44 protein-coding genes are annotated in these 48555 nt (G+C 42.6%); 34 read left to right on the top strand and 10 right to left on the bottom strand.

What is annotated here, in order from left to right:
* Together BUB93_RS07040 and BUB93_RS07035 are read left to right on the top strand one after the other, a co-directional pair.
* On the top strand, window positions 1-4786 hold a 4786-nt coding region (locus BUB93_RS07040; protein ID WP_200789449.1), incomplete at its 5' end, for a bacterial Ig-like domain-containing protein.
* Window positions 4787-4967: 181 nt separating this feature from the next.
* Entirely contained in the window at window positions 4968-6377 is a 1410-nt protein-coding gene (locus BUB93_RS07035) for a helix-turn-helix domain-containing protein (protein ID WP_073270541.1), read from the top strand.
* Window positions 6378-6489: 112 nt separating this feature from the next.
* Here the strand turns inward: BUB93_RS07035 and BUB93_RS07030 are convergent, their stop codons facing one another.
* Complete coding sequence (locus BUB93_RS07030) at window positions 6490-7140, bottom strand: Crp/Fnr family transcriptional regulator (RefSeq protein ID WP_073270539.1); 651 nt, start codon at window positions 7138-7140, stop codon at window positions 6490-6492.
* A gap of 84 nt (window positions 7141-7224) precedes the next feature.
* Between BUB93_RS07030 and BUB93_RS07025 the strand changes: the two genes are divergently transcribed.
* From BUB93_RS07025 to BUB93_RS07015, 3 genes are all read left to right on the top strand, one after another.
* Window positions 7225-7707, top strand: a complete 483-nt coding sequence (locus BUB93_RS07025) for a permease (RefSeq protein ID WP_073270537.1) — start codon at window positions 7225-7227, stop codon at window positions 7705-7707.
* Window positions 7704-8447 carry a permease gene (locus tag BUB93_RS07020; protein ID WP_073270535.1) on the top strand — a complete coding sequence of 248 codons (744 nt, stop codon included), beginning with the start codon at window positions 7704-7706 and terminating at the stop codon, window positions 8445-8447. The genes BUB93_RS07025 and BUB93_RS07020 overlap by 4 nt, the downstream gene beginning before the upstream one ends.
* A gap of 69 nt (window positions 8448-8516) precedes the next feature.
* Window positions 8517-9725 carry a LysM peptidoglycan-binding domain-containing protein gene (locus tag BUB93_RS07015; protein WP_073270533.1) on the top strand — a complete coding sequence of 403 codons (1209 nt, stop codon included), beginning with the start codon at window positions 8517-8519 and terminating at the stop codon, window positions 9723-9725.
* Window positions 9726-9892: 167 nt separating this feature from the next.
* Here the strand turns inward: BUB93_RS07015 and BUB93_RS07010 are convergent, their stop codons facing one another.
* Complete coding sequence (locus BUB93_RS07010) at window positions 9893-10234, bottom strand: DUF6054 family protein (RefSeq protein WP_073270531.1); 342 nt, start codon at window positions 10232-10234, stop codon at window positions 9893-9895.
* An 89-nt stretch (window positions 10235-10323) separates the two neighbouring features.
* Complete coding sequence (locus BUB93_RS07005) at window positions 10324-10530, bottom strand: heavy-metal-associated domain-containing protein (RefSeq protein ID WP_073270529.1); 207 nt, start codon at window positions 10528-10530, stop codon at window positions 10324-10326.
* 148 nt (window positions 10531-10678) lie between these two features.
* On the opposite strand from BUB93_RS07005, the gene BUB93_RS07000 reads away from it, so the two are divergent.
* The 5 genes from BUB93_RS07000 to BUB93_RS06980 all read left to right on the top strand — a co-directional run bounded on the left by BUB93_RS07000 (window position 10679) and on the right by BUB93_RS06980 (window position 16384).
* Window positions 10679-11053, top strand: a complete 375-nt coding sequence (locus BUB93_RS07000; protein ID WP_073270527.1) for a metallopeptidase family protein — start codon at window positions 10679-10681, stop codon at window positions 11051-11053.
* A gap of 173 nt (window positions 11054-11226) precedes the next feature.
* Window positions 11227-11427: a cold-shock protein gene (locus BUB93_RS06995; RefSeq protein WP_073270525.1), complete on the top strand. Its 201-nt coding sequence runs from the start codon at window positions 11227-11229 to the stop codon at window positions 11425-11427.
* Between the two features lie 487 nt (window positions 11428-11914).
* Window positions 11915-13519 carry a gamma-glutamyltransferase family protein gene (locus BUB93_RS06990; protein WP_084117070.1) on the top strand — a complete coding sequence of 535 codons (1605 nt, stop codon included), beginning with the start codon at window positions 11915-11917 and terminating at the stop codon, window positions 13517-13519.
* Window positions 13520-13524: 5 nt separating this feature from the next.
* The gene (locus BUB93_RS06985) at window positions 13525-15687 is read left to right on the top strand and encodes a M20/M25/M40 family metallo-hydrolase (protein ID WP_073270524.1); all 2163 of its coding nucleotides are present in this window, start codon (window positions 13525-13527) and stop codon (window positions 15685-15687) included.
* Between the two features lie 82 nt (window positions 15688-15769).
* Window positions 15770-16384: a 50S ribosomal protein L25 gene (locus BUB93_RS06980; RefSeq protein ID WP_073270522.1), complete on the top strand. Its 615-nt coding sequence runs from the start codon at window positions 15770-15772 to the stop codon at window positions 16382-16384.
* Window positions 16385-16452: 68 nt separating this feature from the next.
* Here BUB93_RS06980 and BUB93_RS06975 read toward each other — a convergent pair whose 3' ends face one another.
* From BUB93_RS06975 to BUB93_RS06965, 3 genes are all read right to left on the bottom strand, one after another.
* On the bottom strand, window positions 16453-17688 hold the full coding sequence (locus BUB93_RS06975; protein ID WP_073270520.1) for an MFS transporter: 1236 nt from the start codon (window positions 17686-17688) through the stop codon (window positions 16453-16455).
* Window positions 17689-17843: 155 nt separating this feature from the next.
* A complete protein-coding gene (gene hydE / locus BUB93_RS06970) occupies window positions 17844-18890 on the bottom strand; it encodes a [FeFe] hydrogenase H-cluster radical SAM maturase HydE (protein ID WP_073270517.1) in 1047 nt (348 codons plus the stop codon).
* A gap of 299 nt (window positions 18891-19189) precedes the next feature.
* On the bottom strand, window positions 19190-19861 hold the full coding sequence (locus BUB93_RS06965; protein WP_073270515.1) for a YczE/YyaS/YitT family protein: 672 nt from the start codon (window positions 19859-19861) through the stop codon (window positions 19190-19192).
* 470 nt (window positions 19862-20331) lie between these two features.
* On the opposite strand from BUB93_RS06965, the gene BUB93_RS06960 reads away from it, so the two are divergent.
* The 21 genes from BUB93_RS06960 to BUB93_RS06860 all read left to right on the top strand — a co-directional run bounded on the left by BUB93_RS06960 (window position 20332) and on the right by BUB93_RS06860 (window position 42791).
* Window positions 20332-21309 carry a sugar-binding transcriptional regulator gene (locus BUB93_RS06960; RefSeq protein WP_073270513.1) on the top strand — a complete coding sequence of 326 codons (978 nt, stop codon included), beginning with the start codon at window positions 20332-20334 and terminating at the stop codon, window positions 21307-21309.
* Window positions 21310-21333: 24 nt separating this feature from the next.
* Window positions 21334-22293, top strand: a complete 960-nt coding sequence (locus BUB93_RS06955) for a thiamine pyrophosphate-dependent dehydrogenase E1 component subunit alpha (protein ID WP_073270510.1) — start codon at window positions 21334-21336, stop codon at window positions 22291-22293.
* A gap of 31 nt (window positions 22294-22324) precedes the next feature.
* A complete protein-coding gene (locus BUB93_RS06950) occupies window positions 22325-23311 on the top strand; it encodes a pyruvate dehydrogenase complex E1 component subunit beta (RefSeq protein ID WP_200789460.1) in 987 nt (328 codons plus the stop codon).
* A 16-nt stretch (window positions 23312-23327) separates the two neighbouring features.
* On the top strand, window positions 23328-24677 hold the full coding sequence (locus tag BUB93_RS06945; protein ID WP_073270506.1) for a dihydrolipoamide acetyltransferase family protein: 1350 nt from the start codon (window positions 23328-23330) through the stop codon (window positions 24675-24677).
* A 36-nt stretch (window positions 24678-24713) separates the two neighbouring features.
* Window positions 24714-26450 (top strand): dihydrolipoyl dehydrogenase, encoded by a 1737-nt coding sequence (gene lpdA, locus BUB93_RS06940; RefSeq protein WP_073270504.1) that lies wholly within the window; start codon window positions 24714-24716, stop codon window positions 26448-26450.
* A 115-nt stretch (window positions 26451-26565) separates the two neighbouring features.
* The gene (locus BUB93_RS06935; RefSeq protein WP_073270502.1) at window positions 26566-27381 is read left to right on the top strand and encodes a Cof-type HAD-IIB family hydrolase; all 816 of its coding nucleotides are present in this window, start codon (window positions 26566-26568) and stop codon (window positions 27379-27381) included.
* 22 nt (window positions 27382-27403) lie between these two features.
* Window positions 27404-27712, top strand: a complete 309-nt coding sequence (locus BUB93_RS06930; RefSeq protein WP_073270500.1) for a bh protein — start codon at window positions 27404-27406, stop codon at window positions 27710-27712.
* Window positions 27713-27729: 17 nt separating this feature from the next.
* Window positions 27730-28218, top strand: coding sequence for a 2-C-methyl-D-erythritol 2,4-cyclodiphosphate synthase (ispF, locus tag BUB93_RS06925; protein ID WP_073270498.1), 489 nt, complete (start codon window positions 27730-27732; stop codon window positions 28216-28218).
* Between the two features lie 4 nt (window positions 28219-28222).
* Entirely contained in the window at window positions 28223-29614 is a 1392-nt protein-coding gene (cysS, locus tag BUB93_RS06920) for a cysteine--tRNA ligase (protein WP_073270496.1), read from the top strand.
* The gene (locus tag BUB93_RS06915) at window positions 29596-30045 is read left to right on the top strand and encodes a Mini-ribonuclease 3 (RefSeq protein ID WP_084117066.1); all 450 of its coding nucleotides are present in this window, start codon (window positions 29596-29598) and stop codon (window positions 30043-30045) included. Before cysS ends, BUB93_RS06915 begins: the two co-directional genes overlap by 19 nt.
* Window positions 30046-30100: 55 nt before the next feature.
* Complete coding sequence (ychF, locus tag BUB93_RS06910; RefSeq protein WP_073270494.1) at window positions 30101-31192, top strand: redox-regulated ATPase YchF; 1092 nt, start codon at window positions 30101-30103, stop codon at window positions 31190-31192.
* Between the two features lie 14 nt (window positions 31193-31206).
* Window positions 31207-31785, top strand: a complete 579-nt coding sequence (locus BUB93_RS06905) for a glycerol-3-phosphate responsive antiterminator (protein ID WP_073270492.1) — start codon at window positions 31207-31209, stop codon at window positions 31783-31785.
* Window position 31786: 1 nt separating this feature from the next.
* Window positions 31787-32764, top strand: a complete 978-nt coding sequence (locus BUB93_RS06900) for a type I phosphomannose isomerase catalytic subunit (protein ID WP_073270490.1) — start codon at window positions 31787-31789, stop codon at window positions 32762-32764.
* A gap of 211 nt (window positions 32765-32975) precedes the next feature.
* Window positions 32976-33746 (top strand): CheR family methyltransferase, encoded by a 771-nt coding sequence (locus BUB93_RS06895; RefSeq protein WP_073270487.1) that lies wholly within the window; start codon window positions 32976-32978, stop codon window positions 33744-33746.
* Between the two features lie 121 nt (window positions 33747-33867).
* Window positions 33868-35838 (top strand): transketolase, encoded by a 1971-nt coding sequence (gene tkt / locus BUB93_RS06890; RefSeq protein ID WP_073270485.1) that lies wholly within the window; start codon window positions 33868-33870, stop codon window positions 35836-35838.
* Window positions 35839-35932: 94 nt separating this feature from the next.
* Window positions 35933-37648 carry a B12-binding domain-containing radical SAM protein gene (locus BUB93_RS06885; RefSeq protein ID WP_073270484.1) on the top strand — a complete coding sequence of 572 codons (1716 nt, stop codon included), beginning with the start codon at window positions 35933-35935 and terminating at the stop codon, window positions 37646-37648.
* 58 nt (window positions 37649-37706) lie between these two features.
* Window positions 37707-38552, top strand: coding sequence for a peptidoglycan-binding domain-containing protein (locus BUB93_RS06880; RefSeq protein WP_073270482.1), 846 nt, complete (start codon window positions 37707-37709; stop codon window positions 38550-38552).
* Between the two features lie 172 nt (window positions 38553-38724).
* Window positions 38725-39420, top strand: a complete 696-nt coding sequence (gene ftsE, locus BUB93_RS06875) for a cell division ATP-binding protein FtsE (RefSeq protein WP_073270479.1) — start codon at window positions 38725-38727, stop codon at window positions 39418-39420.
* Window positions 39401-40297: a permease-like cell division protein FtsX gene (gene ftsX / locus BUB93_RS06870; RefSeq protein ID WP_073270476.1), complete on the top strand. Its 897-nt coding sequence runs from the start codon at window positions 39401-39403 to the stop codon at window positions 40295-40297. The genes ftsE and ftsX overlap by 20 nt, the downstream gene beginning before the upstream one ends.
* Before the next feature lie 14 nt (window positions 40298-40311).
* A complete protein-coding gene (locus BUB93_RS06865) occupies window positions 40312-41463 on the top strand; it encodes a murein hydrolase activator EnvC family protein (RefSeq protein WP_073270475.1) in 1152 nt (383 codons plus the stop codon).
* Between the two features lie 116 nt (window positions 41464-41579).
* Complete coding sequence (locus tag BUB93_RS06860) at window positions 41580-42791, top strand: S41 family peptidase (protein ID WP_073270474.1); 1212 nt, start codon at window positions 41580-41582, stop codon at window positions 42789-42791.
* Between the two features lie 25 nt (window positions 42792-42816).
* Here the strand turns inward: BUB93_RS06860 and BUB93_RS06855 are convergent, their stop codons facing one another.
* Together BUB93_RS06855 and BUB93_RS06850 are read right to left on the bottom strand one after the other, a co-directional pair.
* A complete protein-coding gene (locus BUB93_RS06855; RefSeq protein ID WP_073270472.1) occupies window positions 42817-43686 on the bottom strand; it encodes a putative RNA methyltransferase in 870 nt (289 codons plus the stop codon).
* A 113-nt stretch (window positions 43687-43799) separates the two neighbouring features.
* Window positions 43800-44342, bottom strand: coding sequence for a glutathione peroxidase (locus BUB93_RS06850; RefSeq protein ID WP_073270470.1), 543 nt, complete (start codon window positions 44340-44342; stop codon window positions 43800-43802).
* A gap of 172 nt (window positions 44343-44514) precedes the next feature.
* Between BUB93_RS06850 and fsa the strand changes: the two genes are divergently transcribed.
* The 3 genes from fsa (at window position 44515) to BUB93_RS06835 (ending at window position 46870) form a co-directional block, all read left to right on the top strand.
* On the top strand, window positions 44515-45165 hold the full coding sequence (gene fsa / locus BUB93_RS06845) for a fructose-6-phosphate aldolase (protein WP_073270468.1): 651 nt from the start codon (window positions 44515-44517) through the stop codon (window positions 45163-45165).
* Window positions 45166-45356: 191 nt separating this feature from the next.
* The gene (gene rpiB, locus BUB93_RS06840; protein ID WP_073270466.1) at window positions 45357-45812 is read left to right on the top strand and encodes a ribose 5-phosphate isomerase B; all 456 of its coding nucleotides are present in this window, start codon (window positions 45357-45359) and stop codon (window positions 45810-45812) included.
* A 5-nt stretch (window positions 45813-45817) separates the two neighbouring features.
* Window positions 45818-46870 (top strand): NAD(P)H-dependent glycerol-3-phosphate dehydrogenase, encoded by a 1053-nt coding sequence (locus BUB93_RS06835; RefSeq protein WP_073270464.1) that lies wholly within the window; start codon window positions 45818-45820, stop codon window positions 46868-46870.
* A 33-nt stretch (window positions 46871-46903) separates the two neighbouring features.
* Here BUB93_RS06835 and BUB93_RS06830 read toward each other — a convergent pair whose 3' ends face one another.
* Both BUB93_RS06830 and BUB93_RS06825 read right to left on the bottom strand, forming a co-directional pair.
* The gene (locus BUB93_RS06830) at window positions 46904-47812 is read right to left on the bottom strand and encodes a uroporphyrinogen decarboxylase family protein (RefSeq protein ID WP_073270462.1); all 909 of its coding nucleotides are present in this window, start codon (window positions 47810-47812) and stop codon (window positions 46904-46906) included.
* Window positions 47805-48536 carry a lysophospholipid acyltransferase family protein gene (locus BUB93_RS06825; protein WP_073270459.1) on the bottom strand — a complete coding sequence of 244 codons (732 nt, stop codon included), beginning with the start codon at window positions 48534-48536 and terminating at the stop codon, window positions 47805-47807. Before BUB93_RS06825 ends, BUB93_RS06830 begins: the two co-directional genes overlap by 8 nt.
* Window positions 48537-48555: the final 19 nt, after the last annotated feature.

Raw genomic sequence — 48555 nt, 5'->3', positions numbered from 1 at the left:
TAACAGCGCCATAGATATAAACGGCAAGACCGTTAAGGTAGATGGGGATTATGTCCAGACAAGCGGCGAGGTTATCTTAAATGGAGGAAGCCTCGAAGTAGCAGGGGACATGAGAGTATCCGGTAATTACTTTACCATGACTGATCCTGATGATTACCTCTTGGTAAATGGCGACTTTTTAATAAACACCTACTACTCCCACGTGGACAGGCTGACAGATGGGGTGATGGAGTTTAAGGGCAATTTCACCCAAAGAAGAGTAACTCACGGGAATCACACAAACTTCCACGCAACGGGAAACCACCTGGTGGTATTCTCCGGTGATGGAGACCAAGTCGTAGATATGGCAAGCAGCTTGGTTACACAAAGCAGGTTTAAAAATATTATGATTAATACCGGTGGAGCAGTCGATTTTGGGACCAGAGCTCAGTTTACTGGCGAAATAGAATTTAAGACTGTAAATTACCTTGGAGATATCTCGCCGGCAGAGGAAGCCAGAGTTAAGGGAAATATTTGGCCCGGGAAGCTTTCTGTTCATCAAGACTGGCTGGTTACACAAGATATCATTACGGATTCATTTGAGTTAAAAGGCGGAGAGACTGATATAAACGCCTTGAAGCTGAGGGTATTGGAAGATGGTAGAATATCAAACGGTACCCTAAACGCAAACCAAGGTGAATTAATCGTAGACGGGGAAATGGATCAGACTCAGGGTGAATTAAGAGTTGGAAAAGGGAGTGTCAACATTTTTGGGAACTACTCTATCTTTGACGGATACCTAACAATGACAGATCCTGAGGGCTACCTCCTTGTAAGGGGAGATTTTACAATGAGGTCTTACTACAATCATTCAACCAGGATAGTTGATGGAGTCATGGAAATCAAAGGAGACTTTGCCCAGCACAGAAACAGCAGCTGGGGGGCAAGTAACAGCAATTTCAAGGCGACTGATAATCATAAGATCATATTTTCTGGAGAGAGCGCTCAAAACGTAAGCTTTTCACATCCTAATTCTACCAGCCAGTCAAGCTTTGCTAACTTAGAGATAAAGAATTCAGAAGGGGTGGATTTTGTAACAAGAAGTCCTTTCACAGGGAATCTAGATCACATGGATGGGACTTTTTCAGGAAATATCACACCGGCGCAGCAGGCTACTGTTCAAGAGGGTGTATGGCCAGGAAATCTGATTGTCTACGAGCAGTGGGAAATGCAGGATGACTTATCGGTTAAAGGGCATCTTAATGCGACTTCGGGAACCATAGAAGTAAACGGACGAGAATTGACGGTAGAGAATAATACATTAATAAGCGGGGGGCGCATCGACGTCAACGGAGGATCATTGGTAACTATAAATGATCTTAACATGACCAGTGGATATTTAACGATCAATACAGGAGATGCACTGATAGGCGGAGATTTGACTCAAAGCAGCAACAATATATCCTATATAGATGTCTCCGGCGGAAGGCTGGAGATTAAAGGTGACTACAATAACCTTCAAGATGGATTCTTGTATATGAAAGACCCGAATGATTATGTTAAGATACACGGAGATTTCAACATGAATAGCAGAAGAAGTCATTCGGGACATCTTACAGACGGAGTGCTTGAAGTGAAAGGGGATTTCGCACAAAGAAGATATGGCGGTTATGGACCTGTAAGCGACAACTTTAAGGCAACTGAAAATCACAAGGTGTTGCTATCGGGAGAAGGGATACAACAAGTCTCTTTTACCAATTCATCCGGAGCCGTTTCTTCGTTTGCGAATTTAGAAATCGACAATGGAGAAAAGGTTGTATTCACAACCGGAGCAGTGGCCACTAAGCAAATTGATTTTATATCCGATGATATAGAAGGAGCATTGTCACCTTCAGGAATGGCAGTGGTGACAGGAGGTCTTTGGCCGAGGGATCTTATACTTAGCGACAGTTGGAGGATGCCTCATGATCTACATATCAATGGAGATCTGAAATTGGCAAACGGAACTCTATATGTTAATGGAAAGGATATAAGTTTTGCAATAGAAAAAGGAAACATGTCCGTAGAGGGAGGAAATCTAGACCTTCAGGACAGCAATCTTGAAGTGCCTTTAGATATTGCTATCACTAGGGGTACCCTTGGCTTAAATGGCGGCAAATTATCGGTAAATGGCGACTTGTCCCACGGAGGCGGAGCCTATTGGTCTTATGTAGAGCTAGATGGGGGCCAACTTGAAGTTGCAGGATCCTACAGCATGCAAAGCGAATCCCTTCTTCGCATGGATGATCCCGAAGACCATATAATCATACACGGAGATTTTATGACCGACAGTCGAGGAAACCATACAGGTCGCCTAACAGACGGAGTGATTGAATTAAAAGGAAGCTTCACCCAGAGAAGGCACGGAGGGTACGCTCCGACCAGCAACAATTTCAGAAGCACCGATAGCCATAAGGTTATTTTTTCAGGCAATAGCGTCCAGGAAATCTACTTTGGAAATCCAGGAACGAATCTGTCCCATTTTGCAGATGTGGAGTTTAACAATCCCTTGGGCGTAGAGCTAAAGTCTAGGGTATGCGTGACCGAAGAGATTACATTAAATAAAACTGAAGTCATTAATCCTTCAAATCTCTACCTGGCATTAAACGGACGGATTTCGGGAAATGAGTGGCCATTTGATTTTTATGTTTACGAAAACTTGAAGCTGCAGGACAACATGGTGGTTTATGGCAAAGTGCATAAAATATCAGGGGAGATAGACTATGACGGTTATAAAATCTTATCTGTAGAGGAAGTTGATGCAAGCAGCGTAAATATCGGAGAAACTCTTGAAAAGTCAAGACTTACCGGGATTTTCAAGGACCCGGAAACTGATGAAGCAGTAGAAGGAGAGCTTTCTTGGGTCGAACCGGAGACGATGGTAGACAGCATTTATCAGAGCCACAGTTGGATATTCAGGCCAAGTTCTGATGATTACATGGAGGCTTCTGGAAATGTGGGTATCCAAGGGCATCCGGTGATGACGGGAATTAAGATAACGAGTGAACCTGACAAGAGGGTTTATGATGCCACTGAGGACTTTGACATAACCGGATTAAAGGTTTATAGCGTATGGAATTACGGAGATGACCAACAGCTGGATTTAAGCGATCTGACAATAACGGGATTTGACAGTAGCCTGCCGACAGAGAAACAAAGGGTTTTGGTAAGCTACATGGGTTATTCGGAAAGCTTCGATGTGGAAATAAGAGCAATTGAAGTTGAGGCCGTCGATGTGGAGGCTGAAAGCGCAAACATCGGAACGACGCTAGAAAGCGCAGTTCTCAGCGGAGAGTTTTTGGACAGCAAGACAAAAGAACCAATCGAAGGAATATTAGAATGGGTCGATGAAAGCCTCCAGGTGACGAAGCTCAGTGAGGAATTTGAGTGGAGATTCATACCTGAAGAGCCTAAATACACACTGGTAACAGGATACATGCAGGTAATAGGAAATCCTGTGCTGACAGGTATAGAAATAGCAAGGCTCCCAGATAAACTGGAATATGAAATAGGTGAAGAAATCGACTTAGATGGATTGCTGGTGCAAAGCAGATGGAATTACGGCAGCAGCAGAAACATCTCGAACTCCTTGCTTTCAGTAAGTGGATTTGACAGCACTGAAGCAACTGAGAGACAATCTATCACATTGGGGTACGATGGATTTGAAGCGTCCTTTGGTATAAAGGTCAATCCTCCTGTAGAGGTAATTGCCGTTTCCATAGAGGATGGAGAAAGCCAGGAATTAATAACACAAGTAATTATAGACAGACAAGAAACTCTAAATGGAGAGCTGCAGGATAAGATAATTATCGGCGAGGAAGCCGCTAAAGAAATCATCGAGCACCTAAAGGCCAGCAGCGGGGACACTGCAAGAGTAAGATTCCCTGTAGGAGACGAAAAGGTGACCATGCAGACTATAGAAATCCCATCAGAAACCTTGGCAGAGCTTAAAGGAAAAGGAATAAACCTTGAAATTGATTCCGACTGGGGCAATATAATTATCCCGAAGGAAAGCCTGGATGAAGTTGACGGCAGTGAGGTTCTTTACTTCAGACTGGTTCCCATAAAATCAGTCGATGAATTGAAAGAAATAGATGAAACGACTCAAAATCAGGACATAATAAAAGAAGTTGCAGGAGATGGGAAAATCCAAAGATTTGCTCTTTCGATGAGAATAGAGTCCAACATGGCTGGGCACAAAGTCAAGATAACCTTGCCCCTGGATTTAAGATTGCTACCTAATGACAATGAACAAAGGGCAAACTTATTAGATGACCTTTGGGTATATGTGGAGCATAGCGATGGAGACAGGGAATTAATAAAACCCTCGGTTAATACTGGTTTTAGAGAAGGGTTTGTAGGGATGACTTTTGAAGTGGAGAAGTTCAGCAGGTTTACGCTTCTGCGAATAAACCAAGTAGATATTGCTAAGCCTATAGAACCAGTTGAAGATGAACAAGACTTTGAACAAGAGCCAGAGGAGCAAAGGGAAGAAGTCAGAAAGGCCAATAATGAAGAAGCTGACAACCAACAGTCGATGGGCGAAGGAACCAACACAGAGGAAGCAATCTTTGTAGAAAGAGAAGAAGACATCTCAAAAGAGACCGAAGATGAAACCCTGGAAGAGACAATTGAGGCTGATGGTACCATATCTGAAGATATAGAAGAAGCGAAAGAAAGAAAAGAAGAAAGAGGGATATGGAAGTACGCGATAATCGCCTTAGCTTTAGCTGTTATTGCAGGCATGGCAGTCAAAAAGAAAAAATGATATGAAGGACGAAAGGCATCTCTTTAAACAAAAAAGAGATGCCTTTTATTTTTGTACAGGTTAGATATTCATAAATACAGGATTATTATGTGATTATCTCAAAAACTATGATATACTAATGAATAAATTTTCTGAATATTTATGCAGAACGATTATATGTTTTATAAAGGAGTAATTTTTTATGGGTAATTTCTCAGCAAAAAGCTTGACTGTAGGGTGTTTTTCATTGTTTTCTAGTTGGCTTTTGGCAGTTGTTTTTAAGGGACCGATAATGTACGGGCTGATTGAGGGTGCTGGTGTGGATATTTTGAGTTATCCTTACTATGCAGTGGCATTGCATGCAGCAGGATTGATAAGCTCAGGATTTGTTATATCTTCTGTTGCAGAAGCAAAGAAAATTTTAAGTTCGGTAGTCGCGCTATGTTTTGTCGGAAGCCTCGTATTTTTGTTACCTTATACGATTCTATGGGAGATTTCTATAATAGCGATGTCATTTGCATCCGGAATTTTTATTGGAGGCTGGGCTTTTTTCCTAAAGCACTATATAAAAAAAGAAAATGCTTTTGAAGCGATCGCAATGGTTTTGATATGCTCTAACGCAGGTTTTATGATATTGAGCATTTTAACGGTCCATACAAATGGAAGGGCAGGCTTGTTGGGATCTCTTTTGTTTTTGGCAGCCTCATTTATTTTAGGATCAAAAGCGAAAAAAATAGAGCCTGATTTATCTAATGCTGATGAAGGCAGCGATTCTGATAAAAATATGAAGCCTGCATATTGTCTGGCTTTGTTCATATTTATGATCACTTTGAACTCCGGGTTCATGTACGAAGTGGTCGCCCCTGAGTTTGGGCATTTAACAAAAATTGCTAGCTATTATTTTGTATTGCCATATATGCTTGCTGTTTTCTTTATATTTAAGTTTCCCAAGGGCCGGTTGAGGAGTTATGCCTTATATATTGGTTTAAGCCTGCTTGGGATATCCTATGTATTGTTTTTGATATTGGACCGATCAATAATGAGTTATCTTGGAATAAATGGCCTGATGATAGGAGCTTTAGGCATTTTTGATATCTTTTGGTGGAGCGTTTTAGCGGGTCTCTTCAAATATTATAAAAATCCTGCGAAGGTCTTTGGCCTTGGACTGGGAATCAATGTCATAGGAATCTCTGCAGGCTCCATGTTTACGGGATTTTTAAGTGGAATATACGATGTGGCAGCTGTGACCATGGTGGCGTTTATAGTCGTGTTCGTAGTATTGATGCTGTTGCCGGTTTTAAATGAACAGCTGACAAAGGTCATGGGATACCATGTGTTTTTATACTCTGGTACCGTGGGCGTGGCATCTAGGGGAAACACTGGAATGCAGGAAGAATTGATTCACAATAGTTCGTTGGCAGAATTTACTGACAGAGAGAAAGAAATAGCGGCTCTTTTAGTTAAAGGGTATACTTATAAAGTGATAGCAGCAGAGCTGTACGTCAGTGAAAACACTATTAAATACCATGTAAAAAATCTTTACAGCAAATCTGAGGTCAAGAACAAGATGGATTTTATAAAAAAATACAGAAATGATTTTGTAGCAGGATAAGAGAAGCTCCGGTACCTAAACCGGAGCTTTATACGTTTGATTTTTGTTTCACTAGTTTAATACCCGGTTGTTGAGCGGGCAAACGAAAGCCAAGGCTGCAGGCAACTGGCGATTAACTCAACAGTGTTATGGATTTTCCGTCAAAGGTAATCAGCCCTTCCTTTCTCATCTTCCCGAGTTCTCGGGACAGGGAGGTGCGCTCGACTCCTATTCTCTCAGCCAGTGCCTTCTTTGTCATGTCCAGCTGGATTACCGTGCTTTTTTGTCTCTTAGATTCGTATTCAAGATAAGCCATTATGCTTTCCCGTATGCTTTTTTTTATAAAGTGTTTGATTTTATTACCTAGAATTGCTGCATTGTCAGAAATGAACTCCAGGTATGTCAGAAGGAATTCGGGATTTTCCGACAATATTTGAAAGAGCGTATTTTTATCCATGGACAAAATGCTTGAAGGTGTCTTGGCTGTAATAGTCATGGGATAGAAAGGCTGTTTGGAAAAAAGCAGGTTGCCTCCCAAGATGTCGTCTCTGTGAAATTCTGATATAGTCAGAAGATTCCCCGACAAGTCAATTCTTTCAACTACGATCTTCCCCGAAAGTATTATATCTAAACTGGTGCATTCTTCTCCATCTATATGGAGCAAGGCCCCTGCTGAATAGTTCTCAACTTTGAAGCCTCCTTTAATAAGCTGATTATATATTTCAGACTCCGGAAGGGAAGATGCTAGGACGGTGTTTTTTATTGAATCGATATATTTTTTCAACAGAGCCTCCTTGTGTTACCTTGGTAACTACTTATTCTTGATTATAATGATATCCTGTTAAAAAATCAATATTAGGAGGACGGTATGGATATTTTCACAAAAATATTTTGGGTGATAGCATTAGTTCTGTTTGCTTCGTCTCTAAAGAAAGACAGGCAAAAGACCTTTGAAGCCATGAAAAAATCTAAGGGCATGATGAAAAATATGATAGGCGAGATAATCGGAGTCATATTTTTGATTGGTTTTATACTTACGATGGTTCCCCCGGAGAGCATCAAAGATTTTTTGGGATCTTCAAATGTATTGTTTTCTACGATAGGGTCTGCAATCGTTGGGAGCATCACGTTGATACCCGCATTCGTGGCATTTCCCCTTGTTGGCTCTTTGGTTGATGCAGGTGCAAGCGTGGTGCCGGCAGTAGCATTTTTGACAACCTTGACTATGGTGGGCTTAGTGACGTTCTCGTTGGAGAAAAAAGAATTTGGCCTTAAGTTTACATTTTTAAGAAATAGTTTAAGCTTTGTATTTGCTGTGTCCATCGCGCTGTTGATGGGGGTGGTGTTATGAAGATTCTTATCTTGGTGAAGGGCAATAAGCTCCTTTTTGCAGTAGTTCTATTATATATGGGGATGTTTGCTGTTTCTCCCGACAAAGCCTTTATATCGGTTAATAACAGTGTCTACTATCTCATCGAGATGTTCCAGGTCTTACCTGTCATATTTCTATTTACCGTGGTATTAGAGGCTCTGGTTCCTAAAAAAATAATCATGGAGAGCTTTGGTGAAGATTCAGGCTGGAAAGGGAAAATCTATTCCCTGGTTTTGGGCAGCATTTCTGCAGGACCCATATATGCGGCGTTTCCCGTCTGTAAAACATTGTTGGGAAAAGGAGCGAGCATTACAAATATCGTAATCGTGTTAAGCTCTTGGGCTGTTATTAAAATTCCCATGCTAGCCAATGAGGTGAAGTTTTTAGGAATTGAGTTTATGGCAGCAAGGTGGGTACTCACAGTGGGGGCAATACTTATAATGGCGCAGATTATGTCAAAGGCTGTTAAAAGAAAGGATTTGCCTGCAGATAAAAACTTCCAGGAAACAGGTGTGTTTAAAATCAAGGAGGATTACTGCTTAGGCTGCGGCGTATGTGTTAAGATGCTTCCGGAGTACTACGAAATTTTCGACGATAAGGCAAGGGTTATGATCGAGGAAATTAATCAGAACGATCTGGAAAGGGTATTGAAATCTGTAGAGGATTGTCCAACTATGGCAATCGAGTATGAACCGGAGATTGGATATGAAACAGGTTGACTTATCGGTTTTTTGGGTATATATAGTAGGCAGAGATAAATATTAATCTGCTACGCGAGGTGAAAAGATATGTACCTTAAAACAAAGTTGCTCAAGATCATTTCCTTTGCGGCAGTCCTTTTGTTGTTGGCTTCGGCTCCGGTTTTTTCAGCTGATTCCCAGCTGATTACAAAAGGCAGCACCACCGAAAAACTCGTGGCACTTACATTTGACGACGGAGATGACGGAAAAAACATAAATCCGATACTTGACATCCTTGCAAAAAACAATATCAAGGCAACTTTCTTTGTAACAGGCAGAGCTGCAGAACATCACCCGGATCTTATCAAAAAAATTGACCAGCAAGGTCACATAATAGGCAACCATTCATATTCACACCCTGATTTTACTAAAATAACGGCAGCCAAGATGACAGAAGAGCTTTCAAAGGTTGACAATCTAATCAAAAACATAACAGGCAAGAGCACTAAGCCATATTTCAGGCCTCCGTTTGGTGCTTACAATGCTTCAGTTTTGAAAGCGGTAGGAGCGGCAGGATATACAAAAACAATCTATTGGACAATTGATACCATAGACTGGCGGGGTGATTCCGTGACCGATATAACAAACAGAGTGCGCAACAATATAAAACCGGGAGCGATAGTTTTGATGCATACCGGATCAGGTGCTAAAAACACTGTCGCAGCACTTCCCGGAATCATCAGCAACTTGAAATCCCAAGGATACAAGTTCGTGACGTTAAATCAGCTTTTGGGTACAACGCAGCAGACAACCTACGTAGTTAAAGCTGGGGACACTTTGTATGGGATAGCAAGAAGGTATGGAGTAACTGTAACCCAGATAGCAAATGCAAACAACATAACTAATATAAATCTCATAAGAGTAGGACAGGTGCTTATAATTCCAGGGACTGGAACTGCACCTCAACCGACGCCACAGCCGGGAACCCAGGTTAGATACACAGTAAAAGCCGGGGATACACTATCAGCAATTGCCAGAAGGTATGGAGTGACGGTGACTCAATTGGCAAATGCAAACAACATAACTAATGTAAATCTCATAAGAGTAGGGCAGGTGCTTATAATTCCGGGTACCGGAACTGCACCTCAACCGACGCCACAGCCGGGAACCCAGGTTAGATACACTGTAAAAGCCGGGGATACCCTATCTGCAATCGCAGGACGATATGGAGTGACCGTGACCCGAATAGCTGCAGCAAATAACATAAAAAACGTAAACCTGATATATGTAAATCAGGTATTGGTTATCCCACAATAAGAAATAGGGGAACATCTTACCTCAAGGGTGTTCCCTTTTAGATTTTACCTGCTTATCTTAATCACCACATCCCTTAAACACTTATTCAAAACCGTTTGCCTCACCACATGCTCCAGGCTTTACAAATGCCGTTGCCATGGCAACAACTCCTCAAGAAAAGTAGTGGGCTATCTGAAGCCGAATTTTTTAAGGGATTTTTCAACTTCTGCTACAAAATCTTCTTCAGCGCCCCAAGAAAACCTGAAAAACGCTCCTTGCCCTCCGCCTGCACCTATAGCGTCCACACAGACATTTTTATTATCTCCGATGACGCTAACCGTAAGGCTCGCTCTGTTGGAGGAGCGCATATAATATTTTTCGAACACCATGATGCATATGGACGTTTGTCCAACTGTTCTGTTTATCGTGTCCACAAGCTCGCAACTTACCCCGCTGTTTAAGATATCGTTGGACAAGGCGTTTGAAACGCTTTCCACGTCTCCGGGACCATACATGGAGAGACTAGCCATTTTAAAACCTCCTTTTTCTTTTAGATGAACAACCTATGTATAATTTTACCACAATTTGAATGTATGTTCAAAGGGAGGCTTTATAGGCGCTATAAAACGGTGTAGCCACTATCTTGGATGGTATCGCTGATTGCTTCTGGATTTAGCCTGGTTTCATCGTAATCGACTGAGACGTTTTTGTCTTCAAGACTGACGACGACGCTTATGACTCCTTCCAAGGAAGATAAGGCCTTCTCTATCGTGCTGACACAATGGGAACAGCTCATTCCACGTACGTTCAACAGTAAATTTTTCATTCATCATTCCTCCTCGTTTTGCTGGTATTATAAGTATCTATATACCCACTTTTAGATAGGGCAACAGATTTTCGATATGAATTTTAGCTTTTTAGAAGTTTTTTGGTGTATAATTCTAGTATAAAGAAGAAATCAGGAGAGATATGTGATGATATCAATAGATGAAATGGAAGACATGCTTAATGAAATCGTCGAAAGATTTCCAGAGGGACTTTTTAAAGACTTGAATGGAGGAATACTTCTTCTGCCTCAGAAAAAAGAAAATGAGCAATCCTTGGATCGTGACCTTTTCATACTGGGTGAGTATCATAGAGGTGGCCCTATGGGAAGGTATATAACGATTTATTACGGATCTTTTATGAAGGTTTATGGCAATATGTCAAGGTCGGGAATTAAAAAGAGACTTAAGGACACCTTAAAGCACGAGTTTGTCCACCATCTGGAATCCTTGGCAGGAGAGCGAGATCTTGAGATTGAAGACAGAGAATTTATGGAAAAATATTTTGAAGGTAAAAGAAAATAAAAAATTTGACAACAGAGTTTATACATGTTATGATAAGCAAGTACTTAAATTTTACCAAATAGTATTAACATCAATTACTGTTAAATAGCGCTTTCATGAGTGTTATCCTAATTAAATTGTTTGTTATCTGTTTTGAGATGATTTAGGAAAATAATATTAGGAGGTACACACATATGAGTGGTACAGTAAAATGGTTTAATGCAGACAAAGGATTTGGTTTTATTACAGGAGATAACGGAAACGATGTTTTCGCACATTATTCTCAAATTCAATCTGACGGGTTTAAAACTTTGGAAGAAGGACAAGCGGTAACTTTCGACGTTGTTCAAGGACCAAAAGGACCTCAAGCAGAAAATATCATGGTTGTAAAATAATTCAATTAAAATATTTTGCCTTATGTCAATGACATAAGGTTTTTTTTGCGCGATAAGCTGAGAAACAGCAAAAAAACAGCCACCCAAATTATAAAGCTAGCTTTTAATGGTTTGGGTGGCTGTTTTTTTATTGGGCGAAGCCCGCGAGCTCAGACGCCGAAGGAGTAGCAGGTGCCTTTGGCACCGTCTAAGCCGCTGAAGCGGCTGTTTGTTGTACGGCTGCGCCGTACGGGAAACGGTTGTCAAGCAGTCGTTTAGTCGCTGAGGCGGTGTTCGGTGGGTCGGGAAATGGCTGCTGCGCAGTCGAGAAATGAGACTCCGTCTCGTGAAAAAGTTGTAAGCTTTAAGTAATTCAAAGGTTTTTCCTTTCCAACTTTCCAACTTTCAAACTTTCAAACTTTCCGCTTTCCCCTACCTACAATCCCTTGTTTTGTGTATAATGAAATTGAAATATTGACTTTGAATACAACTGAAAGAGGGGAAGTCCTTGAAAGAAGGCAAGATTGCAAAGAGTTTCTATGGAATGGTCTCGACGGCAAGTCCATATGCCACAGATGCGGGGGCATTGATGCTTGAAAAAGGGGGAAATGCAGTAGATGGGGCGGTTGCGGCAGCGTTTTGTCTTGGCGTGACGGAGCCACAGGCCTCGGGTCTGGGTGGGCAAAGCATGGCGCTATTGCATATCGGAAACAAAGAGAAAAAGACAGTAGCGATAGACGGATCATCTAGAGCTCCATATTCAATCGATCCTTGGGATTTGCCTAAAAAACCTTATAAAAAGGGCATCAGGGCTGCTACTATTCCATCTACGCCGGCGGCACTGGGATATATATTGGATAAATACGGCACCATGACTTTAGAAGAGGTCTTAAAGCCTTCGATAGAAGCTGCCGGAAAGGGTTATATTCTCTCAAGGCTTCAGAACATGCTGCTTGCAAGGGAAAATAAAAACATGACCGACGAATATGTAAGATCCTTTTTCTACAAGGGTAATGAGCCCATGGAAATAGGAAGCAGGATATATCAAAAAGATCTTTCCGTGACATTAAAATCAATGGCATATTCCGGGTGGGAAGACTTTTACCTTGGGAAAACAGCAGCTAAATTAATCGAGGATATGGAAAAAAGGGGAGGTTTCATAAGAAGAGAAGATTTGATGAGGATTCCGATTCCTCTGGAGAAAGAGCCTATTAAGGGCAGCTTTTGCGGATTTGAGCTTGAAACATTCCCACCGCCTGGGGCGGGGAGAGCGTTTTTTCAGATACTAAATACATTGGAGAAGTTTGGACCTGGAGTGGTAGAATTAAACTCGGAAACCTACTACCAGATTCTTGTGCTGGCGTTTCATGGGGCTTTGATGAACAGGGAGCAGTTTCTGGTGCATCCAGAGCTGTTTCACCAGACAGACAACAAATGGATGATCGAAAAAGAAAACGGAGAATATGTGGCAGAGCGAATAAAAGAGGCCTTGATGATGCCTAAAACCACAGGAGAAACCACACATTTAAGCGTAGCGGACAAGTTTGGCAATGCGGTGGGGATTACCCAGTCGATAGAAAAGGTGTACGGAGCAAAAACCATGGCATCCAATATGGGCTTTTTCTACAACAACTACATGAGTGCCTACAACTTAAAGGACGTGATGCATCCATATTATCTGCTCCCTGGAGCCAGGCCCTTTAGCAGCGTGGCACCTACTTTGGTTTACGATAAATCAGGAAAGGCCAAGATGATGATCGGAAGCCCCGGAAGCGAACGGATATCCACGGTTCTCAGCCAGATTCTATCGGGGATGCTGGCCTATGGAAAAGAAATTGAAGAAGCGATAAAATGGCCCCGAATTCACGGGGGAAGCGGAAAAAGGGTTTATATTGAGAGTGAATTGATAACTGAAAAATTAACCGGGATTTTCAATCAACTGGGATTTGAGATAGTCGACAAGGGTGAAAGGAGCTTTTACATGGGTTGCGTTCAGGCGGTCATGATGCCTGATGAATCGGGAGGCTTATTTACGGGAGCTGCGGATCCCAGGAGGGACGGAACCTGCAAAGGTCCAGAAAAACTTGAGTTGCCAAATAAGAAGGGAAGATAGATAAAATGAAAATAGCAATCATATATAACAGAGACAGCCAAGCGGTAATAAACTTGTTTGGAAGGCCCAATAGGGAAAAGTATGGACTGGGGACGATAGATATAATAAAAAAAGCATTGGAAGAAGGCGGTCATCAGGTCAAGACCTTCGAAGGCGATAAAAACATCATATCAGCCTTGGAGGATTTCATGCCATCGGTAATTTCCGGAGAGAGGCCGGGGCTTGTGTTCAACCTAAGCTACGGAATCCAGGGAAGAGCCCGCTATACTCATATACCAGGGATATTGGAGATGCTTGGAATTCCTTACGTGGGATCAAGTCCGGAAACCCATGCTGTCGCCTTGGATAAAGTGCTTACAAAGATGGTCCTTATGCAAAAGGGGCTTCCTACTCCTAAGTTTACGGTTTTGGACACTCCGGATTTTGATATGCCCTTGCAGGATGATCTAAAATACCCACTGATCGTAAAGCCGAAAGACGAGGCGGTATCCTTCGGGCTCAAGATAGTAAATAACGAAGAGGAGCTAAGAGAAGGGGTAAAGGTAATATACGACATGTTCAATTCACCAACGCTGGTGGAAGAGTATATCGATGGGAGAGAAGTGAACGTTGGATTGTTGGGAAACACGCCTGTAGAGGCTCTGCCTCCCGTGGAGATAGCTTTTTCCCAAGGGGAGAAGATATTCACTTACGAAGATAAAAAGGGCACCAGCGGCAGGACCCTTGAAAAGATCTGCCCGGCACCTATCGATGAGGAAACTACGAAAAAGGTGCAAAATCTTGCAATAGAAACATTTAGAGCTCTAGGCTGCTTTGACAGCGCAAGAGTTGATTTCAGGCTGGACAAGGACAACAATCCATATATTTTGGAGGTAAACTCCATGGCGAGCCTGGGCAAAAGCGGATCGTATGTTTTTGCAGCGGAGAAAATCGGCCTTGATTACAACAAGCTGGTTAATAAGCTAATCGAAATTGCAAGCCTGAGGTATTTCGGTCCGATGGCTGTAGAAGAAAATTCCTCGAGCCTGTATGCAGACCCAAAGATGATTTCGTTCTCCTATCTGACCCAACAAAGGGACAAAATGGAAGAAGAGCTTAAGGAATGGACCAACATTCCAAGCTGGACGGGAGATCCGGTGGGAATAGGTACTATGATAAAAAGACTGGAAAAGAGCTTTGAAGACCTTGAAATGACCAAAGCGTCGGATTTTACGAATAACCGATCCGCTTGGACCTGGGAGACGACACAAGGCTTCGAGGGCGGCACCTTGATGGTGGTGACGATCGATGTTCCTCATGAAGGCAAAGGGGGATACCCAATACCCTTCAGAAGGGAGCCAGAATGGCTCTACGGCGAAGGGATAGCATCTAGCAGAGCGGGAATAGCCTGTGTGATCCAGGCACTTAGCGCCCTTAAGATAGCGGGAAAAATCGAGGATAAAAAACTGGGAGTCTTCATTTATTCTGACGAAGGCAGGGGGATGCGATACTCCAGCCATATGCTTAGACTGGCATCAGCTAAGGCCAAAGAAGTAATAATCATGCAGCCTGGTTTCTTAAACGGCAAGGTAGTGGACCAACATCGGGGGAGCAGAAAGTACAGCATATTGGTAGAAGGTCCATTTCAACGAACAGGAGCCCATACTACCACTCCGGATGCCATGAGCTGGTTTTTGGCTAAAAGCGAAATCATCAGAAATATAAGCAGACCTAAGGAGATGATAAACATGGCGGTTCAGGAAGTGCATTCCGAGCGCTATAGCATCCTCCTTCCACACAGGGTAAGAGCCACTGTCTACTTATCATTTTTGGACAAGGATCTTGCTCAACAGGCTGAAGATGCCCTTTATTCGATGTTCGAGAATCCAAGCGAGGATGAGATAAGTGTCTACATACAAAAGCTTGAGGAAAGGCCCCCCTTGAATAAAAGTGAAAGAACAAGCCAAATGACCGAGAAGCTGAGAATTATCAGTGAAGAATGGAAGCTGCCCTTTGGAACAGAGTCAGGCCTTTTGCCTACGGCAGGGGGAGAAGTTCCGGAAAGCACAGATTTGATATGTGGTTTTGGTCCTGCCAGCAGGGACATGTTTACCCCCAATGAATGCATCCATAGGGGAGAGCTCTTGCAAAGGGCACTTCTTCTCACCATGTATCTTCTGGATGGATAAAGGGATAAATTGCCATTAGCTTTGTGATTTTCCCAATGTATGGTATAATAATGAGGAAATACTAACATACGGGAGGAAAATTATGAAGATTAGTTGCGTTAGCAGAGATCAAACTGGTACCGGGGTATCCAGGAAGTTAAGAAAACAGGATTTTATCCCAGGTGTTGTTTATGGAGGGGCAAAAAAGCCCGAAGCAATGGCCATAAGCCAAAAAGACATGCATAGCATCCTTAAGGAATTCGGGACGAATGCAATTTTAGACTTAGAAATGAATGGAAAATCATATCACGTCATGCTAAAGGAGATGCAAAGAGATCCGATTTTGGGTGACATTCTCCATGTGGATTTTCAGCAAGTCAGCAAGACCCAAAGAGTACAGGTGCAAGTGCCGATACATATACTGAATGCAGAAAATTTAAACAATGAAGGCGCACTGGTGCACCACTTGGATGAGCTTCATATCGAATGCTTGTCAGGGGACATTCCTAAGAGCGTATCTTTAGATGTGGAGAAGATGCAGGTAGGGGAAAACTATACCGTATCCGATATATTGGTAGATAAGGAAGTAGTGGTTCTTAACGATCCTGGTGAGTTGATAGTTTCGCTTTCAGCCTTTAATTTGACTGAAGAAGAGTCCAGTGAAGATGAAAGAACTGAGCCAATCGTTATTGGCGAGGAAGAAAAAACTGAAGAATAAACAACTGAAGAATAACAATAATAAAACCGGAGCAAAAAGCTTAAATGCCTTTTTCTCCGGTTTTTTTATTACTGCTCGCTGCTTTCAGACAAGGCCAGCAAGCGGTTTGTATACTTGTTGCCTGCGTATATTACTACTGAGAGAACCATCAACCCCACCGCCGAAAGCAGAAACCTGAAGCCGTCGATTCCGGGATTTAGTCTAACTGCCAAGGGGTTGATTATCAAAGGGGATGCGAACATTCCGATATTCATAAATCCGTTAGTCAAGGCTATTGCCGTTGCGCTCTTTACAGGGGATACTGCACTGGAAACGTTGAACATTGCAGTGGGTATCGTAGAAGAAAGGCCAAATCCTACCATTATGCCGGCCATAAATACAGACGGCAACGAGCCTATCGCGTAAACTAGGAGCATCCCAAGCCCTGTGGCGCAAACAGCCACCGGCATTATCATCGACTTTAAAAACCCTCTGATCCTTCCATAGAATATTCCTGTCAAGGCTCCGGTTCCTGTCATGACTGAGTTTACCATGCCTGCAGTAGATGCATCTCCAAGCCCGTTATCTCGTATGAATATGGAAATGTTGGTTTGAAATACGAACATCAATGATGCAAATGCGAACATGGCGATGCTGGTGAAAAATACCACTGAATTGAGCTTGCCGTCTCTCGGCTTTGAGGGATGCTCATCGTGAACGGGGCTGTCTCCGGGAAGGTTCTTGATTACTATGGCCATAACCGGCACTAATATAAGGTAGATGAGGTAGGAGTAGTTCCACTGAATTCCTGCCAAAAACCCGGAAACAAGGAGTATGACCATGCTGCCGCCGTTAACGAAAGCGGATTGAAGGCCCATAAGGGTGCTTCGTTCATTGCCGGAAAAATAATCTGCGATCAAGGCCATTGACATCGTAGAGTTTATGCCCTGAGCCACGCCGATCAAAAGGCTGGAGGCGTGAAGCACGTATATGCTGATAGTACCGAACAAAAGAGCCATGCTTCCACCGGCAAATGCGCTGATCAAGCCAAATATGACTAGATTCTTTTTTGATATCTTTGTAGTAATAGGTCCTGAAAGCAATGCGAAGGTCATCCCCATCAGAGCCGGCAGGGTCAGTACCATCTGTATGATAGATTGATCCACATGGGGATAATGGGCGGATATATCCGCTAAAATCGCAGATGCGGTCATCGAGATCATCAGCAGGGAAGACACGGCCAGTATGGCCAGCTTGATCTTGTTTTTATTTTCCATAGTATGGCTCCTTTGCGAAGTTATCGTGACCGTTGAAATACGAGACACAGGTTAAGCGTGCTTAAAAAATGCCAAAAAAAATAATGCTTATAGGAATATGAAAACATAAAAAAACAAAAAAGTCAATGTGTATGGAATGCAGGGCAGGTCTTTGGGATATAGTAAAGAAACCACTTGCGGATTCAATCCACGAGTGGTTTCTTTCAGATAATTGTTTTATGATGCCCTACTGACATGTCCACGCTCATCCCTGTAGACTCGATTCGCCCTTGGATGCATCCCCTGCAGTGGGATGCTTCGTCACCTGTGCAGATCTTGCCTTCATATAAGATGTACTTTTCTTTGTTTTCGGTAGGCGTGATATTAGGCATAACCACGTTTGCTCCGGCAAGAAGCCCCTTTTCCCTGCCTTTGGGATCGGCTGAGCCGAGAGCTGTCGTGGAAGGAAGCAGGGAATCAGGAAGTATAAGACGCGTCAAAGCCACCAGCAGCAAGGTTATGTCTATGCCCTTTCCCTCAGCATTTTTAAAGGGCGTATCTCCATGAGGGATAAAAGGACCTATTCCCACCATGTGTGGCCTGAATTCTTCAAGAAATACCAAGTCCCTAACATAATCCTCATTGGTCTGTCCGGGAAGCCCGGTCATGAACCCCGCACCCACTTGGAAGCCTATATCCTTTAGATTAAACAGGCAGTTCATCCTGTTCTTAAAGCTCATGCCTGGATGGAGCTTGTTATACAGAGTTTCATTTGCAGTCTCATGCCGCAACAGATACCTATCCACGCCGGCATCATAAAGCTTCTTGTACGACTCTCTGGAGCGTTCTCCTACTGATAGAGTGATGGCGCAATCGGGGATTTCTGTTTTGATTCTTTTAACAAGGCTTATGAGCCAATCGTCGGTAATGGTTGGGTCTTCTCCTCCTTGCAGGACGAATGTCCTGTAGCCAAGGGAACGGCCGGTCTTGCAGGATGAAACGATACTTTCTGTGTCTAGACGGTATCTATCGGCATTTGAGTTCGAATGTCGGATGCCGCAGTACATGCAGTCTCTTTCGCAGTAATTTGAAAACTCTACAAGTCCTCTCATAAAAACCTTTGAGCCGTAAGTTGCGTCTCTGGCATGTCTTGCCAGGGAAAATAGAAGATCCAGATCTGTTTTTTCAATGTTGTCTAAAATATATAGGTATTCTTCAGGGGCCAACCTGTTTTCTTTGCTTAACTTTTTTAATAAATCACTAACGTTCAATAGTATCACCTTTCTATAAATAACACAGTATAAATATCGAATTTATTATATATCCGTAAAAAGAAATTGTCAACAAAATAACGATAATAAAGTTGGTCAGTTGGAAAGGAAAAACCTTTTAATTACTTAAAGCTTACAACTTTTTTACGAGACGGAGTCTCATTTCCCGACTGCGCAGCAGTCATTTCTCGTAGGGCGAAGTCCTGCTTCCACAGGAGCAAAGCGACTAATGCGACCGTTTCCCGATTGCCCAACGACTGTTTGACCTGCATTTCCGCCTCACCTACTCACTACGACCCCTAATTAGCCGCGCTGCAATAAGCACTGAGAATTGGTGTGATTCGCTTTGAAAGGACGGAAATCACTTTGCCAAAAACTAAAGCGGAAATAAAAGTGCCTTCCCTGATCCCTATGAAGCCTACGCCAGAAAAAAGTATAAGAATGATGGTTGTCGCTATGCTGAAGTTGTCAAAATAGAGCTTTATCTTTCCAAACTCCCAACCACTTTTTTGGGCCAAGGCAGATACCAGGCCTTCCGGAGGTTGAAGAAGGAAATTCGGAGACATGTATACTATAATTCCCAAGGCCATTAGAAGCATGCTAAACAGGAAAAGAGCCATTCTAATAGCATAAAGCTCCGGGGATATGAAGTTGACCAAGTTGTTGGAGAAAGATAAGAAACCTCCAAAAACGGATGCAACGAACAATTGTAGCCAGTTGATGTGGTGGAACTCATCCCGCAATATTATAGCCTGAACGACAATGTAGATGGTAAACACCAGCGTTGTGGCCAGTCCGATATCAAAGCTCATTACCTGGCTAAGCACATATGGAAAGGATGTAGTGGGAGAAACGCCCAATCCGGCTTTGATTGAAAGAGCAATTCCGAGGGATAACAGAAACATCCCGAAAAAATATAAAAATAGCTTCCGGATAACAATAAGGGGGCTTGTCTTTAAAAAATGATTCATTATTATTTCACCTATTATTCTAAAATTTTAAATGCAATATGCTTATTATATGGTACTGCTTTATCTTCGCAGATTATCCTCAACCCTTAGAGGTTTCGGTCGTTGGCACCTGCTCATAGAATTTCTTTCTTTTTTTCTGCGCAAGCACAGAAAAACAAATCAATTCTGAAGAGGTTTCGGTCGTTGGCACCTGCTCATAGAATTTCTTTCTTTTTTTCTGCGCAAGCACAGAAAAATAAATCAATTCTGCGAGCCAATCTGCTAGTACGGATATTATATCATAAAATCGGCAAATTCCTTTCGAATTAAGGGTGAGAATAATTTTTTGAGTTAAATCGAGTTAATTGTCTTGAACTTAAAAAAGAATGATGATATTATTAAGTTGAACAAATACTCGTTTATTGAGCAAATTCTCATATTGAGGTTTTGTCAGTTGATTTGAGTAAAAATACCGCCAAGGTGGTGAAAAAATGTTAAAAGAAGAAAAGCGAAGACAGATGGTTAAAATCGCCAAGTATTACTACAACGAAAACATGACTCAGGAAGAAATCGCAGACAGACTGTCCATATCACGGCAAAAGGTGGGAAGGATGGTGCAAAAGCTTATACCTGAAGGAGTAGTCAAGATAACCATTGACGACACATATGACGATTACATCGATTTGGAGCAACAGCTGGAAAATAAATTTGGACTAAAGGAAGTCGTGGTGACATCCACTCAGGACTCGAACCATTTGACCATGGATGTGATAGGCAAAGCGGCAGCTGAGTATCTGGACAGGATATTAAAGCCAAAGACTATCTTGGGCATAGCCTGGGGCAGGACTCTTGCATATGCTTCACAACATATCGTCAGGGAAAGAAAAAACCTGGATTTATCCGTGGTGCAGCTGGCGGGAGGAGTATTTCCCTTTGGTCATTTTTTCGACGGTGAACTAAGCAAGCAGCTATCTAGGCAGTCAGGGGAGATAACTCGTGATATTTCCTTGAAGCTGGGAGCAAAGCCCTATTTAATGCACAATCCCTTGATGGTGGACAATGCAGAGACCAAGAAGATTTTGATGCAGGAGTCATCAGTCAAGAAAGTATTGGACAAGGCATCACAATGCGACATGGCAATGGTCAGCATAGCAAGCCTCGGAAAATCCGTGACACCCTTCAGAGAAGGGATGCTGGGAGATCAAGATCTGAAGTTTTTAAATGATAAAAGGGCAGTAGGCAATTTTCTCTTCCGATACTTTGATTCTGAAGGCAACATCATAGACGCTCCATTTTATGACAGGCTCATCTGTCCGGAGCTTGAAGATATGAGGAAAATCCCGATGAAGATCTGCGTATCAGGAACAAGAGAAAAGATCAATCCCATTTACGGCGGAATAAAAGCCGGACTGGTGGACGTATTGATAACCGATGCTGAAACGGCTAAGGCCTTAATAAAAAAAATGTAGAGAACAAACCAAGGAGGTAATGAAATGTCTTTATCAAAAGAAACACTTATGGAAATGTATTTAAGAATGAATCATGCAAGGATTTTTGAAGAAAAAGTCGCATATTTCTTTTCAAGAGGAATGGTGCATGGCACAACTCACCTTTCAGTAGGTCAAGAAGCTTCCGGAGTAGCCTCGTGCATGGCTCTAGAGGATGGAGATCTTGCGTCTTTGACTCACAGAGGACACTCTCAAGCTGTAGGATTCGGTTTGGACATAAACAAGATGATGGCTGAACTTTTGGGAAAAGAAACCGGTTACTGTAAAGGAAAAGGTGGATCCATGCACATTGCGGATATCCACAACGGAAATCTAGGAGCCAACGGCATAGTAGGTGGAGGCTACTGTATATCAGTAGGTGCGGCGCTTACTCAGCAGTATCAAAAAACAGGAAAGCTGGTTCTTTGCTTTGCAGGAGATGGTTCTGCAAACGAGGGCACTTTCCACGAAGCTCTTAACCTTGCATCTGTTTGGAAGCTTCCGGTAATTTTCTTTATCGAAAACAACCTTTACGGAATGTCAACGCCAATATCTAAGCACATGAACATAACGGATATCGCTGACAGGGCAAAAGCTTACGGAATACCGGGAATCATCGTAGACGGAAACGACCCTATAGAAATATACGAGACAGTTAGCAAGGCTGCCGAAGGAGTAAGAAGCGGAAAAGGCCCAGTGCTCATAGAGAGCAAAACGTACAGATGGTTGGGTCACTCAAAAAGTGATGCTCAGGCTTACAGGACAAAAGATGAGGTTCAGCAGTGGAAGGAAAAAGATCCTATAGCAAGGCTTAAGAAATTCATGTTGGAAAATAAAATTGCGACAGCGGAAGAAATCGAAGATGTTGAGAAACAGGCAAGAACAAACATGGAAAAAGCCGTTGAATTTGCAAGCGACAGCCCTGAACCGCCAGTTGAGTCGGTAACGGAAGACGTATACGCATAATATATTGAAAGGGAGGGTAAATATAATGGAAATGAAAGAAATGACATATAAAGACGCCATCAACCTTGCGATGAGCGAAGAAATGAGAAAAGATGAGAATGTAATTTTCTTAGGCGAAGATATCGGATTGTATGGAGGAGCATTTGGTGTATCTGTTGGAATGTTCGAAGAATTTGGCGAAGAGAGGGTTAAAGACACCCCGATATCTGAAGCTGTAATAACAGGCGCTGCGGCGGGTGCTGCGGCTACAGGCCTTAGGCCGATTTGCGAAATGATGTTCATGGACTTCATAACGATAGCGATGGATAACCTTGTAAATCAAGCAGCTAAAATGAGATACATGTTCGGAGGAAAAGCAAAGGTGCCAATGACTTTGAGACTTCCTGCGGGAAGCGGTACGGGAGCTGCCGCACAGCACTGTCAAAGCCTTGAAGCATGGTTGTGCCATGTACCGGGACTAAAAGTAGTGACTGCATCGACACCTGCGGAAGCAAAAGGGCTCTTGAAGGCCGCAATCAGAGACGACAACCCAGTATGCTTCGTAGAGCATAAGCTCCTTTATAAAATGAAAGGTGAAGTTCCGGTAGACGACGAATTTGTACTGCCTTTGGGACAATCTGATGTTAAAAAAGAAGGATCAGACGTAACTATAGTTACATACGGAACAATACTGCATAGAGTAATGGAAGCGGCAGAAGCAGTTGAAAAAGAGGGAATAAGCGTAGAGGTAGTAGATCCAAGGACGCTTTACCCTATGGATACTGAAACAATCGTGGAGTCAGTCAAAAAGACCGGTAGAGCGATAGTAGTTCATGAAGCGGCTAAGACCGGTGGCTTAGGTGGAGAAATAGCAGCAATGATTTCAGAGAGCGAAGCATTCGACTTCCTTGATGCACCTGTAATGAGGGTTGCAGGGCTTGATACTCCGATTCCATACAACAGAAACCTGGAAGCTGCAGTAGTGCCAAGCGTAGACTTGATCAAAGATGCGATCTACAAGGTTATGAATAGAAAGTGAGAAAGGAGTTGATATAATGGCAACCGAAATCATCATGCCTAAAGCAGGCATGGACATGGAGGAAGGCACCATCGTAAAGTGGCTTGTCTCCGAGGGAGATAAGGTAGACACCGGAGACCCCATACTTGAGATATTAACTGACAAGGTAAACATGGAAGTAGAAGCGGAAACACCGGGAACCATCCTTAAGATAGTGGCAAAAGAAGGAGACGTTCTTCCTGTATTTACAGTCATAGGATATATAGGGAAAGAAGGAGAGCAGCCGCCGGAAGGCGTAGCGCCTGAGGCTCCTGCAAAGGAAGAAAAACCTGCCGAAGAGGCAAAAGCAGCTCCTGAAAGGGAAGAGGCGGAGCAAAAGCAGGAGGAAGCGACCCAAGGTGGAAAGTTAAGAGCGACGCCTGCGGCTAGAAAAGCGGGCAGGGATAAAAAGATAGACCTTAAGCTCGTAAAAGGAAGCGGACCAAAAGGAAGGGTTCATCTTGCGGATGTTGAAAACTTCAAATCAATAAAGGCTACGCCTTTGGCTGCAAGGATTGCAGAAGTGGATAATATCGATTTGTCTGAAGTCAAGGGAACAGGGTTTGGAGGAAAGATCACTAAAGATGACCTTGCAGCAAAAGAAGCGCCAGTCAAGGAAGCTGCTTCTGTTAAGGAAGAAATGCCTGCACAAGCTAAGGAAAGAAAACTAATACCTATGGTAGGCATGAGAAAGATCATAGCAGAGCGGATGCTGGAAAGCGTGAAGAAGGCTGCAACAGTGGGCCTTGATATCGAAATAGACATGACCGCTGCCATCAAGCTTAGAAGTTCTCTTAAGGATAGGATACTAAAAGAAACAGAAAAGAAAATCACATATACCGACCTTATCATAATGGCTGTGACTAAGGCGTTGGTGAAATACCCAATCGTAAATTCCACGCTTACAGATGAAGGGATACTGCTTAATGACGATGTGAATATGGGTCTGGCAGTAGGACTTGACAACGGGTTGATGGTACCGGTAATAAAGGGAACCCATAGAATGTCGCTTACAGAAATAGTTGAAAAGAGAACGGATACGGTAACAAGAACCGTTAAAGGCAAAATAAAGCCTGATGAGCTTCAAGGAAGCACGTTTACCATAAGTAACCTTGGAATGTTTGAAACCGTTAAATTTACATCTATCATAAATCAGCCAAACAGCGCGATTCTAAGTGTAGGAGCTATACTTGAAAGAATGAGAGTCGTGGACGGGGAGCCGAAAGTCAGAAGCGTGATGAACATGACCCTTACAATGGATCACAGGATAATGGATGGGGTTGACGGAGCGAAGTTCCTTCAGTACCTGAAAGACCTGATGGAAGATCCAACCTTGATGCTGCTGTAGGGCAGTGGAAAGTGGAAAAACGAAGGAGTTGATAAAATGGCAAATGAAATCATCATGCCAAAAGCGGGCATGGACATGGAGGAAGGCACTATCGTAAAGTGGCTTGTATCCGAGGGAGACAAGGTAGACACCGGAGACCCCATACTTGAGATATTAACTGACAAGGTAAACATGGAAGTAGAAGCGGAAACACCGGGGACCATCCTTAAGATAGTGGCAAAAGAAGGAGACGTTCTTCCTGTATTTACAGTCATAGGATATATAGGTAAAGAAGGAGAGCAGCCGCCAGAAGGCGTAGCGCCTGAGGCTCCTGCAAAGGAAGAAAAACCTGCCGAAGAGGCAAAAGCAGCTCCTGTAAAGGAAGAGCCGTCAAAGCAGGCTCAAAAGCAAGAAGACGAATATGACGTTGTTGTTCTAGGCGCCGGTCCGGGTGGGTACGTAGCTGCAATAAGAGCTGCCCAACTGGGAGCAAAAACTGCTATAGTAGAAGCCCAATACTTCGGGGGAACATGTCTTAATGTAGGGTGCATACCTACGAAAACTCTTGTTAAAAATGCAGAGATACTTCATCAAATCGAGCACGCAGGATCAAAAGGAATAATCGTGGGCAAACCTGAGATAGACATGAAAAAGGTAAAGCAGAACAAAGACAGCGTGGTCAAAAAGCTGACTGGAGGAATAGGCGCCCTTCTTAAATCCAATGGCATAACCATCATCGACGGTGTTGGAAGTGCAGGCAATGACGACACAGTGAAGATAGTTGAGGGCAAGGATAAAGGAAAAACCGTCAAGTATGACAAACTGATAATCGCTACGGGGTCACTTCCCCTGGTGCCACCGATACCGGGATTAGATCTGCCGGGAATCATGACCAGCACGGAGATTTTGGACCTTGAGGAAATCCCAAAAGAGCTTGTGGTAATAGGCGGAGGAGTAATAGGCTGTGAATTTGCAACTATCTACAATTCCTTTGGAACAAAAGTAACAATAGTGGAGATGATGCCAAAGCTGATTCCGAACATGGACGCCGAAGTATCTGCAGAGCTTGAAAAGCAGCTTAAAAAAGCTGGAATAAAGGTTATGACCGACTCCAAGGTAGAAAAAGTAGAAACCGCACCGGAAGGGTTTTCTGTTACAGTAAGCGGCAAGGATGAAACCTCCATCAAGGCTGAAAAGGTTCTTGTTTCCATTGGCAGAAAAGCAAACATGAAGGGCCTTGAAGATCTTGATATCAAAAAAGACAGAACCATAGCTGTAGATGACTACCTAAGAACTTCAAAGGAAAACGTATATGCTGTAGGAGATATAACAGGAAAGATTCAGCTGGCTCACTGGGCATCTGCACAGGGAATGAAGGCAGCAGAAAATGCAATGGGAGCAAGCAAGAAGATGGATTGCAGGTTCGTGCCCAGCTGCATCTACACGATACCTGAAATTGGATCTGTAGGGCTTACGGAAGAAGAAGCGCGACAGAAATATGACGTCGCAATAGGAAGGTTCCCGATGATGGTCAGCGGAAAGGCAATCGCCATGGGAGAGACCGAGGGATTCGTAAAGATCATAACAGACAAGAAATACGGAGAAATCCTTGGTGTCCATATCGTTGGCCCCAATGCGACTGAGCTAGTGGCTGAGGTCACTGCCGTTATGAAGCTTGAAGGAACTATCGAGGAGCTTGGGGACATAATACACCCCCACCCGACAATTTCCGAATCCATAATGGAGGCAGCCCATGCCGTTCATGGAGAATGCATTCACCTACCTAAAAAATAATAGAAAATTTCACTTAAAAGCCGCAGGAGTCTTACTTGCGGCTTTTAAACTTGATAAATAAGTCAATAAGATATAAAATATTATAGATAATGATTTGCAGAAGGGATGTAAATATATGAATTATAAAATGTTGGCTGTAGATATGGACGGTACGCTGCTTGACAGCAACAAGTTGATACCGGATGAAAACATCGATGCGTTGTTCAAGTTGCAGAAAAATGGGGTTAAAGTGGTGTTTTCCACTGGAAGGGTCATCGAATCGGCGATGTCATATGCGATGGCTATCGACTTCGAAGCAGACTACGTTGGAAGCAATGGAGCATCAATGGCTTATGAGGACAATTTAGAAACCCTGCAAATAAACACGGACAGGGTAATTGAGTTTGCCCATATGTGTCAGAAAATGAATATTGACTACAATATAATAACGGATAGCCACAATTACTATTATCAAAACCTGGATTTCTACAATATTTACTACTTTGACAACGATATGGTAAAAAACAGCAATATACTATCTAAAAGCCTCTTTTGCGACATTAACGAAATCGAAGCAGAGCTTAGGAACGAAAAGATAATTAAGATGGACATGTACGAAACGGGAGACAACAGGCTGTCGGAAATCTGGGAAAAGCTCGATCATGAGGAGTTTACGATAATAAGGCCGGAAGCAAACTATGTCGAAATAATGAACCTGACGGCCAGCAAAGGAAATGGAGTAAACAAGATAGCAAACCACTACGGAATAGACAAAAGCCAGATAATCACGATGGGAGACAGCGGCAATGACCTGAGCATGTTCGAACAATGCGGTCTTAGCATCGCCATGGGAAACGCTCATGGAGATATAAAAAAGTTGACAAAAATGACCACCGATACTAATGATAATTGCGGGGTCGCAAAAGCGCTCAGAAACCTTCAGCTAATATAACGATTAAAAAGGAGAGTGTCTAATGTCAAGCTCAAAGATGGATGCGTACTTGTTTTGCATACACTGCGACGAAGAAACGGACCACACGATAGAATATAAAAACAATCATATCCACAAGATACAGTGCAACAACTGTGGAGTGGAGATAAAGATAGATCAAGATTACGTTAAAAAACATTTCAAGGAAGAGTTCGTGGCAAGGGTATTAAGCAAGCCTTCCAGGATGACAAAGGAAATGGAAAAAGATATTACAGGCTTTTTAAAGAGCCTGCCTTTTAGGGTGGTAACAAAACCTTTTAGGGTATACAAGGAATTTCACGACAACAAGTAAAGAAATGGAGAAATTAAATGCGTATTGGACACGGATACGACGTGCATAGGTTGATAAAAGGAAGAAAGCTGATTCTAGGCGGGGTAGATGTTCCCCATGAAAAAGGCCTGTTGGGACATTCGGATGCGGATGTATTGGTGCATGCCATAATGGATTCCATCCTGGGAGCTCTGGGCAAAGGCGACATAGGAAAAGCGTTTCCGGACACGGATCAAGCATATGCAGGAATCGACAGCTTGATTTTGCTAAGCAGGGTTTACGGTGTTTTGGAGGAAACAGGCTATAAGATAGGAAACATAGACGCCACTGTCATAGCTCAAAAGCCAAAACTGGCACCCTACATACCTGACATGAGAAGAAAGATTGCAGATGTGCTAAGAACCGAAAGGGAAAATATAAATATCAAAGCGACGACGGAAGAAAAGCTAGGACTTACAGGAAGAGAAGAAGGGATAAGCGCCCACAGCGTCGTACTTCTTGTAACCAAAAAGGACGAAAGGAAGTGATGGCTTGAAGCTGTACAATACTTTGACAAACAAGAAGGACACGTTTGTGCCTATCGAAGAGGGAAAAGTCAAGATGTATGTTTGCGGACCTACGGTCTATAACTATTTTCATATAGGGAATGCAAGGCCGTTTATCATATTCGACGTCCTAAGAAGATATTTCGAATACTGCGGCTACCAGGTTGATTATATTCAAAACTTCACAGATGTGGACGATAAAATAATAAAAAAAGCAAATGAAGAATCATCATCTTCCCAAGAAGTGGCGGATAGATACATCGCTGAGTATTTTAAGGATGCAGATGCCCTGGGAGTCAGGAGAGCTTCTGTTCATCCTAAGGTAAGCGAGAACATAGAGTCGATCATAGATTTGATAAAAAGCCTTGAAAAAAAGGGGCTTGCATACAACATAGACGGCAATGTGTACTTCAGCGTCAAAAAATTCAATGGATATGGCAAGCTGAGCAAGCAGCCCTTAGATGACCTTGAATCCGGAGCGAGGGTAGAGATCTGCGGGGAAAAGAAAGATCCTCTCGACTTTGCTCTTTGGAAAAAACATAGGCCAGGGGAGCCCCATTGGGATAGCCCTTGGGGTCCAGGGAGACCTGGATGGCATATTGAGTGTTCTGCCATGTCATGCAGGTATCTGGGTGAGACAATAGACATACACGGGGGAGGACAGGACCTGATATTTCCTCACCACGAAAATGAAATAGCCCAATCTGAAGGAGCTCACGGGAAGCAGTTTGCAAATTACTGGATCCATAACGGGTATATAAACATAAACAACGAAAAGATGTCTAAATCCAAGGGGAATTTCTTTACTGTCAGGGATATCGCGAAGGAAGTTGATCTTGAAGTGGTAAGGCTTTTCATGCTTTCGGCTCACTACCGAAGTCCTGTAAATTTCAGCAGGGAGCTTTTGATGCAGTCAAAAGCGGCGCTGGAAAGACTGTACAATGCCAGAAGCAATATGACATACCTGATTGAAAACGCAGAGGAAGGCCAAGGGCCAAGTGACAAATGGATTGAGGCACTGGGCAAGTTTAGGGAAGATTTCAAATCGGCTATGGATGATGATATCAACACCGCAGAGGCGCTGGCTGTAATATTCGATCTCGTCAGGGAATCAAATACCAAGCTGGACCGGAATTCTTCCAAAGAAGATCTAGAGGCTGCACTTGTGGTTTTTGACGAGCTGACTGACGTTCTGGGAATTGTTAAAAAAGAAGAGGAACTATTGGAAGAGGATATAGAAAAGCTTATTCAAAAGAGACAGGATGCCAGGAAGAACAAAGACTTCAAGCTTTCTGATGAAATCCGGGATGAACTCAAGGAAAAGGGCATTGTGCTTGAGGATACAAGAGAAGGTGTCAAATGGAAAAAGGTCAATTAAAGGCTAAGATCAAGGATTTTTATCCTAAAAACATATCCAGGTTGGAGGGGAAGGCATTTAACCCAGTCAACCTGGCTTTTATGGGTGATGCCATATACGAAAGCCATGTGCGAAGATATGTGGTATTGAATCACCCCAAAATGAAGGTCAGCGACCTTCACAGACTCTGCATCAGATACGTCAAGGCAACAGCTCAGTCCAAAGCAGTGGGCGTTCTTCATGAGGGATTAACTGAGGATGAAAAGTTCATCTTCAGAAGAGGAAGAAACGCCGCAACAGCGACTGCTCCTAAAAACACATCAATAGTTGAGTATAAGAGAGCCACGGGCTTTGAGGCTGTGATTGGCTACCTTTTTTTAACGGGAGCGGTAAATAGGATGGAAGACTTGATAGAAAAGGCCGTCAGGATATTAGAGGCAGAAAAGTCTTAATAATAGATGATATTTTAAGTTTCAGTGATCTCAATAAAATTAAGGAGAAAAATTAATGGAAATAGGAATCGTAGGGCTGCCTAACGTAGGCAAAAGCACCCTTTTTAATGCTATAACACAGGCGGGAGCGGAGTCTGCAAACTACCCCTTCTGTACTATCGAACCAAACGTGGGAGTAGTTGCAGTGCCGGATGAAAGGCTTGAGAAGCTTGCATCTCTATACAATTCAGAAAAGGTAATACCCACAGCAATCGAATTTGTAGATATTGCCGGCTTGGTTAAGGGAGCCAGCAAAGGAGAAGGACTGGGCAACAAGTTTTTATCTCATATTCGTGAAGTAGATGCCATAGCCCATGTGGTAAGATGCTTCGAAGACGACAATGTGGTGCATGTAGAAGGCAGCGTAGGACCTCTTAGAGATATCGAGACAATAAATATCGAGCTGATCTTTGCTGATTTGGACGTTGTTGAAAAGAGACTCTTGAAAAACAAAAAGCTAGTTAAATCCGGCACTAAAGAGCAGCTTTTAGAGATTGAAGTATTAAACAAGGTAAAAGGGCTCTTGGAGGATAACAAGCTGGTAAGGCCTATTCACTTTACAGATGAGGAATGGGACATCATAAAGAGCTTTCAGCTCCTTACGTCAAAGCCTATGCTTTATGTCGCCAATGTGTCGGAGGACGACCTTGCAGAAGAAGACAACGAACTTGTAAAAGAGCTTAAGGCTTATGCTGACGAAGAAGGCAGCCAGGTGATTAAGGTATGTGCCAGAATCGAAGAGGAGATTTCCCAGCTGCCACCAGAGGAAAAGGGAGAATTTTTGGAGGAACTTGGCTTAAAGGAATCGGGCCTAGACAAGATCATAAAAGCGGGATATAAGCTTCTTGGGCTAATAACCTATCTCACCGCAGGTCCTAAGGAAGTGAGAGCGTGGACTATAACCGAAGGCACAAAGGCTCCGGGAGCGGCAGGAAAGATCCACACCGACTTCGAAAAAGGTTTCATTAGGGCAGAGGTGACCGCCTTTGACAAGCTGATGGAAGCGGGGTCGGATGTCAAGTCTAAGGAAATGGGATGGACCCGTTCGGAGGGCAAGGAATACGTCGTAAAAGACGGAGATGTGATCTTGTTTAGATTCAACGTTTAGATGGAGCTGATAAAATGGAAAATATAAAACAATTGGTAAAAAATTATCCCATAATACCTGCATGCAGGACCAAGGAACAATTTGACGATGCGGTTGAAAGTCAGGCAAAGATTATTTTTATTTTGGAATCAGATATATACGATTTTAAGGATAAAATAAACCGGGTCAAAGACAATGGCAAATACGCTTTCATACACTTTGATCTCATTGCAGGTCTGGCCCAGGATGAAAATGCATTGGAATACGTCAAGGACATGGCAGACCCTACCGGCATAATAACCACCAGGAAGAACTTGATCGTAAAAGCGAAAAAATTAGGCATGAGCACCATACAGAGGATGTTTTTAATCGACACTACGTCTATAGCATCAGCCATCAACATGGCGAGGCAGACCAAGCCGGATGCCATCGAGATAATGCCGGGGATAGCACCTAAGGTTATAAAGGCTATAAAAAGCAGGATAGATACGCCTATAATAACCGGTGGACTGATGACAGAAGAAATAGAAATAAAAATGGCCCTAAAGGCTGGAGCTGTAGCTGCTTCACTTTCCAAAAAGAAGCTTTGGGAATTTAATTGCGAGGAGGATTAGGATGTATCCGCTAAAATTCAAGCCCATATATCAAGAAAAGCCCTGGGGAAACCAACAGTTAAAAAAATTTAGAGACGACCTGCCTGCAGGGAAAATAGGTGAAACATGGGATTTGTCCTGCAGAAAAGACGCAATGAGCATTGTGGAAAACGGAGTAGACAAGGGCAAGACGTTTCAGGAAATGATAGACACATACGGAGAAAAACTTCTGGGAACTAAAATGATAGGCAAGGACTTTCCCCTTCTTGTTAAGATACTAAGCGTTTCCCAGAAACTTTCAGTACAGGTCCATCCCGATGACGAATACGCTCAAAAACAAGGAGAGCAATACGGCAAGGAAGAAATCTGGTACATAATGGACGCTGAGCCTGGGGCAAAGCTTATCCTCGGCACAAACGGATGCACCAAGGAGGAATTCGAAGAGGCGATCCGCCAAGGGAAGGCTGAGGACATGATGAACAAAATCCATATACAAAAAGGAGAGATATATCATGTCAAGTCAGGCCTTATTCACACTGTGGACGGGGAGGTTATGGTTTCAGAGATACAGCAAAACAGCGACACTACCTACAGGGTATATGATTACAACAGGGGAAGAGAGCTGCATATCGACCATGCGCTGAACACCATCAGATTCGATCTGGAAGGAAAGAAAAGCCACGGCGTAACTGCTGTGTTTCCCGAATATACAAAGACCTGGTATGCACTAAGCAAGAACTTTTCTTTGGAGCACTACGATATCGTTGAATGCGTAAATGAAAGATCAGACTCTGAACGGTTCTTCATATTCACCTGTGTGGTAGGAAACGGAGAGATTTTCTACAAAGGTGGAAGCCTGCCGATAAATAAAGGAGATACTGTGCTGATACCCGCGGATTTGGGAGAGTACACTTTAGTAGGACATATGGAAGTGTTAAAAACCTATGTGCCTGATTTTAAGAAAGTTCAAGAAGAGATCATGTACATAGTCGAAAATTAAGTAAAGGCCTGCAGATGTGGCGCGAAAACCCTATCTGCAGGTCTTTTGTGTAACCCGTGTTTGCCTCTTCCTGGCAAACATCAGGATCAGGATGCTAAAAGCTGGGTTGTAAACAGCTTGCCGGGAAGCGCAAAGACCCAGGAGCAGTGGGTGAAGTGCTGACTCCGGAGAAGATAGTTGAAAATATAAAAAATATCGTCAGGGTGAAGAAATGGAATTAGAATTCGATTATTTCAAGAAATGGGTTAAGGACAAGCTGAGGGTAGACCTTGATTCCTATAAGGAAAAGCAGCTTCACAGAAGAATAGGAACTGTCATGAACAGCTCGGGAGCAAAGAATCTAAGGGAGTACGCTGAGCTGATACAAAAAGATGAGAATGTAAGACGAGTGTTTTTAGACTATATAACAATAAATGTCACGGAATTTTACCGCAACAAGGAGATATTCGACGAGTTTGAGGATGGGATAAAAAGCGTGCTGGTGCCCAGGTTCAAAAATTTGAACATCTGGAGCGCGGCTTGTTCGATAGGAGCAGAGCCATACACGGTCGCTCTTATTATGGAAAAGAACAACATAAAGGGATACAAGATACTGGCAACTGACATAGACGATACAATACTTGAACGGGCAAGGGAGGGAAAGTTCAAGGAAAAAGAAATCAAGAACGTGCCAAAGCCGGAGATAGAAAAGCATTTTCTCATAGAAGAGGGACAGTATCACATCTCGGAGAACATAAAGAAAAAGGTGCATTTCAAGAAGCACGATTTGATACTTGATGATTATGATAAAAACTTCCATGCAATTATCTGTAGGAACGTAACCATATATTTCAAAAAAGAAACAAAAATAGAAATATACAAAAAAATAAACAATTCATTGGAAAAAGGCGGGATATTCTTCACAGGAGCGACAGAGAGCATATACAATCCTTCCAGCTTCGGATTTAGAAAGCTATCCACATTTTTATATGAAAAAGTTTGACCAGGAGGGATAATTGATAGACGATTCTCAAAAGTACAGGGATCTATTTTTTTGTGTAGACATCTTCTTTTAGGGTAATAATCAAGTGTATAAATTTTTTTTGAAAGAGGGGTACTTACAAATGAATAAGAAAATGCAATCAATTAATGCTCTGAGGATGCTTGGAGTTGATATGGTAAATAAGGCTAATAGCGGACACCCGGGAATAGTGCTGGGTTCAGCGCCAATGATGTATACCCTGTTTACGAAACACCTTATATACAATCCGGAAAAGCCTGACTGGTTTAACCGGGATAGGTTCGTGCTATCTGCAGGACACGGCTCAGCATTGATTTACGCTACGCTGCATCTGGCAGGCTATAACCTTACAATGGATGACCTTAAGAGTTTCAGGCAGTGGGGATCTAAAACTCCGGGGCATCCTGAATACGGTCACGCAGAAGGCATAGAGGCTACTACCGGCCCTTTAGGCCAGGGAATATCAAATGCAGTGGGCATGGCAATAGGAGAAAGATATCTGGCTGCTCAGCTTAATAAAGAAGGGTTTCCTGTGGTGAATCACCATACATATGTATTGTGCGGTGATGGAGACCTGCAGGAAGGCGTGGCCATGGAATCTGCATCACTTGCGGGACATCTGGGATTGGACAAGCTGATAGTCTTATTCGACTCAAATGATATTCAGCTTGACGGACCTGTAGATATGGCGACTAGCGAAAAGATACAAGCCAAATTTGAGGCTATGAATTGGAGCTATTTAAAAGTCGATGACGGTGAGATGACCGAGGATATCTCAAGGGCGTTGGAAAAAGCAAAAAATATGCTGGGTCCTACTTTAATAGAGGTAAAAACAATAATTGGGCATGGGTCTCCGCAACAAGGACAAAGCGCCACCCATGGAGCTCCTCTGGGAGAAGAAAACACAAATATAGCGAGACAGAACCTGGGCTGGCACCATCCACCCTTTGAAATACCTGAGGAAGTATATGAAGATTTTAGGGAATCAAACGACTTAAAGGGCATGAATGGCTACAACGTGTGGGTTTCCATGGTTGATAGGTACAAGAACAAATACCCCATAGAGGGGAAAATCATAGAAGCTTTGATGAATGGGGAGAATCTGGGAATTGACTACGACTGCGTATTGGAAGACTACAAGCCAAAAGATGTATTGGCCACGAGAGCCTCATCGGGAGACATGCTCAAGATATTGCAGGAAAAAAACCCGTTAATGATTGGAGGAAGTGCAGATCTGTCTTCATCCACCAAAGTAAGAGGAATAGGGGGAGATTTCGGAAGATACAACCCCTTGGGCAGAAATATCAATTTTGGGGTTAGGGAACACGCAATGGCTGCAATAGTCAACGGTCTGGTACTCCATGGTCTTAAAGGCTTTGCCGGAGGGTTCTTCATTTTCAGCGATTACATGAGACCTTCAATGAGACTTGCCGCGCTAATGGGGATACCTTCCATATTTGCGTTCACCCATGACTCAGTTGCGGTGGGGGAAGACGGACCTACGCATGAACCTGTTGAACAGCTGGCAGGACTTAGGGCCATGCCGAATATGGATGTGATCAGGCCTGCAGATGCAAATGAGACCAAAGCTGCTTGGATATTGGCTCTTGAGTCGAAAGACAACCCAACATCAATGCTACTTACCAGACAGAATGTGCCTACCTTGGATAATGCAAGTTTCAAAGGGGTAGAGAAGGGAGCCTACGTGATCTCTCCGGAGAAAAAGGAAGCCAAGGCCATAATCATAGCGACAGGAAGCGAAGTTTCACTGGCACTGGAGGCACAAAAGAAATTGAAAGAAGACAAGATAGACGTAAGGGTGGTATCCATGCCTTCCATGTTCAGGTTCAAGAAACAAAGCGATAAATACAAGGAGTCGGTGCTGCCGAAAGACATCAAAAAAAGGGTTTCAGTTGAGATGGGATCAACTTTCGGTTGGGCTGAGTTTACAGGGAAAAATGGCAGAAACCTTGGGATAGATAAATATGGAGCCAGCGCAAAAGGTGAGGAGATAATCCACAATTATGGATTCAATGTGGACAACTTGGTTAGAATAGTCAAGGAAATGCTGTAAATACAATTGATTTATCAACAAAAGGTGATTTGCGCTGCAAATCACCTTTTATATGGTATAATTGACACTGAATAAATCATAAAGGAATAATTAAATGAAAATAGTACTCACAAGCCTCAACTCAAAATATATCCATACTAATCTGGCTATCAGGTCGATAAAGTCATATCTGAATTTTACTGAAGGAGAAGTAATTCTCAAGGAGTTCACCATAAACGATAACCTGGAAAGCATCTTAAGCAAGCTTGCGGAGGAAAATGCCGATGTATATGCATTTTCGGTTTATATCTGGAATGGGGAGGAGACGGCAAAGCTTGCAGGGAATTTAAAAAAAATCATGCCGGATTCCTTGATAATCGCGGGAGGTCCGGAGGTTTCGTACGATTCTGAAGCCCAGCTTGAACATTACAGCGCAGACATAATAGTGCGGGGTGAGGGAGAAGCTGCTTTCAAAAGGCTGATAGAGGCAATTAACAAAGGCCTGGATATAAACAAGATACCTGCTTTGACCTACAGAGACGGGGGCAAGACAGTATCCACAAAAGATGGACTTGATCTCATGGATATGGACTTTCTTAAGGATGCTTATTCGGATGACGAGCTCGCAATCATGGGCGGAAGGATCATATACTATGAGGGAAGCAGAGGGTGCCCCTTTGCTTGTGCCTACTGCATGTCGTCAGTGGAAAAAAGCATGCGGTTCAGATCAGTGGAAAAAGTGAAAATGGACATAAAAAGGTTTATCGATTTGGGAGTAGATCAGGTCAAGTTCGTAGATAGGACTTTCAACTGCAATAAGAAAAGAAGCAAGGAATTACTGGAATTTATCGTGGACAACAACTCAAACACGAATTTCCATTTTGAAATAGCAGCAGATCTTTTAGATGAAGAGACTATCGGAATTTTGTCTAAAAGCTCCCCAGGGCTGATACAGCTTGAGGTTGGGGTTCAGTCGGTGAATGAAAAAACACTCAAGGAGATCAATAGAGCTACAGACATATATAAAATAAAGGAAAATACCCTTAAGATACTAAGGCTTGAAAACATACATCTCCACCTTGACTTGATAGCAGGGCTTCCCTTTGAGACCATTGATGATTTTGCTTCATCTTTTGATGAAATAATAGAGCTGAGGCCTCATATGCTGCAGCTGGGATTTTTGAAGATATTAAAGGGATCTCCTATGACAGAGCTTCTTGGCAGGCACGGCTACAAGTACAGGCACTACCCACCATACCAAGTGCTTGAAAACAGCTATATGACCTACTCGGATATGAGCTTGCTTGAGAAGGTGGAGCATGTGGTCGACAAGTACTACAACAGCGGCGGATTCAAATTTGCTCTGGATATGGTTTTTGACACGGAAATGGAGACCATGTTTGAGTTTTTCAGGCAATTGGCATCCTACTGGGATAAAAAAGGGCATTTCGACAACGGAGTATCAAAAGACAAGACCTATGAGATACTAAAGGAATTTCTAATTGAAAAAGGCTTTGACGAGCAGATGACTTTGAATGTAATGAAGATGGATTACCTACTTTCCAACAAATGGCCACTTCCCGTATTCTTGCCCCATGCCGGTCCCACCAAAGAGGAAGCCTTTGAAATGTTCAAAAACCAAGAGTTCTTGGAAAAGCATCTGCCCTTATACAGTGGAGTTCCTGCCAAGGAAATATACAAAAAGGTGCATCTAGAGACTTTCTCGACGCCTAGGGGACAGAAGAGGACCGGGCTGTTTTACAAGCCAAAAGATTTGCAGGTGAAAAATTTAAATGCCATGATCTGGGTTCAAGAGGATTTTGGAGCTTGATTTGGCAGTTGATTGTTGGTAGAATTGTTAAATAACAAGTGCAAGAGGAGACGAATTTATGAAGTCATTTAAAGGTATATTTTTATATTGCGTCATTTTGGTATTTTTATTGTCTTTGTCAGCTTCTTTCGAAGGGATGAACATCATTGAAAACAGGCTTACGGGTCTTAGTTTATCCAGCGACCAGATGAAGCTGGCTTTTTACGACAGATATTCTTTAATGGAACAGCTTGGAGACGATGGCAGAAGCGGCAATTCTGATATTGGCTCGGACATAGAGGAGGGCGTGGAGTATACCATTGGATCATCTGAAGACCAGGTTTACGAATTTCAACTGATCCTTTACTATCTGGACTACCTTGATGAGTTTCCTAACGGCAAATTCCAGGAAACTACCAAAGATGCAGTTAGCGCTTATCAGGGGGATAAAGGATTCAAAGCGACAGGAGTTTTGGATTTTGAGACTATGACAGCCTTGCAGAATGAAGAAATAATATATTCCTTGGGTAAAGAAGGTAAAGAAATTCTCAGATATCAGATGATTCTGTACTATATGGATTATTTGACCCAGTATCCAAACGGCTCCTTCGGAGAGGAAACGGCCTCATCGGTGGTAAGATATCAAAGGGATAAAGGACTTGAAGCTAACGGTGAGCTTGACAAAGTGACAAGGGACAGCCTTTTTGCAGAATCCATAACTTACAAGGTAGGTAAAAGAGGAGATGCAATCAAGGCTCTACAAGAAAGGCTTATCAGCCTGGGATATCTCGACGGTCAGGCAGACGGTCAATATGGAAATATGACGGCTCAAGGGGTAACGAGGTTTCAGCAGGAAAATGATTTAGAGGAAACGGGTAATCTTGATCCTGAAACTATAGCACGAATAAACCAGTTGAGTGAATAAAAACGCTTAAATGTATTAGATGAGAATCAAAGGTGGTTTGAGAGCTTTCAAACCGCTTTTTTTTCTTTAAAAATCCTTAAATCGGTTTTTATATAACAGCTCTTCTGATATAATGACTAAAGAGTTACACAATAGTTACATGTGTAACCTAATAATTCGGAGGTAATAAAGGTTGATAACGTTTGAAAATGTCAATAAGACTTATGATAAAACGAAGCATCTAGCCTTGTCAGATGTAAATCTTAACATTTGTAAAGGAGATTTTGTCTTCGTAGTCGGAAAAAGCGGGGCGGGGAAGACCACCCTGATTAAAATGATGCTCAAGGAGCTAGATCCCAGTGAAGGAAAGATATTTGTAGATGGGGAAGACATTACGGGAATCAAAAGAAGGAAGATTCCATTTTATAGAAGAAAAGTAGGAGTAGTCTTTCAGGATTACAGGCTTTTATCGGATAAAACAGTATATGAAAATGTAGCCTATGCAATGGAGATCATAGAAAAAAAACATAAAGACATAAAGGAAAAGGTGCCTGAAGCCCTTAAAATGGTCGGACTTTCCCACAGGGAAAAGTATTATCCTGATCAGCTGTCAGGGGGAGAGCAGCAAAGGGTATCCATAGCCAGGGCGATAATTAACGATCCTAAAATAATAATTTGCGATGAGCCTACGGGCAATCTTGATCCCAAGACTTCAGTAGGGATAATGAAGCTGCTGAAGGATATCAATGACAGAGGCACGACGATCATAATGGCTACTCATGACAGGGAAATTGTAAACAGGATGCAATCCAGGGTAATCACCTTGCATGGAGGCAAGGTGATAGGTGACAAGAAAGGCGGGTACGACTATGAAGATTCACACATTTAAGTACTTGATCCGAGACACCGCCAGGAGCATCAAGCGAAACACTCTTATGAGCATCGCTTCGGTGGTATCCGTTATAGCCGCCCTTGTGATACTGGGCATATTTTTGGTTATTGCCCTAAACATCCAGCACATGACCAGCGATATTGAGAGCCAGCTTGAGCTTAAAGTATTTGTTGAAAAGGACGCCACAGAAGAGCAGAAGAGTCAGCTGGAAGAGCTTCTCATTGCAGACTCCAGGATATCAGAGGTTAGGTTCGAGTCAAAGGAAGAGGCTCTTGAGAAAATGTCAGAAAACCTGGAGCAGTATCAAGGGATTTTACAAGGGCTTGAAGGCGACAATCCCCTTCCCGAATCATTCATTTTGAGAGTGACGGATTCTTCCCAGATAAAGGAAGTCAACGACAGCATATCTGAGTTTGAGGGCGTAGATTATATTAATTACGGACAAGGCTATGTGGATGCATTGATAAGATTCAATGATTTCACTAACCTTTTGAGCCTAGCAGTACTGGTTATTTTGACTGGGATATCCGTGTTCATCATCTACAACACCATAAAGCTGACAGTGTTTTCCAGAAGGAAAGAGATAAGCATAATGAAATACGTAGGGGCTACCAACTGGTATATAAGGGTTCCTTTCATCATAGAAGGTGGGGTTTTAGGATTTACAGGAGCTTTCTTAGCGATACTGGTAGTCAGAAACATCTACTATTATCTGTTGGGAGCGATGGCAGGGCAGTCTGCACTGATAATGGGAGTGACATTTGCTCCGCCGGAGGCGGTTTTGCCCTCTATTACCTTCTACTTCATGATTTACGGGCTGATAGTAGGAGCGACTGGAAGCTTATTTTCGATAACTAAATTTTTGGACGTTTAAAGGGGGAATAATCATTGAAAAAGAAAATATTGTCACTTGGTTTGGTCTTGTTAATGACTATGACCTTTTTGTCTACAGGGGTATCTGCCCAATCTGTAGATGATCTGAAAAACGACTTGGAATCCATAGAGCAAAAGCAGGCTGAAACTAAAAAGAAAATCGATACAACCAAAGCCACTATAAGTGAGGTTATGGAAGAAGTCCAAAGGCTGGACGGAGAGATAACTAAAATCGAAGGAATAATATCAAACCTTCAAAGAGATGTAGATGCCACGGAAGCAAAGCTTATAAAAATAAGGGAAGAGCTTAAAAAAGCTGAAGAAGAACGCAAAGAGTACAAAGAAGTCCTTGATGAACGCTTAAGGGTGATGTACATGTTCGGCGAGAGCAGCTACCTGGAAATTTTGTTCAGTGCCGATGACTTCGGAGACCTTATTTCAAAGATAGATATGATAAGAACCGTTATAGAGTACGATCAGGAAATATTTGCAAAACTCGAAGCTGTGGAGAAGGAAATAGAGTCTAAAAAAGAAGAAATCGAAGTTGAAAAAAACAACATAATCGCCAAGCAAAATGAGGCGAGGAGACAAAGAAGCAGCCTAAGCCAAGTGAGGGTGAGCCGTGAAGGATATGTAAAGGAGCTTACCAGCAATGCCAGGTTGTTGGAACAAGAACAAAAGGCATTAGAAGCAGAATCCAATAAAATCAAAAACGAGATAATTGCGCGACAATCAATAAATGAAAAAGTCAACAGCAGATATTTATGGCCGACTCCGGGATATGCCCGAATCACTTCCCCTTATGGGAACCGAATCCATCCGATACTTGGGTATCAAAGGTTTCACTCAGGTATTGATATAAGCGTAGGGGGCAGAAGAGGTGTAAATACTGTTGCCGTAGGATTTGGAGAAGTCATTGGATCCACGTATTCAGGTGGATATGGGAATGTGGTTACAATAGATTTAGGCCTTGATGACAATGGAAACAAGGTTTCGGCAGTATATGCTCATCTTGCCAGAAGATATGTAAGCGTAGGAGACAAGGTAAGCCCAGGAACTCCAATCGGTGAAGTGGGCACCACGGGAATGTCTACCGGAATACATCTGCACTTTGAAATACGTATTAATGGAAATACTGTAAATCCGCTGAGTTATGTATCGCCATAGAGTAAAAAAATCGGGAAATCTTCCCGATTTTTTATTTTCTGATTTCATTTTTAATGAAATCTAAAGCTTATGTGTTACAATGAAACGTAAGCCAATTTATACTCAAGGAGACCCATATGAATAATAATAACAGCAACAACAAAAAATGGTATGTGCTTATTTTTATCGCCGTACTTATAGTTTCAAATATGGCCACCTTCGTATTTACCAATCTGATAACAATTGCAGTTGGAGACAAGGTGATCGTACAGGCAAAAGATGCCCATACTGCGGATTTCATAACCAAGATGCTGAATCTGAAAAATGAGATTCAAACTTCATATTATAAGGATGTGGATGAGCAGGTTCTATTTGACGGGGCGCTGGCCGGAATGTTCGGTGCCGTAGGAGATCCCTACACCGCATATTATAACGAAGATCAGTTTTCCACTTATCTGGAGCAGCTTGAAGGCAGCTATGTAGGTATAGGTGTCGTAGTGACCATGAGCGACGACGACAGGGTAACCATAGTATCTCCCATAGATGGATCCCCGGGACAAAAGGCGGGACTGGCTTCGGGAGATATAATCATGGCAGTTGACGGTGAGGAGATAAAAGGGCTAAACCTTGAAGAGGTTGTAGCTCTGATAAAAGGTGAAGAAGGAACACAGGTTGAAATAACTGTCTTGAAGAGAAGTTCCGGGGAAGAAATAAATATAAGCATAGTCCGTGAAGAAATCGTCATGACCAGCGTATCAAGTCAAGTGTACGAAAACATAGGATATATGACCATATCCCAATTTGAACCCTACACATTTGAAGAGTTTGAAAGACAGCTGGATGAACTCATAGCTCAGGGGGTAGAAGGAATAGTATTCGACCTTCGAGATAATCCAGGGGGAATGATGAACGCAGTCGTGGATATGCTCGATAGGATCATGGGGGAATCTGTAATAGTTTATACCCAGGACAAACAGGGGAACAGAGAATACGAAAGGTCTACCGACAGACAAAAACTCGAATTGCCCATGGCGGTCATAATAAATGAAGGCTCGGCAAGTGCCGCGGAGATATTTGCTGGCGCCCTCCAGGATACCGGAGAAGGAGTAATCGTCGGAACTAAGTCATTTGGCAAGGGCATCGTACAGCGCATGAGCGATTATCGTGACGGAACGGGTTATAAGATAACCATATCCGAGTATTTTACTCCTAATGGACGGAATATACATGGTATCGGAATAGAGCCGGATATTATCGTGGAAATCGATGAAGAGCTGTTATATTCACAGGAATACAGACTTGAAGATGATGAACAATTCTTAAAAGCAGTAGAAGCAGTCAGGGAATAAATAAAATAAAATGCCGGGAGAAGACCTAGGTCTTGCTCCCGGTGAGTATCTCGTAATCCAGGCTTATCGTCTGGATTTTTTTTAATTTTTCTTTTTCAGCAGCTTCCAGATTCCTGTCAACCAGCAGAGGCGTCATCTCGATAAGGTCATGAAGCTGAAGCTCATCTGGCGAAAATGAATACTGTATCTTCTGTGAGTTGAAGTTAGAGAGGTTTTTTTTGAACAAGTCCTTTACCTTTTGATTCGAATAAGATGCTTTGGAAGTACTTGAAAATAATACATTTCTGAACTCCTTCAGATAGCCGGGCCCGGGAACGACTTTTATCATAGTGGAATTTTCCTTCATTACTCTGAAAAACTCAGAGTAGTTAGAAGGTGAAAGCACGTTTAGCATCACGTCGAAGGCCTCATTTTTATAAGGGAGGTTTGAAAGGTCTCCTACGCTCCATAGGATGGGTAGGCCACAGTTTCCGGCGATAGATATCCCTTCCTTGGAAATGTCGATTCCGTGGAATTCAATATCACGGGCACCAAGCCTTTTATATATGCCGGCGCTTATGCTCCCCTCTCCGCATCCCGCATCCAATATGCTGATGCTTTCCTTGCCGCAAAGTCTATTTATGGAATCTGCCACCTCATCCATCAATATGTGGAATACCCTTGCATCTGCGGTTTTTTGACGGGCTTGGAACAGACTTTTACTGTATATCGAATCATGAGGGGCAAGCAAAAAGTTGACATAGCCTTTTTTTGATATGTCAAATGAGTGGTTTGATTCACATATAAGATTCTTGTTGATCAGAGCCATCGAAGACCTGCATTTGGGACACTGAAAGGTATGTTGATATTTAAATGCTGATGCAAGAAATGCATCCATCTTGCTTAGTTTGTTCATAAATGTCTCCATTTCATAGTGATTATAACCCGTGTAAATGTAATTATAAATCAAGATCAATGTCTTTACAACGAAAAAAGGGCATCCGTTTCTAAATCGGATGCCCCTATGGATCAGATAAGCTCTCTTATGGAGTCTGCTATGTCCTCTGGCTCCACCCAGGAATCAAATCTTTTTACCACATTTCCATTTTTGTCTATGAGAAATTTGGTGAAATTCCACTTGACGCTTTCATCTTCAGCAAATTCCGGGCTTCGGTCCACATTAATCCCGTGGAACTTCTTTTGGACTTCATCGGATAGATCCCAGCCTTGAAAAGGAGCCTTTTCAGTTAGATATGCATAAATTGGATGGACATTTTCTCCCCTTACGTCAACTTTGTCAAATAAGGGAAATGTGACTCCGTAATTCAATTGGCAGAAATTCTTGATTTCGTCATTGCTGCCGGGCTCTTCCTTAAACTGATTGCTGGGAAAGGCGAGAATTTCAAAATCTTTGTTTCCAAGGCTCTGGTACAGAGCCTCCAAACCTTCGTATTGAGGGGTAAAGCCACACTTGCTTGCGGTATTTACCACTAAAAGAACCTTTCCTCTGTACTTTTCAAGAGTAGTCTCTTCTCCGTCTATCGTCTTGACCTTGATATCGTATATGCTCACATTTACCATCCTTTCGTTTCTTTATTGCCCTATGTTTTAATAAATGGACTTCATATATATCTTATTACCCATAAGAATATTTTAAAAACACGGAGATTCGGACAGCTCAATATTTCATAGTTGCACAAATGTTCAAAAAGTGATATAATCGTTTACAGGAGGTTGATGATTTATGAGATTTTACTTGGATACTGCAAATATCGATGACATTGAAAAAGCAGCAAAGCTTGGGATAATCGAAGGGGTCACGACAAATCCCAGCCTGATCGCCAAAGAAGGCATGGATTTTGAAGAAGTTATCAAGACTATCAATACCTTGGTAGATGGATTTGTTTTTGCCGAAGTCACCGCTTTAGATCCGGAAGAAATGGTGGAAGAAGGATTAAAGTTAAATGAATTAAGCGACAAGATGATAATAAAGCTGCCATGTAACTGGGCAGGTATACAGGCTTGCAAGATTCTAAGCAATAAAGGCGTCAAGGTTGCGGTGACACTGGTGTTTTCTGCAAACCAGGCTTTGATAGCTGCACGGGCTGGCGCGTATTTTGTAGCTCCATTTGTAGGTCGACTAAATGATATCAGCCAGGACGGAGTCGGTACCCTTATAAAGGACATAAGGGAAATATTTATGGTAAATAAAATTAAAACTAAGATCGTCGCGGCCAGTCTCAGGAATCAAATGGACGTGTTAAACTGTGCCAAAGCAGGCGTAGACGTTGCAACGATCCCCTATCAGACGCTTTTAGGTCTTTTGAATCATCCACTCACAGATGCAGGTCTTGCCAAGTTCATGAAGGACTGGGATTCAATGAAAAACAAATAAGCACAAGACCTTGCAGATGGCTAGCATTCGTGATATACTGACATTAATTAAATATTTGAAGCCAATGTGAAAAAAGTGAAGGCCGTAAAACAATCTGATAACAGGTTTTTTTACGGTTTTTTTGTATGAATATTAACATACGCATTGGAGCATGCGCATTTATGCGCAAAAAAAGAATAGGAGGAAATATAATGAAAATTGCTATTGGTTGTGATGAAGCCGGTGTAAGATTGAGAGATATCCTAAAGGCTTTTGCTGAAGAAAAGGGACATGAATTAACAGACTTCGGAGTCAAAGAGGGGGAGAGCGTGCTATACCCGCTTATCGCCGAAGATATCGCAAAAGCTGTAGCTTCCGGTGATTATGAAAGAGGGATAATCCTATGCGGCACAGGAATAGGAATGGCAATAACCGCAAACAAAGTACCTGGTATCAGAGCTACCGTCGCACATGATGTGTTCTCCGCTGAAAGATCGATTAAAAGCAACAATTGTCAGATAATCACTATGGGAGAAAGAGTTATAGGTGCAGAAAGTGCAAAGACCGTCTTGAATGCCTGGTTGGAGTCAACTTTTGACGGAGGGAATTCATTGCCAAAAGTCGATAAAATGATTGAAATTGATGAAAAGTACAGATCACAGAGGTGATTTAAATGGAAAAGATTACGATTATAGGAGCAGGAGCCATGGGCAGCGCCCTGACTACTCCATTAATTGAAAACGGAAACGAAGTAAGGCTATGGGGAACAGAGCTTGACGGACACATTATCGATGAACTTAGAAAAGGAAACAACCATCCAAAACACAAATATCCACTTTTAAAAGAGGCTAAGCTTTTTAAGGTGGATGAACTGGAACAGGCAATGGAAGGAAGCCGATACGTTATAATGGCCATAACTTCAGATGCGCTGGGAATGATATTCGACAGAGTGGTTCCATATCTGAAGGAGGATTCCATTGTAGCGACAGTATCGAAGGGATTTGACTATGACAAAGAGGGGGAAATCGTCATTCTCCCTGAGATTTTAAAAGAAAAGCTTCCGAATGATTTGAAATCCATACCCATAGTAGCGGTGGGAGGTCCTTGCAAGGCCAACGAGGTTCTGTACAGATCGCCGACATGCGTGGTATATGCCAGTGAGGATATGGCTGCTTCCAAGAAATTCAAGGAGCTTATCGCCACAGAAGTGTACAACGTCAAAACCGACGATGACATCATAGGCACTGAAATATGTGCTGCCATGAAAAATGCCTACGCAGTAAGCTTGGGTATGGCAGAAGGCTACAAAGGGATAAAGGGTCTTACTCACAACAATACAAAATCCGCGCTATTTACTATAGCTACTGAAGAGATGGATCTGTTTGCAACAGCCATGGGTGGAAGCGCCAAGTCAGTTTATGGGCTTCCCGGATCAGGGGATCTCGAGGTTACAGGTGAAGCAGGGCGAAACAGGATTTTGGGAGAAGTGGTTGGAGAAGGAATGAAGTCCAGCATGGCAATCCAAAAAATGCAGGATGAAGATATAACCGTAGAAGGCTACCCGGCAATCAAGTTTGGGTACAATCTGGTGAAAAATCTGGACGAAAAGGGTAAGATCGATATAAAAAGACTTCCCTTGTTGACAGCTCTTTATGAGATACTATATCAGGATGCTCCCTGCTATGAAACTATCCAGAAGGTCTTGAACGATTACTGCAACAGCTGATAAAATGATTTGTTGCAGGCAAAAGAGTCGGAATTATCTTTCCGACTCTTTTGCTATGTAATCATATATTTTTTTAAGCTGCATAACGTCCATTCCAGGGAAAATCCCACTATTTGTACCAAGTATGAAGCCTCTGAAATTAGTGGTTTTGCGTATCTCATCTGCGATGAGCTTCATTCCATCATCGGTCTTGGACTTTTCTATATGGTTTACATCCAGATGTCCCCACAAACAGATTTTATCTGCATAATCCTTCAAACAGCTTAAGTCAATCTTGCAAACCTGGTCTATGCAGTGAATTCCTTTGAAGCCTGCATCGACGATTTCGTCAATAATAGAAACATAGTTGCCGTCGGAATGGAAAAATGGCACAAGATTATTTTTATGAGCATGCTCCACCTGATGCTCAAGGGAGGAAAGGAACAAATCCTTAAAAAGCGGAGGGCGTATGATCAGCCCGCCCTGATAGGCAATGTCATCTGCGATAATAGCACCGTCGATTCCCAGGTCTGAAATAGCGCTTAAGGCTTCGATATTTATTTTGGAGACTCTTTTAATGAAATCCTTTGTTTCGTCACTTTTCTTAAGGATCATGGAAAGGAATTTCTCGAATCCATAATATCTTATGCCAAGCTCGAAAGCGCCGTCGAGGATAGAAAAATTAAAAAAACCAGTCATGTTGGTCCATTGGGAAATCTCATCCTGGGGTATTTTGATGCTTGGGAAAGCTTCAGAAAAGTCATATACAGGTGGAAGCACTATTATATCCACGCCCAAATCTAAAGCATAAGCATTTTTGGTATCAAAATCCACACTTGACACTTTAAAATGCTCCTTTATGGCATCATCGTCAAGCACCAGCTCGCCTTTTGGAACAGGGATACCTGATTTTCCTGCTATTGTGTCTGCAACTATTCTTTTTGAAGCATGATTATCAGACATGATCCACCGGAAATTTCAATTCGTCGATTATGACATTGCGTACGGCTTCTGAAAGCGCAGCTGTATCATTTTTATTTTCGTCGGTGATTTCAATCGGCGGCAATATAGTCATTTTGACAGTAGCCGGCTGTATTTTGATGCTTCCTTTTTTCATCATATTTATCGAGCCGTTTATCGCCACCGGTACTATAGTCGCTTTGCTTTTTGAAGCCAGCTTGAACCCCCCGGCCTTAAAGTCCATGACTTCACCTGTTTTGCTGCGGGTGCCTTCGGGAAACAAAACTAGATTGTAGCCTTCCTTCAATGCATTTATCCCCTCCCTTATGGCTTTGAGAGACTGGCGCATGTCCGTTCTGTCCATAAAAACGCATTTAAGATGCTTCATCCAGGAGCTGACTACCCTCATCTTGGTCATTTCTATCTTGGAAATAAAACCCTTATCCCTGTTCACATACCCTATCATCAAAGGGATATCAAAATTTGACTGATGATTTGCTACGAACAGCACAGGCCCTGTTGCAGGGATATTTTCTTCCCCCTTGACCGTAACGCTGCTGCCGGTAAGCCTGATTAAGTTCATCGCCCATTTTCTTGCCCTTTTGTTGGCAAGCGCGTAGGCATCAGCAGTCCTATTTTGCCTTTCGAATTTGTTTGCCTTTGCCAAATCGGGAATAGTAAGCATAGTGCTCAGCCCAAAGTAAATAAACCAAATAATCGTTCTCATAAAAATATCGTCCTTTCCA

Origin of the sequence: Alkalibacter saccharofermentans DSM 14828 (assembly GCF_900128885.1) — a bacterium.
Classification (GTDB): Bacteria; Bacillota; Clostridia; order Eubacteriales; family Alkalibacteraceae; genus Alkalibacter; species Alkalibacter saccharofermentans.
Note: the sequence above shows the minus strand (reverse complement) of the source record. Positions and strands in the feature narration are given on the sequence as shown.

Bases quoted from the DNA above. Each gene is read 5' to 3' on its own strand.
- BUB93_RS06995 (WP_073270525.1), top strand. From the start codon at position 11,227: ATGAGTGGTACAGTAAAATGGTTTAATGCAGACAAAGGATTTGGTTTT.
- BUB93_RS06980 (WP_073270522.1), top strand. From the start codon at position 15,770: ATGAAGATTAGTTGCGTTAGCAGAGATCAAACTGGTACCGGGGTATCC.
- BUB93_RS07000 (WP_073270527.1), top strand. From the start codon at position 10,679: ATGATATCAATAGATGAAATGGAAGACATGCTTAATGAAATCGTCGAA.
- BUB93_RS06935 (WP_073270502.1), top strand. From the start codon at position 26,566: ATGAATTATAAAATGTTGGCTGTAGATATGGACGGTACGCTGCTTGAC.
- fsa (WP_073270468.1), top strand. From the start codon at position 44,515: ATGAGATTTTACTTGGATACTGCAAATATCGATGACATTGAAAAAGCA.
- BUB93_RS06895 (WP_073270487.1), top strand. From the start codon at position 32,976: ATGGAATTAGAATTCGATTATTTCAAGAAATGGGTTAAGGACAAGCTG.
- ftsX (WP_073270476.1), top strand. From the start codon at position 39,401: ATGAAGATTCACACATTTAAGTACTTGATCCGAGACACCGCCAGGAGC.
- BUB93_RS06960 (WP_073270513.1), top strand. From the start codon at position 20,332: ATGTTAAAAGAAGAAAAGCGAAGACAGATGGTTAAAATCGCCAAGTAT.
- BUB93_RS06985 (WP_073270524.1), top strand. From the start codon at position 13,525: ATGAAAATAGCAATCATATATAACAGAGACAGCCAAGCGGTAATAAAC.
- BUB93_RS07025 (WP_073270537.1), top strand. From the start codon at position 7,225: ATGGATATTTTCACAAAAATATTTTGGGTGATAGCATTAGTTCTGTTT.
- rpiB (WP_073270466.1), top strand. From the start codon at position 45,357: ATGAAAATTGCTATTGGTTGTGATGAAGCCGGTGTAAGATTGAGAGAT.
- BUB93_RS06945 (WP_073270506.1), top strand. From the start codon at position 23,328: ATGGCAACCGAAATCATCATGCCTAAAGCAGGCATGGACATGGAGGAA.
- BUB93_RS06855 (WP_073270472.1), bottom strand. From the start codon at position 43,686: ATGAACAAACTAAGCAAGATGGATGCATTTCTTGCATCAGCATTTAAA.
- lpdA (WP_073270504.1), top strand. From the start codon at position 24,714: ATGGCAAATGAAATCATCATGCCAAAAGCGGGCATGGACATGGAGGAA.
- BUB93_RS06905 (WP_073270492.1), top strand. From the start codon at position 31,207: ATGGAAAATATAAAACAATTGGTAAAAAATTATCCCATAATACCTGCA.
- BUB93_RS06825 (WP_073270459.1), bottom strand. From the start codon at position 48,536: ATGAGAACGATTATTTGGTTTATTTACTTTGGGCTGAGCACTATGCTT.
- BUB93_RS06860 (WP_073270474.1), top strand. From the start codon at position 41,580: ATGAATAATAATAACAGCAACAACAAAAAATGGTATGTGCTTATTTTT.
- BUB93_RS06915 (WP_084117066.1), top strand. From the start codon at position 29,596: ATGGAAAAAGGTCAATTAAAGGCTAAGATCAAGGATTTTTATCCTAAA.
- ychF (WP_073270494.1), top strand. From the start codon at position 30,101: ATGGAAATAGGAATCGTAGGGCTGCCTAACGTAGGCAAAAGCACCCTT.
- BUB93_RS06965 (WP_073270515.1), bottom strand. From the start codon at position 19,861: ATGAATCATTTTTTAAAGACAAGCCCCCTTATTGTTATCCGGAAGCTA.
- BUB93_RS06955 (WP_073270510.1), top strand. From the start codon at position 21,334: ATGTCTTTATCAAAAGAAACACTTATGGAAATGTATTTAAGAATGAAT.
- BUB93_RS06880 (WP_073270482.1), top strand. From the start codon at position 37,707: ATGAAGTCATTTAAAGGTATATTTTTATATTGCGTCATTTTGGTATTT.
- BUB93_RS06900 (WP_073270490.1), top strand. From the start codon at position 31,787: ATGTATCCGCTAAAATTCAAGCCCATATATCAAGAAAAGCCCTGGGGA.
- BUB93_RS06950 (WP_200789460.1), top strand. From the start codon at position 22,325: ATGAAAGAAATGACATATAAAGACGCCATCAACCTTGCGATGAGCGAA.
- ispF (WP_073270498.1), top strand. From the start codon at position 27,730: ATGCGTATTGGACACGGATACGACGTGCATAGGTTGATAAAAGGAAGA.
- BUB93_RS07020 (WP_073270535.1), top strand. From the start codon at position 7,704: ATGAAGATTCTTATCTTGGTGAAGGGCAATAAGCTCCTTTTTGCAGTA.
- BUB93_RS06830 (WP_073270462.1), bottom strand. From the start codon at position 47,812: ATGTCTGATAATCATGCTTCAAAAAGAATAGTTGCAGACACAATAGCA.
- tkt (WP_073270485.1), top strand. From the start codon at position 33,868: ATGAATAAGAAAATGCAATCAATTAATGCTCTGAGGATGCTTGGAGTT.
- BUB93_RS06930 (WP_073270500.1), top strand. From the start codon at position 27,404: ATGTCAAGCTCAAAGATGGATGCGTACTTGTTTTGCATACACTGCGAC.
- BUB93_RS07010 (WP_073270531.1), bottom strand. From the start codon at position 10,234: ATGGCTAGTCTCTCCATGTATGGTCCCGGAGACGTGGAAAGCGTTTCA.
- BUB93_RS07035 (WP_073270541.1), top strand. From the start codon at position 4,968: ATGGGTAATTTCTCAGCAAAAAGCTTGACTGTAGGGTGTTTTTCATTG.
- BUB93_RS06885 (WP_073270484.1), top strand. From the start codon at position 35,933: ATGAAAATAGTACTCACAAGCCTCAACTCAAAATATATCCATACTAAT.
- BUB93_RS07015 (WP_073270533.1), top strand. From the start codon at position 8,517: ATGTACCTTAAAACAAAGTTGCTCAAGATCATTTCCTTTGCGGCAGTC.
- BUB93_RS07005 (WP_073270529.1), bottom strand. From the start codon at position 10,530: ATGAAAAATTTACTGTTGAACGTACGTGGAATGAGCTGTTCCCATTGT.
- BUB93_RS06835 (WP_073270464.1), top strand. From the start codon at position 45,818: ATGGAAAAGATTACGATTATAGGAGCAGGAGCCATGGGCAGCGCCCTG.